Raw genomic sequence first — 57,671 nt, 5'->3', positions numbered from 1 at the left:
TGATCGGAATCCTGTTCGCAATGACGGTCTCTCCTCCTAAAACCATCTCATCATCATATTCCGCTTGTCCCGTTCGAATTACTTCAGGCAGCCGGGAATGGGGAATCAGTTGCAAGATAGGCGTTCCTAATACGTTACGCTCATTGTCATAGCCAAGCAACTTCAAAGCAGTTTGATTGACCATCGTAATTGTCCCTTCTTGATTGATGGCGACGATTCCTTCACGAATCGCCTCTAAAATTGCCTGTTTTTCTTGGTACAACAAGCCGATTTCTTCCGGTTCAAGGCCGTGAATCGATTTTTTCACTGCCTTAGCAATCGCCACCGCACCAACTGCCCCAAACAAAAGTGCAAGAACGGAAAAAAAGAAAATCTTCATGCTATACGACCACACGGTGCGCTGAATATCTTCTAACAAAAACCCGACCGAAACAATGCCGATCACGCTTCCGTTCTCATCAAAAATCGGCGCCTTCCCGCGGATGGCTGGACCGAGTGAACCGACCGCCTCAGAAATAATGGATTTGCCTTTCAGTACCTCCTTGTTATCTCCCCCAATCATTGACTTCCCAATTCGTTCCGTCAGCGGATGGGCATAACGAATGCCTTGTCGGTTGCCGATCACTACGTATTCCGCCCCTGTCTTTTGGCGAATGCGCTCTGCAAACGGCTGCAAACGCACGGACGGATTTGAGTCACGAAATGCCTCGCGCACAAGCGAAGTCGAAGCGACCGTCTCCGCTACATTCAGCGCCCGCATTCCGATTTGCTCTTTCAGTGTAGCAGCAAACATATGTTGAAACAAAAAAGTCAGAAAAATGATCACAAATAATAGCAGGGAACAAATAATGACCATTAACCTTGTCTGAAGCTTCATAGTCCTTCCTCTCAAAATAGAAAATAAAGAAAGACCGTCCGCGTGTTAGGCGAAACGTCTTTCTTCCTTAATTATTACATATCTTCTATTACATATCTTCGTTGACGATGATCGATTTTCCTCGTAGTTTCATGACCATTGGCACAGCGATCCATAAAAAGGCAATGATCAATAAAACAAGAGAAATCGGCTTTTCAACGAAAACGAGGTAATCCCCGTTCGATGCTGTCAAGGCCCGGCGCATATTGTTTTCGATCATCGGCCCGAGTACTAGTCCTAAAACGAGCGGCGCGAGCGGATAGTCATGTTGAGCGAGCCAATAGCCAAGCAGACCAAACGCCAGCAGCAGGAACACATCAAACGTCGTCACTTGCACCGCATACACGCCGAACACGGAAATGGCAATAATCAGCGGCAGCAAATATTTCGTCGGCGTCTGGATAATTTTCGCGAACACTTTGACGAGCGGCATGTTGAGGATTAACAACATTACATTGCCGATAAACATACTGGCAATCAACCCCCAGGCCACTTCAGGATGCTCGTCAAACAAAAGCGGGCCGGGTTGGACGTTGTACATAATAAGCGCGCCCATGAGGATCGCTGTCGTCCCCGATCCTGGGATACCGAGCGTCAAAAGCGGAATCATTGCCCCCCCGGATGCACCATTGTTCGCTGACTCCGGAGCCGCCACTCCTGCGATTGCTCCTTTACCAAAATTCTCTGGATGTTTACTCACTTTCTTTTCAAGAATGTAGGAGAAAAAGGAAGCTAGTGTTGCTCCGGCTCCTGGCAGCACACCGGTGAAAAACCCAAGCAGCGACCCGCGAGCGATCGGCCCCGCACTTTCTCTCAAGTCCGATTTGGTCGGCAAGATACGCCCGATTTTGGCAATTTCCCCGTCGTTCTTCTCATTATGGAGAATGGACTTGAACACCTCTCCTAATGCAAATAGACCAACTGCTACTGTTAAAAACTCCAAGCCTCCATATAAATAGGAAATGTCATACGTAAAACGTGCCACGCCGGAAACGTTGTCAAGTCCAATCGTAGAAAGTAACAAACCGCACACGGTCATGATCCACGCTTTTGTCATCGATTTGCCGGCCAGTCCGCTCACCGCCGCCAACCCAAGCATCATCAGCGAAAAATATTCCGCCGGACCAAACTTCAACGCAACATTCGATAACGGCTCAGCTAATAATACAAGGCCGATTAGCGCAACGATTCCGGCGACAAAAGAGCCGATCGCAGCAATGGCGAGCGCCACCCCCGCTCTTCCTTGGCGGGCCATCTGATAGCCATCAAGCGTCGTAACGACCGACGAAGACTCCCCGGGTGTATTAAGCAAAATCGATGTCGTCGAGCCACCATACATCGCGCCGTAATACACACCGGCCAGCAAAATGATTGAACTTGCTGCCGCCTGTTCCGGGCTAAGACCAGACGTCATCGACGCTGTTACAGGAATGAGCAGCGCCACCCCGCTTATTGGACCGATCCCAGGCAGCACACCGACCGTCGTGCCGATCAGCACTCCAATAAAAGCAAACAGCAAGTTATGCGGCTGCAACGCCGTCTGAAATCCATCGAGTAAAAACGATAGTGTGCTCATGCTGCCCCTCCTTTCATTGGAACCACACCGGCCAACTTGGCAATGTTCCTTGCAACAGTTTGACATAAAGGCCGTAGACACCTAGCGAAAAACCAGCCGCAACAACAACCGACTTCCATAATGTTCCTTTCGCCATCGTTTGAAATCCGACCACGAGGAAAAGAAAAGTCATAATCACGTAACCAATGGTTTCCATCAAAGCTGCGTACAAGATGGCGGCGACCAAAATGATGAGAAACTTTTTATATTGTCGTGGCGGTTTCTCATCTGCCGCCTCCGCATAGCGCCGTGTTTCAAACAACAGTTTGACACTTAATAACACAAGAATGAGTCCAAGCAAAAATGGAAACACGTTCGGTCCCACCACACTACCATAAGCGCTTTTCGATAGGCGCAAGCTTTCCACCATAAACAAGGCGCCAATCGCTAAGAATGCCACGGCCGCGATCCGGTCAGCTGTTTTATTCATCCCTTCACCTCCGGCTTTTTTGCGAAAAAGGGGAAGGATCTTCTTCCCCCTTTGTTTACTTGTACATGCCAAGCGACTTCAGAAGGTCCCCGACTTGTTGCTCTTGCTCTTGCAAAAACTTCGTAAACTCATCCGAATTGCGATACTCTGCTTCCCAACCTTGTTTTTGCAGCTCTTCCTTCCATTTCTCGTGCTCAGACAACTTTTTCAATGTCTCTTCCCAAAACGCTTTCGCTTCTCGAGACATGTCTTTTGGTCCAAAAATCCCACGCCAAATTGTAAATTCCGCATCAATGTCAAGCTCTTTCATCGTCGGCACATCTTTGAGTACACCGTCAAGGCGCTCTGGAGCCGAAACCGCCAACACCCGCACTTTTCCGGCTTTCAAATACTCACCGACCGAAGACGCATCGGTTGCGATCACATCAGCATTGCCGCCAAGCAACGCAGCCATCGCCTCGCCACCACCATCGTACGAAACATATTTGATCGATTTCGGATCAATGCCAGCTTTATAGATTGGCAGAATGGCGACTAAATGATCCATCGAGCCCGGTGCTGATCCTCCAGCTACAGTGACCGATTTCGGATCTTGTTTAATCGCGTCGAGCAATTGGGTCAATGTTTGAAACTTTGAATCGGCCTTAACTACAATGGCTCCGAAATCTTTCGTCAATTGAGCAAGCGGCGTCGTGTCTTTGTAGCCAAACGGGCTGTTTCCTTCTTTTTTCAAATTGTTAATAATAATGGGTGGTGAGTTGACAAATAATTTATAATCGTTTTTTGCTTCTTGGGTAGCGTATTCGGCCATAAAGACCGCCCCGCCACCGCCCGGTTTGTTTTCAACGATCATCGTCTGTTTAACAAGACCTGACTCATCGAGCACTTTCGTGATTGCGCGAGCCGTTAAATCCCAACCGCCGCCCGCTCCAGACGGAGCAACAATAGTAATTGGCTTCGGCGGGTAATTCGTAGCAGACGAGTTGGACGGTTTGGACCCTGCCGATTCATTTCCTCCACATGCCGCCAGTGCTAGCGTCATCATTGCAGCCGCTAGTAAACCCCTCCATCTTGTTTTTTTCATCCTCCCTTGCCCCCTTGCTTTTGATAACGTTTTCAAATATAACATTATCACGCTACTATATGAAGTGTGAAGTTTTTGAAAATAAAATGAATTTTGTTCATTTTGTTCATGACAACGTAAACTCAAAAAAGAGGATTTGTAAGGACTTACTCCCCCGTCTTACTTTATCTCACGGAGCTTCGATGACAGAATGAACAAGAGAAATAGGAACATTGGTGAAGGGGAAGCCTTTCTTAAGATTCTGCATAAAAACAGAAACTATAGTGAAAACGAAGATTCGTTTTGATCGATAGCATTGTAACGGAAAAGACGATAATCGGCATGTTCATATTCACAAAAAAAATGCCGCCAGCCGTGAAGGCTAGCGGTAAAACGAGACGAACCCCTTATCTTTATTGCTCTTTTTGCATCTTCTTATATTCTTCCTTCACCGCCACGACGAGCGGATGGCTATTGTCAAGCCCTGCATATTGGACGAGCGCTCCTTCGACACCGCTCTGTTCGATCGTTTGCTGGAGAGCAGTTGCTTCGGCATCGCCGGTCTCATCAAACAACAGCAGCGCAGCAATGCCTTTGACAAGTCCGGACGGCACACGTTCGAATAAAGTGTAATATTGCACAGCCGGTGCGACAAGCCGATCGTTCGGCCCGAGCTTGCGGATTGGTGAACGGGCGACGCGGACGATGTCATCGGAAAGGGACGGATTGGTGAAACGTCCGATCGTCGTTTCAATATACGAACGGTGCTCTTGTTCATCCCAGCCGTGCTTTTTCACTAAGACGGCTCCTGACTCGCGGAGCGCCTGCTCGACACTCTCCCGGATGCCGCTATCCTTCATCGCTTCCTGAACCGTTCGGTATTGTTTTTGATAACCTAAATAGGCAGCCAACGCATGGCCGGTATTAACTGTAAACAATTTGCGCTCGATATACGGTCCTAGGTCAGCGACAAAATGTGCCCCTTGAATCGGGGGAACGGCGCCGATAGTGTTTTTCATCTCAATCGCCCATTCGAAAAACGGCTCAACCGTGACGGCGAGTGGATCGTCATTCGTCTGATTCGGCACGATGCGGTCGACCGCGCAGTTAAGGAACCCGACACATTCTTCCACCAGCTGCCGTCCGGCTTCGGAAAGATGGGTAACGACATGCTGTTTCAGCGTTTCCGTGCCGCCGATCATATTTTCGCATGCAATGACGTGAAGCGGCTTCTGATGAACCGTGAATCGTCGCTCCAATCCGGCGGCGATGACGGGCGCAATGACCGGCAAAATGTGCGGGCCGACCGCAGTCGTCACCAAATCAGCGGACGCGATCGCCTCAATGACATCATCCTGTTCGGTTTGACTGTTGAGTGCGGAAACACCGCGCACCCATTGTTCTTCCTGCCGCTCGCCGGCAATAATAACGCGATACTCTCCCCGCTCCTTCAGCAGGCGGACAATTTGTTCGTTGACATCGACAAACACGACATCATATCCCGACGCTGCAAGCAGGCTGCCGATAAAACCGCGGCCAATATTGCCTGCGCCGAAGTGAACGGCCCGCATCAGCCGTTCACCTCATTAAGCAGCGTAAGAATTTCCTCCGCTGTTTTGGCGTTCGCCATAGCCGCAACATTGTCCGCTTCCGCGCAGACGAGCGCGAGTTTCGAAAGAATGTCTAAATGTTCTCCGTCTTTTCCGGCGATGCCGATGACAATCGTTGCTTGGTTGCCCCCGCCAAAGTCGACGCCTCCTGGAACTTGCACGATCGAAATGCCGGACTGCTTAACGAGCGATTTCGCTTCTTCCGTTCCGTGCGGGATAGCGACATTGTTGCCGATATACGTAGTCGTCAACTGTTCGCGCTCAAGCATTGCATCAATATACGATGGATCCACATACCCTTGCTTGACGAGCACTTCGCCAGCTAGGCGAATAGCTTCTTCTTTCGTTTTTGGTTGAGCATTTAGCACAATGTTTTCTTTCTTTAAAATTGAATAAGCCAACATGACCTTCACTCCTTCGTTGTTGTCCAATAATGATCGAAAAATTGTTCTAAATGGCTGCTAACGAGCGAATATACCTCGTTTTCGCCGCCACGAGCCAACGTGGCCGTGCTTTGTTCGTCCTTGACGAGCAAAGTGCTCACTTGGCTCAATACGGAAAGCATCTCTTCATCCGCATCGGCAGGGCCAAGAAGCAGTACAACCGTGTTTACTTCCATCGGCTCCCCGTCCATGCCTGCCACCGTTTGTGGTTCATCAAGCCGGTACATCGTCAGCGATGGACGAAGGACAGAGAAACTGCGGGCGTGGTAAAGCGCCAGCTTCGTGCCGGGAACGCCGAGCCCGCCTAGCGACTCGCGGCGCTCCAGCTCCTCGATGACGACTTTGGCATCGACAAGAACCCCGTTTCGCTCGAGGCGACGGCACGCGTTCATCAATAATTCATGGATCGAACGACAAGTGACCATCTCAAGGAGAAAACCGTCCAAAAGATGGATGATCGTCTCACTGATGCGTCGAACGGCTTTCATCGTGGCGAGCATCGACCGATTTCGACGTGCAATGGACTCGTTTTCCCTCCGCTTTTCCACAGCTGTTTTCCGTTCCAACCGCTGGCGGATCGCCCGCGCTTCCTCTTCGGTGAGCATTGGACTGACGATGACATGCGGCCCGTACTCTTCCGGAAGCGGCACGGTCGAAATGACGAGGTCGTACGCCCGCAAATCTTTCTTTTTCAATTCAAAGACAGACGCCTGCTCCATGACAGTGATATCCGGAATCGCTCTTTTCAGCCTTGTCGCTAAAATTTTCGCCGTTCCGAGCCCGCTCGAACAAATAACGAGCGCCCGCCAACCTTTTTTCTCCCGCATGAGCGCAGCCGCAAAATGGAGCACCAAGTAACCGATCTCCTCCTCCGGCACCGGAATGTAGCCAAACAGCTGCTTCGTTCCATTGGCGACAACCGCAAACAGCTCCGGATAGTCTTTCCTAATTTGATCCAGGAGCGGATTGGCGACCCCCATCCCGTGCTCTAAACGGTACAACGCCGGTTTTAAGTGAACGACGAGATCTTCGTATAGCGTGCGGTCGGTGGACAGATCGACTCCAAGCTCACGGCTGACGAAACGAATGAGCTGTTGCGCTTTCATGCCGACAACCAAACTCGGCTCCTCCATCATCATTCCTTGACGGCTGCGCCATTTCGCTCCCATTAAATGCATCGTCATATAGCCGATTTCTTCTTTTGGAATGTTAATGCCAAAAGCTCTTTCCAACGATTCAGCGAGCATTTCGGCGATCGCAAATTCTTTCGCTGCCTGGAGCGTCCGCAAATCGTGCGGGTCGAAATGAATCGCTTCCCCCCGCTTGATGCGCTCGATGGCGAGCGCCAAATGGACGACGAAGGCGATGTACGAACTGTCCGCCATCGTAAATGGGAGCTTTTCTTTTACTTGCTCGATTTGTTTCTCAATGATGGCAAGCTTTTTTCGATCCACAAGCCCGAGCAGCTTTTCCGCCACCGTATCAAGCGGATCATCTGACCGCTTCTGAATCGTCTCTTTCATCAGCTCCAAAAACTCGTGTTCATTGACATGGCGGAATAGCAGTTCGCTAATGAGACGCCGTTTCGCTGATTCGGAACCGGCAAGCTCCACCCCGTACCCGCGCTTGCGAATGAGCGAAAGCCCGTACGCTTCAACCGTTTGTTCCAATTTGTCCAAATCCAAACTGACAGTGGCAACCGTGACGTTCAAGTCGTTCGCCAGTGAGACGAGTTTCACTGGCTCACCGGCTTCTAACAAGGCGATTAAAATCATCAACTGCCGTTCTTCCGGCGTATATTCACGGTGAGAAAGATGAAGCAGCTCGGCAGCCAGCGCCTGCTTTTGTTTCTCTTCCCCAACGAGACGAATGCCGACCCCTGCTTTTTTCACCAGCTCAAGTCCGTAGTGCCGCAAAACGGATTCGAGGCCTTGCAAATCGCGGTGGATCGTGCGGGTGCTGACATTCAGCTCTTCGGCCAGCTCGCCGACTGTTATCTCTCGCCCTCCTACTAACAAACGCTCAAGCAGCTTTCGCTCCCGCGCCGATACGTACATCGCCGTTCACCTCCTATCTTGGGGCGTTACTGTTGACATTTTTAAAATGTTTGATTCTCTTCTCCTTCTTATTGTAAGGGCTTTTTTTCCGATTTTACAATGATTAGATGTTTTATTTTCGTCATTGTTATTGTTGACAGTTTTTAATTTCGCATACCTCGGCCGTTTTCGTCGTTTGAAAAGATGTCTGCCAGTCAAGCTGATGCGTGCAGGCCGAGACAAAGGATGCCGTTCGCGCAAGGTGTAAATAAAGACGCAGAGGTGCCATGATTCCCCTGCGTCTACTGCTATGTTATGCGTTTTGTTTTAACTGTTCGATCAACTCATCGTATTTCGGACTGTTCAAGAAGTTTTCGACCGATACGTGGTAAGCGTTTGGCAATTTTGCTTTCGCCCGGTCGGTTAAATTTTGATGGGTGATAACAATATCGGCGTCTGCCGGCAGTTGGTTGATCGCGGTGTTCGTTACTTCGATACTGAGTCCAGCCTTTTGCACTTTGTTTCGCAAAATCGATGCTCCCATCGCACTCGATCCCATTCCTGCGTCACACGCGAACACAATTTTTTTCACACGGTCAGGAACCGCTGAAGCGACGCCTGCCGAAGCAGCTTCATCTTTTTGTTGCAGAGTTGCAGCTACTTGGCTCTTTTTCCCTTTCAGCTGTTCCATTTTTTCCGCTGCTTTCGTCAAATCTTCATCCTCTTCGTTTTGTTTTGCTGTTTTTAAGCAAATCGAAGCTACGAGGAATGACACCGCTGTGGCGACAAACACGCCAGCAAGCACACTGAAGTAATTCCCTTTCGGTGTCATCGCCAGCAGGGCAAAAATGCTTCCTGGCGACGGCACGGCTACCAGTCCGGCGTGGAGAACCGTAAACGTGAACACTCCGCTCACTCCGCCGGCAATTACCGCTAACATTAAGATCGGGCGCATAAGAATGTACGGGAAGTAAATTTCATGAATCCCGCCTAGAAAGTGGATAATAGCCGCCCCCGGTGCCGATTGTTTTGCCATTCCTTTACCAAACAAGCAGTACGCCAGCAAAATCCCGAGTCCTGGACCAGGGTTGGTTTCCAACAAGAATAAAATCGATTTTCCAGTTTGTGCCGCTTGCTCGACGCCAAGTGGGCTTAAAATCCCATGGTTGATCGCGTTATTCAAGAACAGCACTTTCCCTGGCTCAATGAAAATGCTCGCCAGCGGCAACAAGTGCCAATCGATGATTTTTTCTACTCCAGAGGCTAATGTTTTGCTGATGGCGGTGACGACCGGACCGATTCCTTTAAAGGCGAGCAACGTCAACAGAGCGCCGATAATCCCGGCTGAGAAGTTGTTAACAAGCATCTCAAACCCTTGCTTCACTTTTCCTTGGAAGAGGGCATCCACTTTTTTCATCACATAGCCGCCAAGCGGACCCATGATCATTGCACCTAAAAACATCGGAATTTCCGAGCCGACGATCACCCCCATCGTCGCCGTTGCCCCGACGACGCCACCACGGACGTCATAAATCATTTTGCCGCCTGTATATCCAATTAATAGTGGCAGCAAATACGTAATCATTGGCCCGACGAGCTTGGCAAACGTCTCATTTGGCCACCAGCCAGTCGGGATAAATAACGCCGTAATTAACCCCCAAGCGATAAAGGCTCCGATATTCGGCATAATCATGCCGCTCAAATAACTGCCAAACCGTTGAATCTTCACACGGAAGCCTGTTTCATTTCCGGTTGTATGCGTCATGAAGATGTTCCTCCTTTTTTGCTTGACTGTACTTCTATATTACAAACGCTTACAACCGACCTTCAATGATAAGTAAATGTGATTTTGTCAAGGGGACTATTGACATGTTTTAAAAAAGAAAAACACCTAGCTTAGTAGGCGAGACGACAGCGCTTCTTCGACTAACTACAAAACCTCCTAGCAAAGATGCTTAGCGAAAAAATCCATTTTTAAGCAAAGTGCCTAACAGCGACTTCACTCCTATTATTTTCCTGGGAATCAAAACCTAATTGTACCGCTTGGCCGTAAGGAAAATCATTTAGATAACATTCTAGCCACCTGCTCATCAATGACCACTCGGTATCAAACGCTTTTTCTCCAATCATCATCTTGATCTCTCGTGTAGTTTTCCGTAATAAACTTTGGACAAGATCACGACTTTTACACAATATAGCAGGCTTCCTCATTGCCCCATCTTTTGTGCTCTTCTTTTCCATAACGGCGCGTGGAATGTTCATGAACCATTTCGTTGTGAACTTTTGTTCACCAAACTCGTCGGATCTACCCAACAAAGCGTGATGGGATAAGTGTTGGAGGCGGTTGAAAACTCTCAAGTGATTGAGGACATGTTGTTGTCAACCTTGACTCGCTCGATATTCTCTACACCACAAAACGGAAAAACAACTTCAAAGAAGCAACCCTAACAAAAAGTCGTCTGTCCTCAGTGAAAGACCCAATATAGAATAACGAATCCATTAGATGCTTAGCAGTGAAAGGGGGTGTCTCTTTGCTTTTGAGACACCCCCCTTTACCATTAATGTCTCGCCGTCACCATTTTCTTTCTCGTGTAAAATTCAACGCCGTCGCGGCCATTGGCGTGGAGGTCGCCGTAAAACGAGTTTTTGTAGCCGGAGAACGGGAAAAACGCCATCGGTGCCGGGACGGCGACGTTGACACCAAGCATGCCGGCGTCGATTTCTTCGCGGAACTGGCGGATCGCTTTGGCACTATCCGTGTAAATGCAGGCGCCGTTGGCGAATTCCGACCGGTTGGCGATTTCAATCGCTTCATCCAAATCGCGGGCGCGGACAACCGACAAAACCGGGGCGAAAATTTCATCGGTCCAAATCGTCATGCCCGGCTTGACATGGTCGAAAATCGTCGGGCCGACAAAATACCCTTTCCCGCTTGTCGCAGCGTTGCGGCGGCCATCGCGGACGAGCAGCGCTCCTTCTCTTTCACCGATTTCAATGTATTTGATCGTTCGTTCTTTATGCGACTCACGGATAACCGGGCCTAAGAAGACGCCTTGGTCAAGCCCGTTGCCAATTTGAATACGATCGGCAGCCTGTTTGAGCCGCTCCACCAACTCGTCAGCGATATCACCGACGGCAACAACGACTGAGCACGCCATGCACCGCTCACCCGCTGAACCAAAAGCGGCGTTGATGATGTTCGTTACCGCCATATCGAGGTCGGCATCAGGCATGACGATCGAATGGTTTTTCGCGCCGGCAAGCGCCTGCACCCGCTTGCCATGGGCGGCAGCTGTTTTGTATACATACTCTGCGACCGGTTGTGAGCCGACAAACGAGACGGCTTTAATGTCTTTATGTTCTAAAATGCCGTTCACGACCTCGTGCGCCCCATGGACAATATTCAGCACCCCTGCAGGCAAACCGGCTTCGGTGAACAGCTCAGCCAGGCGATTGGCAAGTAGCGGCGTCCGTTCAGACGGTTTTAACACAAACGTGTTGCCGCAAGCGATGGCAAGTGGGAACATCCAGCACGGCACCATCATCGGGAAGTTAAACGGCGTAATGCCGGCGACGACACCAAGCGGATAGCGGTACATGCCCGATTCGATGCCGGTCGCGATGTCGGGCAACTGCTGGCCCATCATGAGCGTCGGAATCCCAGCCGCAAACTCGACACATTCAATGCCGCGCTGCACTTCGCCGTACGCGTCCTCGTATACTTTGCCGTTTTCCAATGTCACGAGACGGGCAAGCTCTTCCCAATGCTCGACAAGCAGCTGCTGGTAGCGGAACAAAATGCGGGCACGGCGCGGAACCGGCACTTTGCGCCATTCACGGAACGCCTCTTTGGCGGCCGCGACCGCCGCATCAAGTTCCTCGAGCGAAGAGATCGGCACTTTCGCCAGCACTTCTCCTGTCGCCGGATTCGGCACAATTTCTTCTTTTCCAGATGTCGAAGCGACCCATTGACCACCAATAAAGTTTTTCAACGTCTTTGTTTCGGTTACAGAGCTCATCAATAAAACCACCTTTCTAGAAAATAGAGTATAAGAGAATAGCCAAGAACATACCGGCGAGCGGAATGACAACCGAAAGAACGAATATCGGTTTATACGTCCGCTCATGTGTTTCATGACAGACGGCGCGAATTGTCGTCACAATATACCCGTTATGCGGCAGCGAATCAAGCCCTCCGGAAGCAAGCGCCGCCACCCGATGCATGGCTCCGGGGTCAAGTCCTTTCGCCATATAGATCGGCGCTAAGATTGGCAAGGCAATACCGAGACCGCCGGAAGCCGACCCGGTCATGCCACAAATAATCGTGACAGCCAACCCCAATCCGAGCAGTTCCGGTCCGGGAATGTTCACGAGGACGTCAACCGCTTTTTGAAAGGCTGGCACATTTTTCGCGACCTCCCCGAAGCCGACGACGGCGCACGTATTAGCGGCAGCAACTAACGCATCTTGAGTGCCGGACGCCATGGACTCCCAAAATTTGCGAACGAATTTCGCGTTTAACACCCAACAAAGCACAATACCAAGGATAAGTGACGCGACCCCTGCTGAAGTCGAAGAAATGAATTTTGCCAAAATGTTTAATGAAACGATCACCACCACTAACGGAAGCATCGCGCACACAATGTTCGGCAGCGGACGGCCGGCACCTTGCTCGATCGAAGCGGCAACTTCACTCACTGCGCCGGAAATGTCATCAGTCCGATATGGCAAAGAAAATGTTTCACCGTTTTGTTTCGCTTTTTGGACAACACGCGTTAAATAGAGCGAACCAGTCACGGCAATCGTTGCACCGACAAAAAGGCCTACCCATCCCCCAGCTCCCGGCGTTGTATGGAAAAATTGCGTCGGAATGATGTTTTGAATCTCCGGCGAATACGGAGAGGTCATTGTGAACGAAACCGAACCGAATACCATGGCGGCCGGAATAAAACGATGCGGCGTATTCGACTGCCGGAACAGTGACACAGCGATCGGGTAAACGGAAAAGCCGACAACAAACAGGCTAACGCCGCCGTATGTCATAATGGCGCAGGCAGCAACGACCGCCAATACAGCATGTTTAGCACCAAACTTCTCTTTGACCCAATGAGCAATGGAGTCGGCAGATCCGGTGTCTTCCATCACCTTGCCAAAAATGGCCCCGGCTAAGAAGATAAGGAACCAACTGGCGAAATAGCTGGTAAAGCCCGTCATGTAGCTTTCCATCAAAGCTTTTTCCAAGTTTAAGCCGCCTGTCAGCGCGACAAGAATCGAACTGATCAGCGCGGCAATAATGATATTGATCCCTCTCATTGTCAAAAAGATCAACAACCCTAATGAGGCCAATAAACCAATCATCCCCAACATCTTCTTCCCCCTCGTTTGACCGTCTCTTCATTAACGACTGACCGTGTTCGTATCATACCGATAGTCGTAACAAATATGATACAGCGCGACAATTTCCTCATGAGTCGGCACTCTCGGGTTGTTGCTAGGGCTGCCGCTCGCAAGCGCGTCGGCCGCCATTTTATCGACCGCTTTGTCAAACGCCGTTTTGTCAATGCCCCATGTTTTCATATTCGGGATGTGCAAATCCCGGCAAAGCTGCTTCACTTCCTCAACGAGCGCATCGGCTGCTTCGGCGTCGGAAACGTCTTTAAGTTGTGGATTAATGAGCCGGGCAATTACCGCCAACCGTTCTATGGCGCTCTCTTTCGTAAATTCGAGTACTCCCGGCAAAAGCATCGCATTGGACACGCCGTGCGGCACGTGGAAGAGCGCGCCGATCGGCCGCGACATGCCGTGTACAAGCGTCACTGAGGCGTTGGAAAACGCCATGCCAGCCTTCATGGCGGCGATCGCCATTTTCTCTCGCGCTTCAATGTCTTGTCCGTTTTCATACGCCCGGCGCAAATGGCCGATGATCGCTTCAATGGCGGATAGCGCCAACACATCGGTCACCGGGTGAGCGCGACGGGAAATATATGCCTCGATCGAGTGGCAGAGCGCATCGACACCAGTCGCTGCGGTCACAGAAGGCGGACAGGAAACGGTAAGAAGCGGGTCAACGATGGCCACCGCCGGAAGGAGCGCCGGCTGGGAAATCATCATTTTGACATCCGTTTTCGTATCAATAATAACTGTCACTTTCGTCACTTCTGAACCGGTACCGGCCGTCGTCGGAATAGCAATGAGCGGCACTGGTTTTTTCGTGAACATCTTGGCGTTGCCAACGTAGTCACTGATCGTTCCCTCATTCGTCATCATCACCGCCACCGCCTTGGCGGCATCAATGCTGCTGCCGCCGCCGATGGCAACGATGACATCGCATTGTTCGCTCCGGCAGACATCAAGCGCTTCTTTCACATGAACATCCGTCGGTTCCGTGTCGACCCTTGTGTACGTGGCCAACGGCAGCCCCGCTTCCCGCAAATATTGCTCACAGCGCGCGACAAGACCGATGTTCTCCATCACCGGGTCACTGACAATGAGCGCTTTCGTTCCAAGTGCTTTCGCTTGACGGCCGACTTCGCGAAACGTATCGCGCCCATAAATGACCCGATTCGGCACTAATAACTCGTACATGATTTCCCCTCCTTTAAATTGACAGCGCTTTCAACACATTCTGTATGCAAACTTCGTGCCAAGCTATAGTAGATCCACAATTAAGAATTTTTCATCTTCTTAAAAGAACATCTCCCTACAACTTCCCGACAATCTCCCTACACTACCCGACATTTTTCCGACATTCCTTCACTCTCACCACAAAAAAACAACGGCGCCACTGCCGTTGTTGATCATCCCGAACCGAGAAACCTTCCTACTTAGAAAGTGGGGAATTTCATAGAAAAGGCGACTGAAAAATCCTATCCATCTTGATCTTCGTTATGCTTGAAGGCGGCTGTGCGAAGGGGGAGATGATGATTTTTCCCCGCCTTCTAGGCGCTTGTGTAGGTGAAGGGCGTTCAAAACCCGTATTTTTTCAGCTTCTCATATAAGGTGGATCGATGAATGCCAAGCCTCCTTGCCGCTTCCGCCTTATTGCCATTCGCCGCAACAAGAGCAGCGGCGATTCGTTCACGTTCGGATTGATAGACTATTTCTTTCCATCGGTCAGCGATATTCGCACCGCCATCCGGCATGGGTGTGACCGATGGGTGAATAGTTGACAAATAGGCAGGCAAATGTTCACGCTCAATGTTCTCCCCTTCCACCATACTAATCAACCACTCGACGACATTGACCAGCTCACGAATGTTGCCCGGCCATGAATAGTTGATCAACACCTCCATCGCCTCTTTCGCAAATGATTTCGATACAACGCCAAACTGCCGGCAAAGCCGTTCCATGTGATGAGCAAGCAGCGCCGGAATATCCGTTTTCCGCTCACGCAACGGCGGGAGATGGATGCGGATAATATTTAAGCGATAAAACAAATCTTCTCGAAACGTTCCGTCCCGCACCATCTTCTCGAGTGGCTTGTTCGTTGCGGCAATGATGCGCACATCCACCTCTGTCTCAGATAATCCGCCGACTTTCTCCACTTTCTTTTCCTCAAGCACGCGTAAAATTTTTGCCTGCATAGCAAGCGGCATATCACCGATTTCGTCTAGAAACAGCGTCCCTCCGTGGGCGAGCTGAAACTTGCCGGGCTTCCCCCCTTTTTTTGCACCGGTGAACGCCCCGTCCTCATAGCCGAACAGCTCCGCTTCCAAAAGGGCTTCCGGGATGGCCGCGCAATTCACACTGACAAACGGCCCGTCCGCATGCGCACCCGCCTCATGGATCGCCCGCGCGACCACTTCTTTCCCCGTTCCGCTTTCGCCGGTAATCAATACGGTCGATGGCACGCGCGCCGCCCGACGAATCATCTGCTTTACCGCAGCGATCGTCGGATGACGGCCAATGATGCGCTCAACTCCTACTGCAGCAGATGCAACCACCTCTTGTTTTGACGCTTCCGCCTCGTTTTTCTCCTTCCTGCTTGCCTCGCGCGACAGCTCTTGCAGACGTTGAAAAATGGCGTACACTTCCGATACCCCTTGAAAAATCAACATCCCGACTGCCCCGATTACTTTGCCGTCACGCCAAATCGGGATGCGGTGCACGACCATCGGTTGACCGTAAATTTTTTGAATATATCCGCGTTCCGGAATGCCGGATTGTACACAAATGTGCAAACGAGTATTTTCGATCACTTCCGTTACATGTTTCCCAATGGCGTCTTCCCGGCGAATGCCGAGAAACTGGCAGTACGCCCTGTTAATTTCCCGCACCATACCGTTTCCATCGACGACAACGACCCCTTCATACGCCGCATCTAACACCGTTTTCATCGTTTCAGCTAGACGGTGCGTCTCTTCCAACTCGCGCCGCAGCCGTTCAAGCTCGGCTGCCGCACCCGAATCACCTTCTCCGTCGGACGTTTCCATGCTGTCTTCTTTCGGCTCCGTCTTACCATCCATAGAAAACGCGGCCAATACATCTCCTATCAACGCCATACGGTCCATTTCCTTCGCTATCGCCCGCAGTAACATCCGCCACGTGCATCGTCCAACGCTCCGTCCATGTTCATCAACCACATCAACAGCCGCTATCCCGTGTTCTGAAAAGAGCTGGATGGCCTCTTGCACAGTTTGATGGCAGCCGAGGACTAGCGAGGTTCCATGACTGATCGCCATCGTCATCCCCCCTGACCATTGTCTCTTCCGATATCGTTCGCCATTGGAGACCAAAATCCTTTTTTCTTGGGAAGATGGATGGTGGTGGACGGCGAGGTGCCATACAAATCCGTAAGATTTCCTCAAGAATCGCTAGACGAGCGATTTTTTCATCCACCTAAAAAAACCATTATCCCCTGTCATTCACGAAGAAATGGAATCCAATGTTTGCAAGAGCCCCTCTATTTGACACCGCGTCTCCATGAAATGACTAAGCCCTCAAGACATCATAACCAACAATGCCCGCCTGAAGGCTGATAACAAGCGGACGTTTCGTCCATGAAAAAAGGAGACAGGCATCACGAGCTGTCTCCATTTCTGATTACGCCAAAATCCCCTCTATTCTCTCAATCATTTCTTCGCTAAGCACCACATCGACCGCCTTGACGTTTTCTTCCACTTGTTACGGACAGCTGGCGCCGATGAAGGCGCTGGTGATATTTGCGTATTGAATATATTGAGAAATAAATCTTCCTATACATATGATTCTTTCACTTTCAAGCGCACCTTTTCTTTCACACGAGGATTGACTAAATATCTTGGGTAACATCCTGATAGTACATCGGCAACATTCTGAGCTGTTTTTCGTTTTAATTCCATTTCGGATTCCTCAGAATACCAAGCAATATGGGGTGTAATCACCACATTCTCCATCTGAAGAAGAGGATTATCAGGGTGAATCGGCTCGTATTCGGTGACATCAAGTCCCGCACCGGAAATCTTCCCATCTTGCAAGGCGCGAATTAGAGATGACTCATCAATAACGGGACCGCGGGCTGTATTGACAATGATTAGTTCCTTTTTTGCTAGATGAAACTGTTCATCACTGATCATACCTTTTGTCTCTTTGGTTAAGGGGGCATGCACAGAAATGTAGTCCGATTGCCGGAATAAATCGTTGAGTTCCACTAAATGAACATTGAACTGCCTAGCCACTTTCGCAGGAATATATGGATCATAGGCGATGACATATAAGCCGAGAGATTGAGCCTTTTTCGCTAACGCTTGAGGAATTCTTCCAAACCCTACAAGACCGAGCGTTCTTCCCCTTAACCGGTAAATTGGTTTGCCGACATTGAAATTCCATACTCCACTTTTCACTTCGTCATTTAACTTAACAATTTTTCGGGCTAACGAAAGCAGCAATGCTAATGCATGATCTGATACTTCATCTACTGAATAGTCCGTTACATTGGCTACAATAATGCCCTTCTCAGTGGCGGCGTCCACATCGACAGTGTTGACACCGACTCCGTACCGAGAAATCACTTTACATTTCTCTAATTGGTCAATCACCTTTGCAGATATCGGAGCATATTGGTTGATAATAGCATCGGCATCCTTGCAAACGGCGATGACTTCTTCCTCTGTGTAACACTGAGCGGCTACGAAATCGACATTAAGCGGCGAAAGCACTTCCTGCTCGGGTTTCAATGTTTGAAATTCATAGTCTGTCACTACTACTTTGTACTTTTTCATTTTGTCCTCCCCTATTCCCTACAAAACGGTAGAAGTTAGAGGGCTGCTGTAGGCACTGTATCCCTACCACTCAGCAACTGAACCGTCAACATGGCGCCAAACTGGATTTTTCCAGGTGTGTCCAATCTCGTTCATTTCCCTTACATACTCTTCATGAATCTCGATTCCTAATCCAGGTCCTTGCGGGATTTTGACATATCCATTTTGATATTCAAAGACGGAAGGATCCACTAAATAATCAAGGAGATCATTTCCTTGGTTGTAGTGAATGCCAAGGCTTTGTTCTTGAATAAACGCGTTATAAGATACGGCATCGACCTGCAAAGAGGCTGCTAACGCAATCGGCCCCAACGGGCAGTGCGGTGCCAAAGCGACGTCGTAGGCCTCAGCCATCACGGCAATTTTTCTCACTTCAGTAATTCCGCCAGCATGGGAAAGGTCCGGCTGAATCATATCAACATAGCCCTCGGATAAAATCGTTTTAAAATCCCAACGGGAAAACATCCGTTCTCCGGTGGCAATGGGGATAGTGGTGTGCTTGGCGATCTCCTTTAATGCTTCATTATGTTCTGGCAATACAGGTTCTTCGATAAACAGCGGATGATACGGTTCAAGCTCTTTTGCCAAAATTTTTGCCATTGGTTTATGAACGCGTCCGTGAAAATCGATGCCAATCCCGAACTCTTTGCCCACCACTTGGCGCACTGCAGCCACCCTTTCAACCGTTTCGTCAATCTTTTTATAAGAATCAATATATTGAAGCTCCTCGGTCGCATTCATTTTCACCGCTGTAAATCCTGCTTCTTTCGCTTTTTTTGCCGCCTCGGCAACGTCGCTTGGGCGATCGCCGCCAATCCAGCTGTAAACCCGAATGGAATGGCGAACCGGGCCGCCGAGCAGTTGATGAACCGGGGCATTGAAGTATTTCCCTTTGATATCCCAAAGCGCTTGGTCAATCCCAGAGATGGCGCTCATTAAAACAGGGCCCCCACGGTAAAATCCCCCCCGGTAAAGGACGGTCCAATGATCCTCAATCGCTAATGGATCCTTTCCGATTAAATAATCGCCTAGCTCCTCTACTGCCGCTCGTACGGTATTGGCTCTCCCTTCAACAATCGGTTCACCCCATCCAGCAATTCCTTCATCCGTACTGATTTTTAGGAACAACCATCGAGGTGGGACAAGAAAAGTCTCGAACTTCGTAATCTTCACGTTCCTATTCCACCTCTCTTACGGCTGCGTTTCTAACCGTTTCGACAAATCTCTTTGCCGTTTCTGTAAGAAGGTTGAATCTCCCTTCCTCAATGACCCGTTTATCCAGTAAAGCACTGCCGACTCCTATGGCTGCGGCGCCGTTGCGGATAAACTCCGCTGCATTCTCCAACGTTACACCACCTGTCGGCATCAACGGAATATGCCCTAACGGTCCTCTTAACTCTTTAAAATATTGGGGACCTAAGGAGCCTGCCGGAAATACTTTCAAAAGATCAGCTCCCATCTGATAAGCCTTAACGATTTCAGTCGGCGTCATCACACCGGGAATGGAAATTTTTCCGTATCGGTTCGTTAAAGAGATCGTCTCTTGATCAAAAATAGGTGAAAAAATAAAGTCTGAACCGGCTTCGATGGCTCTCTTCGCGGTCTCGGCATCTAAGACTGTCCCTGCACCGATGGTCGCCTTTGCTCCGAACGCTTCCTTCAGCGCAGCAATCATCTCAAAACTGCCTGGCGTATCAACCGTCACTTCGAGTACCTCGACTCCTCCAGCGATAAGAGCCTCAGCAATCTGAAATATTTGCGACCGTTTCGGTTTTCGAATCACCGCCACCAATTTGACCGTTTTTAACCGGTTTAAATGGAAAATTTTATCCATTGTCCCTCCCCCTCATCGCTTCACATCTCGATGATGTACGGCGCCTTGTAAAAATTCTTCGAGCTCTCCCTCGTTTGGCAGTCCTTCCACATCCCCGTTTATCCCTACAACGATCGCCCCAACTGCATTTCCGCGCTTCACGACATCAGGAATCGACTCATTCCGTAAAAGCCCGCTAATCACTCCGGCTGCAAAACCGTCTCCTGCTCCTACCGGATCTACAAGTTGCGGCACGGCAAACCCTTTGACATATCCACTTTCACATTTAAACCGATAATACGCTCCTTGCTCCCCTAGTTTGATAATGACCAGCTTCTCGTTGCCAAAAAAGCGTGCGATCTCCTCGGGCGTGTTCCGGCCAGACAACCATTCGCCTTCGTCAAGCCCTGGCAAAACAACATCTGCTTCCGCCGCTATTGCCAGCAGTACAGGTCTTGCCTCTTCGAGCGTCCATAGCTTGAGGCGAATGTTAGGATCAAAAACGATTTTTACTTTGTATTTCTTTGCGATTTCTATAGCTTTAAAAACGGCTGCCCGGCAAGACAAGCTAAGAGCAGGGGTAATCCCTGTCAGATGAAGAAACTTCGCGCGGCCAATATACTCCTCATCCAAATCGTCCGGAGACAACAAACTAGCTGCTGATTGTTTACGGTAATAATATACTTTGATATCGGTGGACGAACGTTTTTCTTTGAAGAAAATTCCGGTCGGGGCTTCATCGGTATAAATACAGCGAGACGTATCAACTCCTTCGCCTCTCACAAATTTATGAATATATCTTCCGAATGGATCATTTCCTAGTTTGCTAAACCAACCGACAGAATGGCCAAGCCTTTGCAATCCGATGGCAACATTCGATTCCGCTCCCCCGATTTGCTTATAAAAATGGCTGCTATACTCAAGCGGAGTCATCGGTTCGGACGTCAATAAGACCATTGTTTCTCCGAATGTTACCACATCGAGTTCTTTCATAATGAGTCCCTCCGCGTATTCGCTTTACCTAGCGATATGAAAAACGGTTAGGTGAGATTAAAATGTTGGGCCGATTCTCCAAATGCCAAAATCATGCTGTTTTAAAATCTCAGATTTAGTCAATTTCCCTGAAGCAGTAAGAAGCAGTTCATCGAAAATCCTTCTTCCCACTGACTCAAGCGACTCTTTCCCTTCAATGATCGTACCGGCATTGATATCCATATTTTCTCTCATTCTTTCAAACATCGAAGTATTCGTCGCAATTTTAATAACCGGCGCAATCGGCGAACCGGTCGGCGTGCCGCGCCCACTTGTAAACAGAACAATTTGCGCTCCACCAGCCACCATCCCTGTCAGCTGTTCAATGTCGTGCCCAGGAGTATCCATCCAGACTAGTCCCTTTTTCGTTGGCCGTTCGGCATAATGAATCAACTCTTGCAACGGTCTCGTCCCGGCCTTGGCCGCCGCCCCGAGCGATTTCTCTTCAAGAGTTGTAAGCCCTCCTTTTCGATTTCCGGGGCTCGGATTTCCAGTACGAATATCTACTCCCATTGCAATCGCACGCTTTTCCATGGCCTCGATCACCTCGTACACCTTTTTAGCCACCCGGTCATCTACAGCCCGATTGGCTAGAAGGTGCTCTGCCCCAATCAATTCTGTCGTTTCCGCTAAAATGGCTGTTCCTCCTCGGTCGACGATCATATCGCTCACATATCCGACCGCTGGGTTAGCGGAAAGCCCGGAACATGCATCCGATCCCCCACATTCAGTTCCTACGATCAATTCGCTGACGTCAAACGGTTCGCGCACCAAAGCGGAAGCGTCTTGCACCATTTGAGCGGCAATTCTTGCCGCCTCAGCGATCGCGCCAAGGGTTCCTCCATGGTTTTGAATCGACACGAGCTCAACGGGCTTGCCGCTTTTGGCAATTTCCTGAGCCACGCTTCTTCCTTGGTGAGTTTCACAGCCAAGTCCCATCACTACTACACCGTACACATTCGGGTTCGTTCCCATGCCAACGTACGTACGGAACGTTTGTTCATAATCGGCTCCAACTTGAGCGCACCCATGCTGATGAATGAAGGAGACGGTACCGTGGACGAGCTCTGTCACCTGTTTCGCTGCTTGGGTCGCGCAGACAATCGTCGGCAAAATCAGCACATGGTTTCGAACTCCGACCCGGCCATCAGGGCGTCTATACCCCCAAAATTGAGCGGTCTCCATGCTCCTTATCTCCCCTTCCCCTTTTTCCTTCAACGTTATGCACGTGCACATGCTCCCCTTCCGCAATATCGCTAGAGGCGACGCCGATCACTTCTCCGTATTTCAAAATGTCTTCCCCTTTTTTGATCGACACAATCGCAAACTTATGACCAAACTCGATGTTTTGTTTTATCGTCATATCGTACTCTCGATCTTGACGAGTGACTTTGACTATGCTTCCCGCCGGAATATCGTCCAAGGCAGTAGCAACATTATCCTTTTGGTTTAATATAACGAACCGGTAAGAAGACATCGTATCGCTCCTTCCCCTCGTTCAAATCCCGGCATTTTCCATCACAACCGGAACACCCAATCCCTCAGCACCTAATTTAGATGTAACGGCTTCGGGATTATATTGTTCAATGATCCGCATGCCTAGTGCCGCCCGCCGAACTCTTTCCCGGCATAACTCAATGTTTACGGATTCCAAGTGTTTTCCAGATGGGTAGACATCCGGGTGATTGCGTAAACCGAACTTAATATAAACAGGTGCTAAAATGCGAATGATCTCTGGAATTTCATAATGTCTGATGAATCCGCCAAATCCATCAGGCGCTTCCACATATACATCGAGCGGCAGATCAACCGCTTGACGGATCGCCGCCAGCTTCGGCAAAGTTAAAGCAGTCGGAACATTGTACGTATCAGCCCCTAACTGCTCCATCAGCTTGATCGATACAGGGTTGGAAGCCATCATTTGCACTGACACTTTGACGACAAAATTTTGCGGCAAGATTCCTCGCTGTTTCATTTCCTTTGTCAGAAGCAGCAGCCCTTCATCCGCCACCAATGCCCCTCTTACCCCTAATTTCACCGCCCTCTTCAAATCTTCAATAGCATAGACTAACTGATCCATTCCTTCATGTCTAAGCCCAGCCGCTTTTCCAGAGGGAGTGAACGGCAGCGCACTAATATCCCACGTGCCTCTCGGGCCGACGAATAGGCTAAGCTCTATCCCACGGTTAGCACACATCTCACACATGTCACTAATCTCCTCATCCGTCAACAACATGATTCCACTCCCTTGCGACACCCGGTGAATCGTGACCCCTAGACGTTCTGCCTCTTCAAGAACAGCCTGCAACGCCCGCGGTCCTTCGACACTCGGAATTTCCACCCGATATTGCGCCCCGTCAGGGAACCGTTTGGAAGAAGTGGGGAGATCATAGCAATCTCCCGACGGATAGCCTAGCGATTCGAGAAACTCCCTCGTTTCTTTCATAAACATGTTTTTAACACCCTTTCATTTTCTGTTTTTCGGAAAAACAAGGCGATTCCTTGCCTCTCTATATGATTGAATGTTATTTTTATTCAGAAATATCCGGACATGATCTTCCAACTCATCACATTCCTTCACAGGCGGCCGCAACGCCGTATGTCGGCCAAGAATAAGCTGATGAACCGCTTCTTTAATGGCGATATATAACGGTTGGGAAAGCTCGTAAATTGCCATAAGCTTCAAGATTGATTCATTGGCCTTTAACGTCTCCTCATATTGTTGGGCATGAAAACTCTCAAACAACTGAACCGACAGCTCCGGCAGAAAAACAGCTGTGCCATTAATAGCACCAGCAGCTCCCATTTGCAAGGACGGAAGAAGAAGGTCATCGAAAGCAGCAAACACGGCGAAATCTTCTCTTTGTTCTTTAATACGGATCAATTGCCGAATATGCCCCAGCTTCTCCGTTGTATCTTTGATTCCTACAATATTCTCGTGCTCGACCGCCAACCTTAACACAAGATCAGGAGACAAATCCTGTCCAGTGAGCAAAGGGATATTATAAATCAACAACGGAATGCGAATGCTCTTCGCCACACTTGTATAGTAGTCATACAGTTGACGATCTGTATATTTCCAATAAAATGGGTTGACAACAAGCACCCCGCTCGCTCCTATTGATTCAGCATGTTGTGATAAATATATCGTCTCCTTTAATGAAGTTGAACCCGTGCCAATCAAAACCGGAACACGCCCATCTACGTATCGTACCATTCTTTCGGCGAAAACTTTTCTCTCCTCGAATGTTAAGGAGGAAAACTCTCCTGTGCTCCCCATATAGAGCAGCCCATGAACTCCCTGTTGGATCAAATAATCGGCAAGAAAATAGTTGGCTTCCCAATCAAACCCACGCTTCTCATCGAATAAAGTGACAACTGGGGGAATAATACCTTTCCACTTGCAAGCCATCCTCTCTCACCCTCTCATCATTTGGCTGCATCTTCCCCAATATAACGGGAAAGGCTAAAGCGGAAGCAAAAGAAAACATTCCAATGAATGTCTTTTGCCACCAGATGACTGGCTAAATCACTACTCTTCTAAAAATGCTGTATCCCTAAGAACAGACCTGCGATTAACGTCGAAACGACTCCCACCTCCATCCATCATTCTCCTTTTATCTTTTTTCTAGCCTGTTGAGCAGCTTCTGCGTAAACATCTAGAAACGCTGCTTGATGAGCGAGGGCTGCTTCTTTCACATCCTCATACTCTGGCATCTGCCTAATCACCTTTCCTTGATGAATGGCCTGTTTAACGCGAATATTCCCATACGATGTAGCAACAGACACGACCTCTCTCTCTAAAACCTTGCGCATCCAAATATCCTTTCGAATGCCAAGAGTCGTTGTCTCTTTCAGCACAAATTGCTCACACTGTTCTACATGAGGTGCTGAAGCCAAAACCGTTAACAGAACGCCAGGACGGTTTTTCTTCATAAAAACAGGAGTATAATATACATCGAGTGCTCCCTTTTGAAAAAGTCGATCCATCACATATCCAAGCGCTTCTCCCGGCATATCGTCGAGCTGGCACTCAAGAATATAAACGGTCTCTTCTTCTAAATGGGATGATGACAGACTATCCGCTCGTGCATGAGCCCCCTCTCCGATTACTACTCGCAGCACATTGGGTTGATCGGGCAAGTCGCGCGCCCCAGCGCCATATCCAATTGCTGATACTTTCATCGAAGGAAGAGGCCCGTATGAGTTCACTTGGCTTTTGATAATCCCAGCTCCGGTCGGGGTTGTTAACTCAAACGACAAGTGGCTAGATCGGATGGGCACGCCTTGAAGAATTTCTAACGTTGCCGGGGCTGGAACGGGATATGTACCATGTGCACAGCAAATCGACCCACATCCTAGCGGAACAGGGGCAGAAACAATATAATCGACATTAAGTTCCGTAAGGGCAACCGCTGTAGCGACGATGTCGACAATAGAATCAACAGCCCCCACCTCGTGGAAATGAACTTTTTCAACAGGCATGCCATGGATTTTTGCCTCGGCAACAGCGATGCAATGAAAAATTTGTTTGCTTCTTTTTTTGACTTCCGAACTTAACTCCGAGCGGCAAATCATATCGATAATATCAGAATAATGCCTATGGGCGTGATGGCTCTCATGGTCATGATGATCCATGGCACTCTCTTGCATCATCACCTCGAATTTTGTAGCATAAATCCCCTTTTTTACTACTCTATCCCATCGCAATTGATAGCCTGACAATGGCAGTTTTTTCAGTTCCGCCTCAATTTTCTCCGGCGGCACACCCGCATCTACCAGAGCACCGACCGTCATATCACCGCTAATTCCGGAAAAACAGTCCAAGTACAAAATCCTCATTTTTCTTCTCTCCCTAACGTTTTGGCCTCGGCGACAGCCTGCTCAATAACAGCCATGATCGTAGCAGCGTAATATCCTGCGCCAAACCCGTTATCAATATTGACGACGGAAACACCGCTCGCACACGAATTCAACATGGTAAGCAACGCTGAGAGCCCTTGGAAACTAGCTCCATATCCCACACTTGTAGGAACAGCGATGACTGGTTTAGAAACAAGCCCGCCGACTACGCTGGCAAGCGCTCCTTCCATCCCAGCAACGACAATGACGACACTCGAACGCTCAATCATCTCGATGTTGTCGAGTAATCGGTGAATACCCGCAACGCCTACATCATATATTCGCTTCACTTTGCATCCTAATAATTCAGCCGTTACTGCCGCCTCCTCGGCGATAGGAACATCTGACGTTCCTGCGCTGACAACTGCGATATACCCGTGTTTTTTTGTTTCTACATAATCCTGGGAAATCCAATAGAAAATATGACAATCATCTCTGTATTGAAAATGTTCCTTTGGATAGCGCGCTTTGAGAGTAGCCATTAGGTAAGATGCTTTTTCTGAATCAACACGTGTAGCAAACACCTTTTGATGGAATTTCATTAATCGTTCAAAAATACCAAGCAAATGTTCCTTTGATTTCCCCTCTCCAAAAATAATCTCCGGAAATCCTTTTCTTCTCTCCCGCTGAATATCTAAAGTGGCATATCCGATATGATCATAGGAGGCTAGTGTTCGATATGCCTCCTCTACTGAAATGCTTCCTTCTTTTAACTTGTTCAACGTTTCTTTTATAATTTCGCTCATTTCATCATTTCCTTTTCTAGCATCTCATTCATGCTTCCAGACTTATATCCTCTAAGGTCAAGAGTTACATATAAAAAGCCTAACTCTTTCAGTTTATGATAGATCGCCTGATGATACTTGATCGCCATCTCCATTTCTTCCGGCAACACTTCGATTCTTGCTATTTCTCCATGGTGGCGGACACGAATCTGGCGGAAGCCGAGATTTAAAAGGAACTCTTCCGATTGATCAAGCTGCTCAATTTTCTCTTTTGTAATTTTTTGTCCATAAGGGATGCGGGAAGATAAACAAGCAAACGACGGTTTATCCCATGTTTCCAGTTCCATTTCTTTCGATAGAATACGAATCTCCTTTTTGTAAAGCTGCACTTCTTGAAGCGGACTCCGCACTCCGAGTTGTCTAGCTGCCTGAAGTCCTGGGCGGTATTCGCCTAAATCATCCATATTGGAACCATCAACAACAGTGTACATGTGGCCATATTTGCGAGCCAATTCCCCTAAATGAGTGTACAAGTTGTGCTTGCAATGGAAACAGCGATGGAGGTCGTTTTTGACAAAATCCTCGTTCTCCAGTTCATGAATTTGGATTTTTATATGTTTGACTCCTATTTGTTCAGCCAGTTTAGTCGCATGTTGTACTTCACGAGCCGGAAATGTTTCGGAAACAGCAGTCACAGCCAGCACTTGATCACCAAGCGCCTCTTTTGCCATTGCTAATAAAAATGTGCTATCTACCCCGCCGGAAAAAGCAACCAATACATTTCCCATCTCCTTGAGAAGATGAACTAGCTGTTCCCGCTTTTGCCATAAATGTTCTGCCAACCTGCTCTCCCCCTTTCTGTTGTGGCCGTCTCTAAACTTTTTGACAAGAAGGTGCCCCAAGGAAATGGGACACCTATTGTTATCGTCCAAAGCGCATGAAAATCATCATCGAGGTATTTTTTCTGCGCAATTAAGCTTTTACAAATACTGTTTTGATCGATGTGAAAAACTCGATAGCTGCCTGCCCTTGTTCCCGTGAATGGGAGCTTGATTGCTTCATTCCGCCAAACGGCGCTTGAAACTCGACTCCTGCCGTTTCTGCGTTCACTTTGATCAACCCTGCCTCAATGTCCTTGATGAATTCCAAAGCATTCCCAATATTCTTTGTGTAAATCGAGGCACTCAACCCGTACTCTGTATCATTCGCCAGTTTAATGGCCTCTTCAATACTGTCGACTTGAATCAACGCCAGCACAGGGCCGAAGATTTCTTCGCGGGCAATCGTCATCTGAAGATCCACATCTTCAAAAATCGTTGGCTCGACAAAAAAGCCGTTGGCCAGTTCTCCTTCGAGGCATCGGTTTCCACCGTAAATAAGCTTGGCTCCTTCGGACTTTCCTTTCTCAATATAGGACAAAACCGTATGGAACTGCGATTCGCTCGCGCACGGCCCCATCCATGTTTCAGCGTCCAGTCCGTTTCCAATTTTCAGCTGCTTCACCCGTTCGAGAAGTTTTGCTTTAAACGGTTCATACACTTCCCGTTCAATAAAGACGCGGCTCGTCGCTGTACATTTTTGACCCGTCGAACGCAAACCGCCGCTGATCGTTCCTTCGACCGCCAGATCCAAATCAGCATCTTTGGCCACAATGACCGGGTTCTTTCCGCCCATCTCGAGCTGATATTTGGCCCCACGTTCAAACGCCGCTCTCCCCACTTGCTTTCCAACCGTGTTCGAGCCGGTAAAGGTGACGCCATCAATATCCGGGTGGTTCGCAATCCCTTGGCCAACGACCGATCCGGATCCGCACACCATATTAACGACCCCTTTTGGGAAACCTGCCTCATGGAAGCATTCGATCACTTTCGCCGCCGTCACCGCCGTTTCGCTGGCCGGTTTGAGCACGACGGTATTCCCATATACAAGCGCCGGCGCCATTTTCCAGATCGGAATTGCCACAGGGAAATTCCACGGCGAAATGACCCCAACAACTCCGAGCGGAACACGGGTCGTAAACAGGAGCCCCTCGCTGTCGCTTGATGGGATCACATCACCGATTTTTCGTGCTCCTTCCCCCGCATAGTAACGCAATATATGCACGCCTCTCATCGTCTCCGCTTTCGCTTCCGCAAGCGTTTTCCCCATTTCCCTTGTCATTGTTTCGGCAATGTCCTGGAGACGTTGTTCTAAAATGTGAGCCGCTTTGTACAAATACTCTCCTCTCTCGACGCCGGACCGTTTCCACCATGATGTTTGCGCCTGCTTCGCTGCGGTTACCGCCTCGTTGACATCCTCTAACGTCGAGCGTTGAACATATCCGACGATGTCATGGCGATTGGCCGGATTGATGCTCGGTTCTACGTTGTTGCTCACTGAACTGACCCAATTGCCGTTAATGTAGTTGAAATACGTTTTGATTTCTGTTTGTACCTTCATCTTCTCTTCTCCCCTTCTCCTTTTATCGTTTATTTTTAGTTGGCCACTGCCTGTTGGGCCAACGATTGAACTGGATTGGACAACACCCCGATCTCAGGGATCTCAATTTCAATCCGATCCCCTTCTTGGAGGGTGAACTGGTTAGGCGGAACAATGCATGTGCCCGTTAATAATACAGTGCCATCAAACACCTCATTATCGCGAATCAAGAAAGAGACTAACTCATCGTATCTTCTTTTCAACTGTCTTGTATTCGCACTTTCTTCCACAACAAGTTGGTCGTTGCGGTAAATCCGGCAAGTCATTTGCAGGTTGTATGGATCTTCTACCGTCTCCGCCAGGCGGATGGCAGGTCCAATGGCGCACGAATGTTTCCATATTTTCGCCTGCGGCAAATACAGCGGGTTTTCCCCCTCGATATCCCGGCAGCTCATGTCGTTTCCGATCGTATACCCGACAATTTCGCCTTCCCTTGTGATCACCAACCCTACCTCGGGCTCAGGAATTTGCCAGTTCGAATCACTTCGCAAATAAATGGGAGCGTTCGGGCCAATCGTTCGGGCTGCGGTGGATTTAAAAAAGATCTCCGGCCTTTCCGCGTGGTATACCCGGTCGTAGCACGTCTCCTGTCCGGTTGTTTTTTCAGACGTTTCATAGTTCCTTGCCTCACGGCTTTTTTCGTAGGTGACTCCCGAAGCCCATACCTCAGGAGCGACAACCGGAACGAGCAAATTCAGCTCAGCCACCTCTTTTTCAATCCCCCGTTTTCCGCTGATGAGCGTTTGGATGTAGCGGAACGTAGACAGTTGGTGACGCTTTGCCTCACGAACCACATCCATAAACTCAGTAAACGGAAGCGGATGCACAGCATTGTCATCCGTCACTGCAGCCAATACAACACACGAATCCTCGACATAGCGAATCACTCTCATAAAGCCTCTCCCCTTATTACTTGTTTTATATTAAAAAACTCTGTTTTATCATTTTGTTAGAAAGAAATGGCCATATTACACAGACAAATGGCCATGTTGGACATATCCCATTTCTGTCGAGATCTGTTCCGCTGCCCTTTGCAGCAGCTGAATTTCTTCGTTTAGCACAGTATCATTTACTTTGGCAGAAGGCTGGGACATGCTGATCGCTGCAATAACATTCCTCGAATGGTCACGAATCGGAACAGCGACACAAGTAATTCCCGGTTCATTTTCCTCTCTATCCAAAGCATAGCCGCTGCTCCGAACTCGTTCGAGTTCTTTAAGGAATTCCTCTTCACTAGTAATTGTATTGGCGGTATGGCGCTTATACACATAGCCATTTAAAAGTTCTTTAAGTTCCTTATCACTTTTGAAGGCCACCAGCACCTTTCCTACCGCACTGCTGTGAATAGGAACTCTCCTTCCAATTCTTGAGTACAAAACTGTTCCGGACGTTCCCTCTACCTTGTCGATATAAATTCCTTCTTTTCCATCGAGAATAACAAGATGCACCGTGTTCCCTGTTTTCATCGAAATGTCAATTAAATATTTCTTGGAAACAGAGCGAATATCGAGATGACGAATCACTAAGTTTCCTCTCTCAAACAGCTTCATGCCTAACCGATATTTTCCGTTCTCTGGATTTTGCTCAATATAATGGTGGTGCTGCAGCGTTTTCAGCAACGAATGTACCGTGCTTTTATGAAGCTGCATACGTTCACTAATATCGGTAATTTTGAGTTCAGTCTCGTACTCGTCGAACAAATCTAAAATACGAAGAGCTCGATCGACTGCTTGGATTAATGGCAATGCTTTCACCCTCTTTTCTAGAAGTTTTGCGGACTATGCAATCAGGGAATTTGCCTTGGTTCTATTATAATACAGGAGGGTGAAAAGCTCGAATCACTTCGGTCCACCCGTTATGATTTTTTCACTGTTGGAAGAATGATATCCTTTTTGTAATCATATACCGCCTCTTCGGCAATGTGGAGCGGAACAACGCCATGGGCAGCGTCGGTATGTCCGATTAGCCGGTTGCTTGCTGCAATGCGCCGTTGACGTTGACGCATGTTGGCCATGCGTTGATTGGCGATTTCTTCTCTTTCCTGTTTCACCCCTTCAAACTCGAATACAAGTTTCCCATGTTGGAACGCCCCTTCATTGACGAATTCGATTTTCCGTTCGCGAAGGCCAATATATAGGAGATCTCCTGTCTTTAAGTACAAAATCCCTCCCCCGCGAATCGCTTCGGGAGTCATGTGCCCGATAGCCGCCCCATATGTGACACCGGAGTAACGCCCGTCACTGATCAGAGTGGCAAGCCGTTTTAACTGGCGGTTCGCATTAATATGCTGCATCGGGGTGAACATTTCTGGCATGCCGAACGCTTCCGGTCCTTGGCCAGCGATGACTACTGCGATTTTTAACGCCCCTTCTTTCACCATCGCATCAAACAAATCATCATATTCACGATGTTTCCATTCCTCAAACCAATGCGGGGCGTTATGTTTCAATGCAGCGATCAAGCTTTGATGACGGAAGCAACGGCTCTGCTTCAACTTTTCAAGCAAGTGAACGTCGAGCAGCCCCTCATTCGCCTCATCCTCGTTTTCATAATACAGGACAAAGGCAATTTTCTTGTCAAACTCATCAATTTGTTTTGTCGACATACCGCTGATTTTCACGACCGCACTTTCAAAAAAGTTCCCTGATAGAACGTCGACGCCGCTAAACGGCCGTCTCGGCTTAGACAAAATGATCGGGTTGTTTTCGACGTTCTCGGCTGACAACTGCGCTTGATTGACGGCGAGTCTTTCCCGCCAAGTCGTCCCGGTGACAGTTGGGGCATCGATATCCATCGGCACCCCATTACTCATTAATTCATGGAATACGGTTTCCATTCCCCTTATTTTCCCGCTGCAGCATTGAACCGCCAACGCGAAAATATCTCTTCCTTCCGTTAAACTGTAGTCAAACAAATCAGGAACCGGTACTTCATGGTGGATGCGGTCGTACTCCCACAAATCGAACCGATATCCCCCATACAGCATGGCTGCCACAATATGCATCATAATGTTCGTTGATCCGCCGGTGGCGCTATGAATGCGAATCGCGTTTTTAATATTGGCCGCCATAAGATTGGCCACACCATACACCGGATCATTCATTAAATCGACAAAGCTGTCGAGGGCCGCGTTAATCTGTTCTTGTGTCGGCGGGGCCGTCAACAGTTCCAAAGCAGGATGGACCAAGCCTAATCCGGCGATTAAATGCCGAGAGCTGTTGCCGGTTCCGTTAAAGGCGCAAACGCCGCCCTGGCTGTCACATGTCGCTACAGCCAATCGTTTTTCATAGTCTTCGTGCTGCTCTTTTGTAATGATTCCTTTTCCTCTTGCCCGCTCAAGCACTCCTTGAAAAGCTGTGTTGGAAGAACATTGTAAAATATATGCCAGTGCATCCCGCAAATCATACGCGATGTCTTCTTCCCCGGCTAATTCCGCCCGTCGGGCGACTTCCTCCAGTTCGGCATACAGCTTGGGTGGGATCGTCCCTCCTTGTAATACATGGGCTGGCGCAAAGGTGGCGAAGAAAGGCGCCTCTCCTCGCTCCCGACGGACACGGTCAAGATGTGCCAAAGCGCTGACGACGCCGAGCGGCTGCTTGTCGCATCCTTGAATGACAAAAGCACCGTGGTAGCTATGGGCTTCCAACTGGTTCACGATCATTTGCGCCACCGCATTGCGACTTTGCAGCGAATAGCTCATTCCTTGGTTGCTCTGCGCCGTTCCGTCGCACATGACCGGTGTCGAAAACTGAAACGGCACTCCCCCGTTTTGCCAAATCCGAATGGCTGCCCGGGCAATCGTTTGAAAATCCATGATGTGCGCGGGATGGTCCGGCGATCCCCCTATGATCGCAATCCGGGGGGCGTTGTGGTGCAGCCGATCGTAGATTTCCTCTAACGTCCAGTCTGGCTGCATCCCTTTTAACTCGGAACCTAAAATTTGTTTTGAACGGTCGAGCAATCCGGCTACACATATTGGCTCATTCGCCTTCCCTTGAACATTATCGCGGTATGGGTTGATCTGGCTTTCAATACGTGGATAAACAACCGCCGCCATTTCAAATCCTCCTCGCCCCATATGATTTAATTTGAAAAGTCCATCGCCATTGGCGCTGATAAAATCTCAATTCCTTCTGTTCGATATGCCTCATCTAAAAGACTTTCAGAAATCCAAATCTCCCTAAGTGCCAATGTATTTTTGATCCTGACCATTCTTACTTTTTTGATATCAAAGGCATTACATGTTTTAATCGCTGCTTTCACTGCCAGTTCTTCTGTGTCTAAGAACATGGGCAATTTGACGACGGAGACGACCGTGCTTGTCAGAGCGTTTGCATACCCTTTTTCCCAGATGATCTGTTCTTTTACTTTTTTGGTTGTAATATCGGCTAGACCGATTCCGTTGGCATTGCCATCTGTTTTTTCCGACAGCCCCAACACGACGATCCGCGCAATGTCCGGACCGCCGCTTGCATAAGGGGTCGCATACCGACCTGTAATGTTTGGGTCCATTCCGTCTCCGGAAATATCTTTTCCGATTTCATCGACGACAAGCACGTCAATCGGGTTAAACATAATTCTCGGCATAAGCGATTTGGCCTCAATGAGCAGTTCAGGCTCCACCGTTTCAAATTGCTCAGCTGGCACCGTCACAATTTTGGCGGGACGGTCATACGCATTCTCTAACACTGCAACGCCAAAAATAATCGGCGCCTTCTGTATTACAATTTTCGCCATATCCACCACATGCCGTGCCATGTATTTGAAACTATACTGATGGGCTGCTTCCGCACCTTTTTGCTTGCCGAGACCAATCGTAATCATCTTCATCAACCCGCTTTCAACAGGTCCACGAAACGCTGTATGGGGCTTGACCCGATTGACGACGATAATTTTGTCTGCTTCGTATGCCAGTTTGTCTATGTAGACAGGCAGTCCATTTTCCAACCTTCCGACTTTAACAACATCCATATTTGAACGGATCGGCGCCCTAACAAACTCTTCCGTCACCCCTAAATGGGCCAACACCTCTTTCTGCCCTTCCGCTGTCGCCCCACCGTGGCTCCCCATTGCCGGCACGATAAACGGGTTGCCGCCCGCCTGCTTGACTGCGCTCACGACTTCCCGGACAATCGTCGGTATATCGGCAATCCCGCGGCTTCCGACAGCGATGGCGACTTGGTCGCCTGGGGAAATCCGCTCGAGGACGTCAGCCTCCTTGATGCTTTGGCGGACTGCCTCAGGAACATTGGAAATCTCCGGGGCATAGAAATGTTGTCTTACCTTTACCATTTTAGGAATGGGAATATGTTTGAGCATATCATTAATGATTTTCATCTATTCTTCCCTCAACCTTTGAATTGTTCGCTCGATCCTTAGCACATTTTAGAAAGGGAGAGGGCAAATACAGCTCATTGCCCCCCCTCGACCTAACAACCACCAACTTCACTACTGCTTACTGGCGAATTTTATCCAACTCGTTGTATAGTTCGTTTACAAGATCGTCTCCGAATTTTTTTGCATATGTTTCAACAACCGGTTGAATGATTTCCGCCATTTTTTGACGTTCTTGATCGCTAATTTCATTAATTTTTACGCCTGTCTTTTTCAACTCATCCAATGCTTTTTGATCCTCTTCCCGGCTTAGCTGCCGTTGATATTTCCCTGCTTCGATGGCAGCTTCCTGCAAAATCTTTTGTTCCTCAGACGACAGCGTATCCCAAAACTTCTTGCTAACAAGGAACACAAACGGAGTATAAACGTGTTTGGTTAAGCTTAAATGTTTTTGCACTTCGTAAAACTTGTTCGACTTAATCGTTGCCAACGGATTTTCTTGACCATCAATCGTATGGCTTTCCAATGCAGTGAACACTTCCGAGAAAGGCATTGGCGTCGGATTGGCACCAAGTTCTTTAAACGCATCAATATGCACTTCGTTTTGCATTGTCCGTAATTTCAATCCTTTAAAGTCATCCGCTGTCTCGATAGCACGTTTGCTATTCGTTACATGACGGAATCCGTTTTCCCAATAGCCAAGTCCTACCAATCCATATTCAGGCAGTTTTTCCAATAGTTTTTGGCCTATCGGTCCGTCCAAAATGGCATCCGCTTCTTCGGGTGTGTTAAAGAGAAACGGAAAATCAAAAATACCAAATTCCTTCATAATTCCAACCAATGGCGAAGTAGACGGGATCGTGATTTCTTGTGTGCCGGCTTGAAGCGCTTCCGTCATTTTTAAGTCATCGCCCAAAGTAGCGCTGAAGTATGTTTGAACTTTTAATTTTCCGCCACTTTTCTGCTCAACAATCTCTTTGAACTTAAGCAATCCTTGGCCTTCGGGATGGTCTTCGTTTAGGCCGATGCCCGCCTTTATTACCCGTTGTTGGATCCCCTTGTCTGTACCGCTCCCTTGGGTCGTTCCTGAGCTGCAGGCAGTCAAGAAAAGCAACCCCATGGCCATACAGCCAGCCATCATCTTTCTAAGTACATTCCTCTTTTTCATCGGTTTCAATCCCCCTAGTTATAAATGGCATTTATCAATTGCCCGCAAACCACTCAAGTGGCACAGTGACGAGCGATGGGAAGAAAATGAGCAACAGAAGCAAAAGCGTTTCCGCTAATAAGAACGGCCAAATCCCCTTCAGAATGTCTTCCATCCCGATTTTCCCGACTCCGCAGGCGACGTTTAGCACCGTACCAACCGGCGGGGTGAGCAACCCGATGCTGCAGTTTAGAATAAACAGCACCCCGAAATACACCGGATCGATCCCTGCTTTTTCGATAATCGGCATAAGCACCGGAGTTAAAATAAGCACCGTCGGCGTCAAATCCATCGCCGTCCCGACCAACAACACCAGCGCATTAATGGCTAACAAAAGCACCAACGGATGTTCTATAAACGGCGCCAACACATCCGTGACAATGGACGGAATATTGGCAACTGTGATCAGCCACGCTGACACCATAGCTGCTGCCACCAAAAACATGACGACGCTCGTCGTTTTTGACGCGGCCACGAGCACATGGAACAAATTCCGGATTTTCAGTTCCCGGTAAATGCACAAACCGACAAACAGGGCGTAAAAAGCGGCTACTACCGCAGCCTCTGTCGGCGTAAACACTCCTCCGCGAAGCCCACCGACGATAATCACCGGCAACAACAGCGCCCAAAACGCTTCACGAGCCGCCTGCCAAATCTCTTTCGCCGACTGGCGTGGAAGCACTTCCAATTGATCTCTCCGGGTCACCAGCCACCAGCAAACCGCCAAGATAATCCCAAGCAAAATGCCTGGGACGATGCCGGCCATAAACAGCTTCGTAATCGACACCCCGCTAGTCACCCCGAAAAGGATCATCGGAATGCTCGGCGGAATGATCGGAGCAATGATGCCCCCGGCGGCAATGAGGCCTGTCGAACGGTTGCGATTGTATCCAGCCTTGACCATCATCGGGATGAGAATGGCGCCGAGCGCTGCCGTGTCAGCTACCGCGGAACCAGACAGGCCGGCAAATAAAACGCCAGCGATAATGGCAACATACCCCAACCCGCCGCGGATGTGGCCGACAAGCGCCAAGGCAAAGCGGACGATCCGCTTTGAAATGCCCCCAGCGTTCATCAACTCCCCAGCGAGAATAAAGAATGGAATGGCCATCAGCGGGAAGTTGTCCGCTCCGCTGATCAAGTTTTGGGCGATGATTTGTGTATCAAAAATATTCAGGTAAAACATGAGTGCAACCCCGCTGACGAGCAACGCAAACGCAATCGGCATCCCGATCGCCATCACGCCAAGGAGCGATCCGATAAACACAACTAACGCCATCTACCTCTCACCTCCAACGGCGTCCTGTTTTCGTTCCTGTGGCAGCTCTGTTGCCTCACTGTGAGCAACGGCGATGATTTCTTCTTCCGATTCTTTCATTCTCGTCAGCTCATCAATCGCTTCGGGACGAAACAGCGCCTGATAAATATGAAACAAAGTGACGATGCCCATGCCAATACTCACGACAAGCCCGGTTCCATAAATAAACGCCATCGGCAAGCCGGTCGCCGGAGCCCGGCTTCCGATACTGCTGAGCGTAATTTTCCAGCTTCCGTCAAGAAGCAAGTAGAGCACGTAAAGGATGATGGCATTGCTGATGATAAAAACAACCTGCTTGGCGCGGGGCGGTAGTTTCTTCAGCAAGATGTCGACGCCCAAATGGTTGTTATCCTTTAAAGCACCAATAGCTCCAAAAAACGACAGCCAAATAAAAAGGAAGCGAGACATTTCTTCCGACCAGGTGATACCGGAGTTGAATCCGTACCGCAACACAACGTTGCCGAATACTAAAATACACATAAAGGCAAGCGCTACCGCCATCAATACATTCAACGTGGTATCTAATATTTTCCCGATTCTTCTTAACAATTTAATCACCCTTTTAACTGTAGCCTGGTTTATTTCGCCTCTGCTTTGATTCTCTTATACAGGTCTTCGGCCCAATCGTATTTCTTGAACAGCTCATCATACAACGGCTGTACTGCTTCTTCCATTTGTTTTACAAACTTATCATCAGGAGTGGTGAACTTAATGCCATGTTCTTGTAAAAACTTCTTGTCTTCTTCGTAGCTTTTTTCCATCAACTCAAATTCATAATCTGCCGCCTCTTTGGCTGCTTCTTGAATGATTTTCCGCTGTTCGTCAGTCAAGCTGTCCCAAAACTTTTTATTGACCACATACACATTCGGGCTAAACATATGTTTCGACTCTAATACATCCGTTTGAACTTCGTACCATCCCGAAGCTCGTAATGTGGCGATTGGATTATCCTGTCCGTCTACTACCTTTTGCTCTAAGGCGGTGAAAACTTCCGAAATCGGTAGCGGGGTGACGTTTGCTCCTAGAAGTTTCCCGATCGTAATATAATTCGGAATGTTCGGCATTCGCAGACGTAATCCTTTAAAATCTTTGATTGAGTCGATCGTTCTATTCGATGAAAACATGCGAAATCCATTTGCACTCCACGCCAACGGAACAACACCATGTTTTGTCTCGAGTTCTGCGGTGATTTCCTCCCCGATCGGGCCGTTCAGCACGTTCTTTACATGTTCAAAATCTTTGAATAAAAATGGCCATTCTGGAACTCCCATTTTCGCGATATCATTTTGCATAATCAATCCCGGAATCCCCATTTCAATTGTGCCGTTGCGAACACCATTGTAGAACTCCTGCTCTGCCCCTAACGCACTGTTAGGGTAAATCTCCACTTTGAGACTTCCTCTAGATTTTTCCTCAACTATTTTTTTAAACTTTTCACGCAAGGCGACATTTTGCGGGTGATTTTCAGCAAAATAGTTGGCTACTTTAATCACTTTGGCTCCACCTGATCGTCCGTTTCCGGCTGTCGATTTTGTGGTTTCTGAGCTTCCACAACCTGAAAGCAGCAAAAGCAGTACAGTAAAAAATAGAAAGAGAATTGCCCTCCTCTTCACTAACTATCAACCCCTTTCTAACTTGTTTTTATATTAAGATTGAAAAGACAACCCACGGCAAATTTTTAAGCGCTTTCAAAATATACTTTTTATGACTCCATAGCACATAGAAAGGGAACTATTCGGATGGACATAAACATTTCAGTAGTTTTATATAGTAAAACATGGTTTTGAAAAAGATATAAAAAAATATAGTTTTATATTATAAAACTATATTTTTTAATGTAATACAATTCAACCGTTGTTTTTATATTAATTCAAATTTTCTAAATAGTCAACAGATAGAATGAGTTTTTTTTTCACTCAACTTTTATATATAACGTTAGGTTATAATCCTTATTCGAAGCTTATTACGAGAAACCTAGAAAAGATGCAACCCTGCTTTTCAACATACTTTTTCATATATTTATAAAAAATGCCATCCTCCCGAATACCCTCTGGTCTTCGAAAGGATGGTCTCAATCTTTTCTTATAGTGCCTTTTTACGCCAAAATCCCCTCGATTTTCTCAAGCACCTCTTCGCTAAGCACCACATCGACCGCCTTGACGTTTTCTTCCACTTGTTCCGGACGGCTGGCGCCGATTAAGGCGCTGGCAACGTTCGGTTGGCGCAACACCCAAGCGAGAGCAAGCTGCGATAACGTAATGCCGAGCTCAGCAGCGACTTTTTCCAGCTGTTCTACTTTTATTAACACTTCGTCATTCAAGAATCCTTGGATAAACGTGTTTGCTTTCGGATCGGCGGCGCGGCTGTCAGCCGGCAACGCTTGTCCTCGCTTGTATTTGCCGGTCAACACCCCTTGCGCAAGCGGTGAGAAGACGATTTGGCTGATGCCGTTTTGTTCACATACCGGGATGACTTCTTTTTCGATGTACCGATGGAGCATGTTGTACTGTGGCTGATTGACAACGATCCGGTCAAGCAAGTAGTGATCGGCTACGCCGAGCGCTTCTTGAATTTGCTGAGCTGTCCATTCGCTGACGCCGACATAAAGCACTTTCCCTTGGCGGACGAGATCATCGATCGTGCGCAGCGTTTCATCGACCGGCGTCTCTTTGTCATAACGATGGCAGTAGTAAATATCCACGTAATCAAGCTGCAGCCGTTTTAAGCTCGCATGAAGCTGCTCAAACACATGTTTGCGCGACAAGCCGCGGTCATTCGGTCCGTCGCCCATCGGCCAAAACACTTTCGTCGCGATGACGTACGACTCACGCGGATATTTGCGCAGCGCCTCGCCGACAATCTTTTCCGCTTCCCCGCGTGCATACACATTCGCCGTGTCAAACGAGTTAATCCCAAGCTCATACGCTTTGTCAATGACGCGGACCGCCGTTTCTTTTTCCACCGAGTTGCCATATGTAAGCCAGCTGCCTAAACTGATTTCACTCACTTTGAGCCCGGTGCGGCCGAGTTTTCGGTACTTCATTTTCCTTCTCCTCCCCTTTAATGCAATCAATGCCAAACAGATTACTCTCTCATTATAATCCTCAGCTGTTTCTTTGCAAAGGAATTTGCCTGACTATTCAAAATGATCAATGAAAGGGAAACTGACGCTGCATCCTCCGGCCGCCTACGGAAACGAGCAAAGAAGCACAATGAATGGAACAGCACATCCCGTGGGCTCATCTTGCAGACGTTTCCCCCTCTCTTCCCTCGGCCTCACCGATGATAGTAACCTGACATGTGAGCACTTCGCGTCAAGGTCGTTCGATTTTGCGGATATCCGTCAGTACATGAAAAAGCTCCAATGAATATATAGAGAGACAGAATGCCTCATGAATGTACGGAGGTTTTTCATGACTTTTTTCTCGAACGGAAACGCGTCTAACTGATGATGACACCGTCTTCAACAGTGGTATCATCGTTTTCTCTCACCGTGCCAGCGGCCGACGGTGTCTCCTACTAGCAACGAATGAGACAAAACCGTCGGCCGCCGTGAATGTATCGAAGCAACGGCATATCTTCCTCGATCACCTGACCGATGACATTGACTCTATCGTCAGCCGGGAGATCGACCAAAGTAATTTGCAGTTCGCCGGCGTAACGGCCATACCGTTCATTGTCAATCGTGATGCTGCCTGTTCGGCGAGGCGCGGCGGGGATAGGCTGCAGCGCTTCTTTCGTCCAAACAAGGGAGCGGCGCGATTCAGCGGAGCGGATCACATCGCGGGCAGCATCGCGCCGATTTGTATGCACCGTCTCGACAACAGACAACCACTCCGCTCGTACGATCGGCCGGTAGCGGATGGGGATAACGCCGGACCGCACCCAATCCATGCGCCTAAGCACCCCATCCGATACGGCGAGGTCGCCGATAAACACCTTCTTTATCCCATAGGTTTCCACAAGCTCGATATAGGCGTAGACGGGATCAGCTTCCCGGTGAGCTTCTAACGTTGGCAACCCTTCATAAAGCGGTCCGCGCTTTTTGGCATCACCGGGAATAAACGCGCCAATCTCCTCAATGCCATACCGGCGCAACCGTTGATTTTGCGCCAACACCGTCTCTCCTCCCAGCCCTGTTTCCGGACGAGGATAAAAATTATGCCACGCTTCCACATTGGATTTGTCTGCTTGATAAGAAGCAAGCTCTTTACATTCCCACTCTGTCATCGTGCTGGCGTTCAGCACGACTTTCACTTGCTTGGATAACGAAGCGGCTTCTTTCATAGAAAAACCGTCATCCAGCCGCAGCCCGACGATTCCCCAACGCCTGAGCACCGCCGCAATGTCGGCATCAGCTGACAGACGTGACAGGACAGTGGGGGTGACATCGGCCACGACACCGATTCCATAGCAGGAAGCGAACTGGCCAATGCGATCAAGCTTTCTTTGCTCCTCAAGCTCTTGGCCTTTTGAAACATGCAACGAAGTGAACAACTGTTTCGCCCCAAGCCGCGCTGCAAGCTGAAATGTTTCTTCGATTTGCTCGAGCGGCTGAAAAAGGTAGAAAGAAAAGGAAAGCATCGCCATCCCCCATTAAATATGTGCCATTTCTTCTTTAAACCCGAACCAATACGTAAATAGGAAGCCAAACGTGTATGAAATGACGAGTCCGATGAAATAAATCACATACTTTGTATCAGCAATGAGCGGAATCAGTGACAGCCCGGATACGCCGATGCCAAGCGCCGCCGTTTTCATCACTGCTTGAAATGCACCACCGACCGCCGCCCCAAGGCACGCGGTAACAAACGGCCGCCCAAGCGGTAATGTTACCCCGTACAATAGCGGCTCCCCAATACCTAAAAATCCGACCGGCAACGCCCCTTTGATAATGTTACGAAGCCGTTTATTTTTTGTTTTGACGTACACGGCAATCGCCGCTCCAACTTGACCGGCTCCAGCCATCGCCAATACCGGCAGTAGCGGTGTCGAGCCCAATTTTTGAATCAATTCCATGTGAATAGGGGTTAATCCGTGATGCAGTCCGACCATCACAAGCGGCAAAAACGTTCCGGCCAACACAGCCCCAGCGACTACTCCACCGATATCGAGCACTGCTTTCAGCCCGCTGGTAATCGCTAACGACAACCAACCGGCAAGCGGCTGTACAGCGATCAAGGTAAATAGACAGACGATTAATACGGTAATGAGCGGTGTGACGATAATATCGACCGCATTTGGCACAAACGAACGCACCCGTTTTTCGACTACCGCCATGAGCCAGGCGGCAAGCAAGACCGCAAACAGTCCTCCCCTTCCAGGCGTAAGCGCTTCCCCAAATAATTTTATATCGCCCATCGCTGGGTTGAATACGAGAATACCAGCAATCGCCCCTAATACAGGAGTGCCGCCAAACTCTTTCGCTGTATTATATCCCACTAACACACCAAGCGAAGCAAAAATTCCGCCGCCTATCAAAAGCAACAGTTGCAGCCACGTCGTCTGCGGATCAACGCCGGCGTTTTTCGCAAAGTTGGCAATTCCGTTAATAATCCCCGATGCAACCAGCCCAGGAATAAGAGGGATGAAGATGCTGCCGATTTTGCGAAGCAATCGCTTTAGCGGCGTTTGCTGACGCGCTTTGACTTCCGCTTTTGTCCGCTCCGCGATGTCCTCGATTCCATCTTCAATCACTTCTCCAAGTTCTAAACCGGTAAGCTCGCATAACGCAGCCGCTACTTTATTGACAACGCCCGGGCCCACGACGATTTGCAACGTCTCATCCTCAATGACTCCCATGACCCCTTCGATCTGTTTTAAGGAGTCAATGTTCGCTTTGCCCGGATCGCGCAACGATACACGCACCCGCGTCATGCAATGGGCAACGCGGGTGATGTTTTCTTTCCCCCCAACATACTGAAGTATCGATGCTGCTATTTGTTGTTCTCGAGTCATGATATTTCTCTCCCCCTTATTCGTTATTCAAGCGCTTTACGTACAAACCCTTCGGCTTGCTGCAGTCGTTCTTTTGCTTCTTCATAACCGCATTGGCGCAAAATCATAACGATCGCTGTTTTCACCTCCCCTTTTGCTTGTTCATAATAGCGGGACGCTTCTTCGGCGCTGACTCCTGTCGCCTCTATTAAAATGCGCTTTGCCCGCTCTTTTAACTTTTCGTTTGTCGCCTGTACATCGACCATCCAGTTTCCATACACTTTGCCAATACCGACCATCGATGCAGTAGAAATCATGTTGAGTACCATTTTTTGGGCTGTCCCAGCTTTTAACCTCGTTGAACCAGCCAGCACTTCCGGTCCTGTTTCAATTTCCACCGCCGCATCGGCATACTGGCTAATGACGGCTCCTTTATTGCAGGCAATGCTTCCTGTCGCCGCACCGATTTGTTTGGCATAGCGAAGTGCGCTGACTACATATGGCGTTCGGCCGCTCGCTGCAATGCCAATAACGACATCGTTTTTCGTCAAGCCCACTGCCTGCAGATCGCGAACAGCGGCCTCTTCATCATCTTCGGCTCCTTCCACGGCCTCCGAAATCGCTTTCAATCCTCCGGCAAGAATCGCCTGCACCATGGACGGTTCGGTTCCAAACGTTGGTGGGCATTCTACCGCATCAAGCAATCCGAGCCGGCCGCTCGTACCCGCCCCAACATAAATCAATCGCCCCCCACGCCGAAATGCGGCGATGACAAGATGAACGATTTTTTCAATACAATCAAGCTGCTTGGATACCGCGATGACCGCGGCTCGGTCTTCCTCGTTCATGACGTGTAAAATTTCTCTTGTCGTCATTCCATCCAAATGTTTCGTCTTTTCATTTCGTTGTTCTGTCGCAAGATGCTCAAGCAATCTGGTCACCTCTTTAACGAAATTATGTTTCATAATTATATTATAAATTTATGAAATAAAATATCAATCTATTCTTTTTTCATTTGAAACATTCCTACAAAAAAAGCGGGCTCGCCTCAAGCCCGCTTTACCTTCGCAACCGCACCACTTCTTCTCTTGTCTGGTGAAATCGTTCAATGACTCGGCTCCCCACACGATGGAACATGATTAAATAGAGCGCATCGATCACGTTGAGCTGCACCATTCTCGATGCCATACTGCCGATGCGATGGTCTTGCTCGACATCCGGCAGCGCAAGCCGAATATCCGCTTCCTTATATAACGGCGAGGCCGGATCAAGCTTTGTAATGGCAATGACCGTCGCCTGTTGCTTTTTTGCAAACCGGGCGATCTCCAATACATCTTTCGTCCGCCCTGACGTCGATATGGCCACGAACACATCTCCTTCTTTCAAATGGGCCACCAGTGGCAGCATCGTATGAAAATCAGGCGACGTTGCCGCCATGTAGCCAAGCTTCGTAAACTTATAACTAGCGTCCACCGCTGCAGCTGCAGAACCGCCGACTCCATAAAACACCACCCTCTCGGCTTTCATCATCGCCTCAGCAGCTTTTTCCAACTCGCGCTTATCGAGTGTTGTCGTTGTCGCCTCAATGGCCGCCTTATTCACATAGGTCACTTTCATAAACAGCTCATACGGCGCATTCGGTTTGTCAATGATGGAAAAATCATTAATGTTCATATCCGCCATCGTCAACTCGCGGACAAGTGCCAACTTCAGTCCTGGAAAACTGCCGATACCGACCGCCTTGCAAAAGCGGGTGACGCTCGCCTCGCTTGTATCAGCCGCCTGCGCCAATTCTTTTGTCGTCATATTCGGCACGAGCTCAGCATAGTCGAGGACATAGAGGGCAACCTTTTTTTCCGCCGGCGAAAACCGTTCCAATTGCTGCTCAATTTTCGCTAAAATACTGATTTCGTTCATCGTTTTCTCCTTTCCCGCTAGCCATTTTTATTCTCATCTTATCATGGATAACTCTTGTTCTCCACGTGCCGGCTTTTTCTTATTTCTCGCAAACATAAAAAGCACCGTATAAGGTCGCCAACTATTTAGAAAAATAAATACTCGAACAAAAAAATGTTTGAATTCGAGATATATATTTGCTATGATAATGATGTGATGATAACGATAACAAGAGGGGGAGAACGATGACGACATTTCAACTTGACAAAGCGCACAGCTCGGTCACTTTCCAAGTCCGACATATGATGATTTCCAAAGCAAAAGGGGAATTCACCAACTTTGACATCGATGTGCAAGGAGATATCAACGAGCTCGAGTCACTGAAAGTAAAGGTAACGGTCGACGCTGCTTCGATTGATACAAAAAATGCCGACCGTGACAATCATCTCCGTTCGGCTGACTTTTTCGATGTCGAGAACCATCCGACGATCACCTTCGTCAGCGATTCGGTGCGCAAACTGTCCGACACGGAATATGAAGTGACCGGACAGCTGACGATTCGCGGCGTGACGAGAACGGAAACGTTCAAAGTCGAATACAACGGTCAAGTGAAAAACCCGCTCACTGGTGGCATCACTGCCGGTTTTGACGTCGAAGGAAAAATCAATCGCGAAGATTACGGATTAGTATGGAACGTCGCGCTCGAAACCGGCGGATTCCTCGTCGGGAAAGAAGTGAACCTTGCCGCTAGTTTTGAGTTTGCTCTCAGCTGAACAGCCAAATCGAAGAAAGGTGTCCCGAAACAACAACGGGACACCTTTTCTTGCTATGATCAAACAGCTTCGCCATTGTACATTTTGTTCCGCTTCATTGCGCCGTATATCCACCATCAATCACGACGGCCTGTCCAGTGACGCCTTTCGCTTGTTCGCCCGCCAAAAAGAGAACGTAATGGGCGACTTCTTCAACGGACAAGAGCCGCCGCTGCGGCACAAGCGGATAAATCACTTCCTCAAGCACTTTCTCAAGCGGCACCTTTCTTGTCGCCGCCAAATCGGTAAGTTGGTTACGGACGAGTTCCGTATCGACATAGCCCGGACAAAGTGCGTTCACCGTAATGCCGTACGGTGCCCCTTCTAGCGCCGCCACTTTCGTTAAGCCGATCACTCCATGTTTTGCGCTGTTGTAAGCTGCTTTTCCAGCAAACCCGATCAATCCGTTGATCGACGCCATGTTGATGATGCGGCCGTAGCGCTGCTCCTTCATGAGCGGAAACGCGTGCTTGATCGCCAAAAACGGGCCGATGAGCATGACGCGGATCAACTGCTCAAACTTCTCGGTCGGAAAGTCTTCGATATTGGCGACATATTGCAAACCAGCATTGTTCACGACAATATCGAGATGTCCCCATCGTTTGACCGCTTCATGGATGGCTTGCTTCACCTCTTCTTCCACCGTCACATCACATTTGACACCAACGGCTTCGCAACCTAGTTGCCGCAACGATTCAGCAGCCTGTCCTACCTCGTCCTGCCTCAAGTCGGCAAGCACCACTTTTGCGCCGTTTGTTGCCAACGCTTTCGCCACTTCATAACCAATTCCCCGCGCTGCCCCAGTGATGAGGGCTGTGCGATTTTCCATCATTCCCCATCCCCCTGCTTTATTTGTTTATACACGTCATCGTATTGTTGGGCCAAGTCAAAATCAAGCTTCGTCAACCCTTTCGCCCGCCATGATGACAGTTTTACTGTGATGAGCTTGTAGTCGATCGAAATGAACGGATGGTGGTTCGCGTTTTCGGAAATCAAAGCGATTTGACGGACGAACTCGATTCCTTGCAAATAGTCTTGAAAACGGTATTTTTTCACGATCCACCGCTCGTCAGTGAGCTTCCAGCCATCGACTTTCGCGAGCAGCGCTTGCACTTCCGTTTCCGGTAACCGCACCTTTCTCCCTCGCTCTCTATATGTTGAAATATGCCGATCTGCGAAACCGGCAAATCAGCGATCGCAAGGTGACATCCTATTCACCTGCGATGGGCTGATGGATAAACAAAGAAATCGGTACCACGCGACAAGAGCACTCCATCATCCCAGTTGACATTCTCTTAATACGTATACCGCTCGTTTGGATTCCCGGACGGTTCTCAGTCTATTTCCATCAGTTTTGCCTCTATTATACCATCAGACGGCTGCGGCTGGCATAGAACAGAGACGTTTCACACGTGAAACGGGGCGCGTCATCTCGGGCGGGTGGAATCATCCTTTCCCCAGTTAAAAAAGCCCTCTCCCCCTCTCACAGTATCCTAAGCAACAGGAGCACATCGTGGGAAATAGCTAGCGATCCCGGTGATTGAACCTCTCGTTTCCTTCAGGCAGCTGTTTATGTTTCGATTTGATGACGCAGCCATGGGGAACGGATGACTTCCAAATCGATAAGACATTGTCCCATTTCGTCAGCTGACAGCCAGACCGGCACTTGACCGTACAAGCACAACGACCTGCCCTTCCTGTTCAGTTCCATGGCGCCGTCGGTATTCTTCCAGCTGCTCAAGCTCGCTTCGCCAGATCGTGAACTCGATCGGGAACATTTGAACCGCTGCATGGAAAAGGAGGTACTTTGTTCAGCGTAGGTACCGGTAATCAAGTGCCGCTTGATTTTCGCCATGCCGTCGTTTGCCTCTGTTGCTTTTTTGTTAATGTAGCCAAAAAGACAAACGGCAGGTGCACGGTTAATCGTCAAGCGGCCCGAACTTTTGCTCGTAATGAGCCAGCGCTAACAGCGGGAAAATGTAACGATAGCTATGGTAGTGGATGTAAAAGGCGCCGGCCATTCCTTGCCCGACCGGATAGGAAGCCGTCCAGTCCGGATGATGAAGCAAACGAAATAAGGCGCGAAAGCCGGCTTTCATTTCCGGGGTTGGACGCTCAGCAGCGGCGACTAAGGCATCAAGCGCCCAAGCGGTATGAACTGGCGTGCTGTCGCCAAGCGGCACGTACGTTTTCGCTCCGTCGCTTTTGCACGATTCTCCCCAGCCGCCGTCATCGTTTTGGATGCTTAACAACCAGCGGACAGCTTTTTGCAGGGCGGGATGGTGAGCCGGGACGCCAACGGCTGTAAGCCCGGTGATGGCCGCCCATGTTCCATATATATAGCAAATTCCCCAGCGGCCGTACCACGAGCCGTTTCTTTCTTGATGGCTCAGCAGCCAGTCGACAGCGCGAGAGACGGCGCGCTGGTCTTTCGTTAAGCCAGCAAATGTCCCGAAATATTCGAGCGTCCGCCCGGTTAGGTCGGCTGTTGACGGATCCATCAGCAAAAACTCCGCCCCTTCGATCGGCAAATAGCGCCAAAAGCGGGAGCTCACGTTTTTTTCAAACGCCGCAAAGCCCCCGTCATCATTTTGCATCGAAAACAGCCATTGGTTAGCTCGGTCCCACGCATGGCGAAACGCCGTCTCTTTCGCTGCCGCCTGACGGATGGCACGCAATGCGGCGGTCGTATCGTCGACATCTGGATTCATTGTATTGACATCGGAAAACCCCCAGCCGCCTGGTGTGCTGTACGGGTTATGCACCGCCCAGTCGCCATAGCGGACGTGCTGGCGTGACAACAAATAACGGTTCGCCTTTTCGATCGCCCGGTCGGTCATCGGCACGCCTGCTTCTTGCAACGTATAGCTCGCTAACGCCGTATTCCAAACCGAAGCAGTCGTATATTGCAGATGCACATGTCCATCGATCGTTGTACGCAATGAGCGCAACCCGCGGACAGCCTGCCTAATGCGCGGATCGTCGTTCCGATAGCCGAGCGCAAGCAGCGCAAAAATGAATAAAAAAGTTGAACTGAAATAGCTATACAGCGTTCCGTCCGGTTCGATATGCTCGAACAGATAACGAACCGCACGCTGTTTGGCAGCTTGATGAAGCTGGGCTGGAAGCCCGATGAGCGACCGCTTGACGTACGTTAGCAGCGATCGACTTTCCGGCATCCCCCAATCACCGCGGGAGGCAAACAAATCAGAAAGATCCGGACTTTTGTCCGTTTTCCGGCTGTAGCGGCTGTCGGCCGCGATCAAAAGCGGGATCATATTCGCTCTTCCGTAGACAGATAGATCATACATATTGAGTGGAAATGACGGCGGAAGCAAGAAAAATTCAAGCGGCAGCGGGAAACGGCCTGGCCACGGGTACTGCCCGGTCAACGCGAGCATAACCTTTGTAAACAAGTGGATGCGGTCGAGGCCACCCATGTCTAAAATTCGCCTTTTCGCTTTTTGCATATGCCGATCGGTTGGCTGGCGATAGCCGGAGTAAAGCAGCGCATAGTACGCTTCCACTGTGGCGGTTACGTTGCCGTCACCTTCATCCGCAAACAGCTTCCATGCCCCATTTGCCTCCTGCCGGCTCTCAATCCGCTCGACGAGCGCCTGAATCAACGGTTCATCATTTATGTCAAGCGTCCGCAATAAAATGATCATATAAGCGTCTGTCGAAATGCCTGTTTCAAACGGAAATCGCCACGATCCGTCAGCCGCTTGCGACCGTTTGAGCGCGGTAATCAACGCACTTCGTTCACCGGCCACCGTGCATCGCCTTCCTTTTTCACGAAACTCCGTTTCCTTCTATATTTATTCGTCTGGTGGGCCGTCGATGCACTGAAAGGGGGATCGCTATGCGCTGCCTGAGACCGAAAACGTCATCCCTTCCCCTTTCCCTTGTTGACGTCTATCAGGAATTAAAGAAAAAACGAAAGAAAGGACAAGAGACTGTATCCGAACGCGACTTAACTGCCAAAGAACGGCAGTTAATCAGCCGCATTCGGGCGGTGACCGCAGAACACAACGAAAACAATGTGACCCGGACGGCGGCGTATCTTGATTTTTACTTGCGCCATCGCGAAATTCATTGGGCGTTTTTAGGACATATGGTGTCGCGCAACGGTGGTTGGAATATGACTGACTTAAAAGGGGAGCTGCTCATGCGGCTGCTTTCTGAAGACGAGCAGCGATCATTTTTTTCCTTTTTGGAGCGCGGCAACTGGCTTATTTTCCAAGATATTTATCCACAATTTTTGTTATACGAAGAGAGCCAAAAGCAAGACCGGCCGCTCTTCTATTTATTGCCGTATATTGGCGTTTCAACGTTCATGGAAACGATATGGAACCATTTTTGGCAGCGCGGCGATCCATACGTGCTGGCAATCGCCCTGGTGATTAACGAACAAAGCTATTTGGAACAACGAGTCATTCAACATCCTGTATTTCAGCAAACAGTCTTTCAGACACTCAAGTTTAAACTGCAAGAGCTGCTCCATTTCAGTCACATCTTGTTCCCGTATGACGACGGCCAAGGCGGCACCGCCCTGATCGGCGAAACGCTCCATCAGTTTGAATCGCTCCATGAACGCATTTTGCTCGGTAAACGGCTATACTCGATTTTGTTTGATAATGAAGAAACGCTAAAAAATACGGTGCGCTGGGCTGTCAACCGACCACACACCGGCTCACGCAAAGATTATTGGCCGCATTTATTTAATGATGTATGCGAATCGTTTCCAAGGGAACCGTACCGCCGCCGCATCCGCGACTGCCAAATCGTTCCCGGCGCCCCGCGCCTGTACAGCCCGCAGCTTCGTCATGCGTGGAAAAACGTCGCCCACGAGGTGGCCGAGCCGGGCGACTGGTTTACAGACCCGCACGTTGTCCGCTATCTCATTAAAACGGAACAACCGATCAATGGGGAGATCGTTCATGCGTATTGTGAAACACTTGAAAAAATCGAACTGGCAATCATCGCCAAAAATGCCTTCTTTCATGCGCGCTAGGCGCCGCGCCTATATCGCCTCGGCGCTGCTTGCCTCTTGGGTGGGAACATACCTGGATTTGTATTTGACCGGAAAAGGGTTGTACGCCTTTCCGAAGCGCCCGTTCCCATCCGTCTTCTCCATCGATATTTTCTTTACGATGGTCGTTCTTCCGCTATGCACCGTCTTGTTTCTTTGGCTGATGGAGCGGCTTAGCCATCTCGGCCACCTTGGATTGATCATTGCGTCGGCCGCGCTGATGGCAGCATTCGAAACGAAAGCGGAAGCGTACGGTTTGTTCGTTCACTCTGCTGCGTGGAGTCATTTATATTCTTTCGCCGGGTACGGCTTGTTTCTCACGATCATCTGGAATTTTTATCAACGATTTCATCGGATTGACTAGCACAGCTGCGCATAAACAAGCGGATCGCAAGCCACGATAACAACGAAACGAACCGCCGGTGAACAGCAAGCAGACTGTTGTCGAGTAGGAGGAACTTGATTGAAAGGAAAACAAGCGGCTTTTTTGTGCTCCGTCATCATCGCCATTGGTGTCGTTCTAATGGTGAGGACAACAATCGTCGGAGACGCAGCCAAAACAAGAAGGGAAACGGTCATCGTCATCTATTTGGCCGGCGACTCCACTGTCGCCGCCGCCCCCCGCTCCCGCGCTCCGCGAGCTGGATGGGGGGAGATGCTTGACGACTGGTTTGACGATCGCGTGATCGTCAAAAACATGGCCGCTTCCGGGCGAAGCGCGAAAAGTTTTGCCGAGGAAGGATGGCTCGACCACATTTTGCGTGACATCAAAAAAGGTGATTATTTGTTTATTCAGTTTGGCCATAATGACGAAAAAATGAACGATCCAGCTCGTTATACCGAACCGTTCACCTCTTATCAAGCGTACTTAAAACGGTATATTGACGGCGCCCGCGCCAAAGGGGCGATTCCTGTTCTCATTACTCCCGTCGAGCGGCGGCGCTTTTCTGCTGATGGGCGAGCTCTCGATTCCCACGGACTTTACCCTGCTGCCATGAAAGCACTCGGAAAAAATGAACACGTTCCGGTCATTGATTTGACGGCAAAAAGCAAACAGCGGTTTGAACAGCTTGGGCCGGAACGGACGAAGCGGTGGTTTTTATGGCTTAAACCAGGCGAACACCCCAATTACCCGAAAGGCATCAAAGACAATACCCACTTTCATGAACGGGGGGCGAAAGAAATCGCCCGTTTAGTCGTTGAAGGGATCGTTGAGCTTGATCTCCCTCTTCGCCACCACCTCATCCGTTCGCCGAAACAAGAATCTGTACGAAATCGTTAAGCCGAGCCGCCTCCTGCCCTTGGCCGCACGCGTCATGACATCAACAACGCTCCAAGTGCATTTCCTCCGCACTCGCCCGATCCACTAGGACGGGCGCTTTTTTCTCCCTTCGCTCCCGCTAGGCACTGTCGATGACTGGCGTACCACCTGTCCTTTCCGCCTACCGGACGCTTCCGACGTATGGCGCTTTGCTTTTCATAGGTGAATGGTATGTTTTATTCAATAAGCGGTGGTATAGGGACGCGAGCACTTGCTGGAACAGCATGCCGAGCACGACCGGTACGCTTACCGGTGGCGGAAAATAGGTCATAGCAAGCACGGCACCGGCGCTAATGTTGCGCATCCCCCCGGTAAACGTCAACGTAATAATATCCGGTGGGGCAAATTTCAGCCAACGAGCCGCCATCCAAGAAAGAAAATAACCAGAGCTTGCAATCACCAAGACGAGAAATGCCATAAAAAACAGCCGGACGTCAACACGGCCAAAATACGGGGCAACGACCGCGCTGTTCATCATGACGACAAGCGCAAGCGCCAGTTTGGAAAACGGAGACAACACGGCTGCGAGCCGCTCGTTCGCTCGGACGGACAGCCGCTCCCCTACGAGCATGCCGCTTAGAGAGGGCAAAATGATCATGAAAACCAGGCCGAGCATCATCTGTCCAACATCCATCTCCACCGCGCTCCCTGCGAGCAGCAACAACGTCAGCGGCACAGCGAGGGGTGATAAAAACGTATCGATTAAAATGATGGAAAGGGCGAGCGCCAAATTCCCGCGGCCGAGCGATACCCAAATAAAGCTTGTTACCCCAGTTGGAATAGCTGCAGCCAACACAAACCCAATCACTGTTAACCGGTCGCCGCCAAAAAACAGATGGCCCAGCCCAAACGCCCAAAGCGGGATGACGAAGTGAAGAAGGCACAGCGCCGCAACGATCGGGCCAGGATGGATGAGCACTTCTTTCAACTCAGCCAAACGCAAGCGCAAACTGCCGCTAAACGTCATAAACGCAAACAGCCACGGCACAAGCGCGGCATGGCTGCTCAATTCATCCGATAACCAAATGCCGGCCACCACGCTCGCCGGCGTAAGAAACGGCAACGCTTTCTCAAGACGGCGGTTGATCGATTGCCACATTGGTTTCATCTCCAAATCTAATCATGAGCGATGATCATTCACTTACATCTTTTAATTATACATCGTCATCGCCTAATTGAAATGCCCCATTTTCCCATGAAACCGATAGCCGACAATGAGGTGGTGGCCGCACGTGACGTTGCTTACTTCACTACTTTTTCCCCGATCTTTTCAGCCGGCAGCAAAATCTCATTTCGTTTGACGTCGTACAACCCGTATGGAATTAACCGAAGACCCGGCAAAAAGTCGCATGTCAAAAACAACAACGTATACAAAATATCATGGAACGGAAACCCACGTTCTTGAAGAGCGGACAGCAGCTCATCATGGAAACGGACGGCCGTGTCAAACGAATCATCGGTTGTCATCATGCCGGTAAACGGCAACGGAATCTCCACCACCGGCCGGCCACCATCGATAACAACAATTCCACCGCCCATTTCGAGCACCCGTTTCGCTGCTGCGGCCATCGCTTCCGGTTGTTTACCGATAACGAGAAGCTCGGTAGTTGTATTGTAGGTCGACGCCATGCCATCAATATCGAGGGCAAACCGCTCCAAAATAGCTTTAGCGACCCATTGCCCGTTGCGGTCGATGAGCGCAGCATACAACAGCCCCGGATGGTGGGACAGATCTGCATAGCCGTCAACAGACGGAAGAGCTACATCTTTCCGTTCGGTAATGACATTGCTTTTAAAATACATAACCGGCACCGGCTGATCGGATTCCGAGTGCGGATAACGATATAAACGCTCGTCATCAAGCCGTTGTTTCGCAAATAAAAACGGTTTTTTCGATACGTATCGCTTCCAATCGATCTCAGGCAACCGCGCAAGCAGCTTGCCATCACGGGCGACGATACGGCCTTTGGCGATCACAAGCGACGGTTGGAAAGTAACAAGATCCGGAAGCAGAAGAATGTCCGCCAGTTTTCCCGGGGCGATGCCGCCGATTTCATCGTCTAGCTGCAAATACGTCGCCGCATTGATCGTCGCCATTTGCAAGGCTGTCATCGGCGGAACGCCAAGTTCCACAGCCTTCCGTACCAATCCATCGACAAACCCTTCCCGCTCAATAAATCCTGGGTGCGGTCCATCTGTAGTCATCGTAATCCGTTGCGTGCTCACTTTTTTCTCGGTAATTAAGCGGATAATTTCCGGAAAATCCGGGCGGAGCGAGCTATGGCGAAGCGTCGTCCACATGCCGAGTCGGAGCCGATGGAGCGCTTCTTCAGCCGTGATGGCTTCATGACAGGCGCTGACGCCGCTGGCGGCAATGCTGTTTAGTTTTTCATACGAACAGCCGGCTGTATGGCCATCAACGACCTTTCCGGCGCGTTTCGCCGCTTCAATCGTTTCGAGTAAAAATGGGTCACCTTGATACAACAGCGGCCATCTTGTCACTTCGGCCGTCCCAACGACTTCGTCCATTGCCAGCAGTTCTTGGATGTGTCGTGGATCAAACCAGTCGCGCTCGCCAGGGAAATCTGCTTGCGACACGAGGCGGACAAGCCAAAAGAAATGACCGGGCAGAACCCGCAAATCCTCGATCAGCTGTCGAAATCCATCGACGCCAAAATGCAAGTAAAAAAACAAGTTGTCATTTACGGTAGTTGTCGTACCAAGAGGCAGTACTTTGGCGGTCATGCTGACGGGATTGTAAAGCACCCACGGATGGGCATGCGGCTCAATAAACCCGGGAGACACATACATCCCTTCTGCATCAATCACAATCGTATGCTCATCGACCGCGACTTCCTTTTCCCCAACATAGGCGATCGCATCATGATAAATAGCGACGTTTTGGCGCAAAAATTCACCCGAATAGACGTTGACAACCGTTCCGCCTTTGATGACGATATCGGCCGGGCGGCGCCCTTGTGCCACTTCAATCAGTTCGGTTCGCTTCGCTGTTCGAATCAAAGAACCTCCCCCTTTCGCAGCTTATCGCAACGATAAGCCAAGACGCAACGATGCGAACTTGGCTTTCAGCACCCATTAGGCATTGAGCAACGGGTTAATGTAGGCGCACTCCCCTATGCCGTCTTCTTCAAGCAGTTGCCGGACGTCATCCGGAATGGGAACCGCAAACATGCGCCCGTTTTCCTCTTTCACCCAGCCTCTTAGTTCAAAACCGTGGCCGGTTCTTACTTCTTCGCGGAATACCTCATGGCGCAGCTTAATCGTTTTGCGACTCACTTCTTCCACCGTCGTTTTAATCGTAATAATGTCATCGTAATATAGTGGACGTTCAAACGTACAGCCGACATCGAGCAGTGGAAGAATGATGTTTTGTTCTTTCATCAATTTCGCCGGCGACAGTCCGATGCTGCGGAAAAATTGATGACCGGCAATATCAAACCATTTAAAGTAATTCGGATAATAAACGATGCCGGCTGCATCCGTGTCACCAAAATTCACACGAACCTGAAATTCGTTCCGTTTCATGGTCAATCGTTCCTCTCACCTTATTGATTGATGCTCTGTTGCTTCAACAATTGCCGCAATTTAAAACGCTGGATTTTTCCTGTAGCTGTTTTCGGGAGTTCGTCAATAAATTCGATGATGCGCGGGTATTTATAGTGGGCTAGCTGTTGTTTCGTAAACTGTTTCAGTTCTTCTTCCTTCTTTGCGGATGGTGTTACTCCGTCTTTCAGAACGACAAACGCCTTCGGAACGGTCAATCCTTTTTCATTGTCTACCCCGACGACCGCGACTTCCAACACATCTTCATGCTGCAGCAGGCAGTTTTCAATTTCAATCGGGGAAACCCAAATGCCTCCGACTTTCAACATATCATCGGAACGTCCGCAATACCAGTAGTACCCTTCTTCATCACGGTAATACTTATCCCCAATATACAGCCATTCACCGACGAATTTTTGTTTGTTTTGTTCATGAAGATTCCAATATCCATGAGCGACCGAGTCGCCGCGAATAATTAAGTCTCCGACCTCATTCGGCGGCAGCTCATTTCCTTGTCCATCGATGATTTTCACGTCGTAACCTGGCACCGCTTTTCCGGAACTGCCTGGTTTGACATCACCAATGCGGTTGGAAATAAAAATGTGCAACGCTTCGGTCGAACCGATGCCATCTAAAATGTCAACGCCAAATAACTTTTTCCATTTATAATAAAAAGAAGGAGGTAATGCTTCACCGGCAGACACGCAAACGCGCAATGAACGAACATCAAATCGCCGGCCTGTTTTTTCCACATAATCAATCATGGCGCCATACAACGTCGGCACGCCGAAAAAGATCGTGGGCTTGTACGTTTCAATGGCCTGAAACATTGTTTCCGGCAACGGACGTTCTTTGATGAGTACGGTCGAGGCGCCACTGCCGAGCGGAAAATACATCCCCCCGCCAAGACCATAGGCAAAATACAGCTTGGATGCAGAAAGGCAACGGTCATGTTCGTTCATTTCCAGCACTTGTTTGGCGTATGTGTTTAATGCATACTCCATATCGTGCTGCAAATGAATGACCCCTTTTGGCTCTCCGGTGCTTCCTGAACTGAACAGCCAAAACGCGGCGTCATCCTTATTCGTCGGAGCTGCGGTAAGCTCTTTAGCGGCACGTTGAATCAATTGATGGTACGAGAGTGTTCCTTCCAACACTTTGTTGGCGCTTTCATAAATGACAATCACATGCTCCAAAAAAGCAAACCGCTCTCGAGCCGGCTCGAGTTGTTCCCATAAGTCTTCGTGAATGACCAACCCTTTCGCCCGGCTGTTGTTTAAAAAGTATTCATAATCCGACGACTGCATCATCGTATTGACCGGGATCGGCACCGCCCCAATTTTAATGGCGCCGAAAAACGTGTAAATAAACTCCGGCGTATCATGACAAACCATAATCAGCCGGTCTTCAAGCTTATAGCCAAGCTCCCGCAGCATGTTGCCGGCCTGGTTCACTTTTTCTTGCAAAGTTCGGTACGAAATTTGCTCGTCGCGGTAATAAATCGCCGTTTTATCTCCTAATCCGCTGTGAACATGATGATCAATGAACAGCCCTGCCGCGTTGTACAGCCTTCCGAACCCGCGCAATTCCATCGCTCACCATCCCATTTCTATAAAAATTGGACTGCTTGATAAATATGCATGAGGAAGCCCTTGGAAATGGATGAACCGGCTTCCCATTTCAAGGGCTTCATAACAGTGTCGCTTAAACTCCTTTCCAATTCGGTTGGCGTTTTTCCAAAAATGCACTCAATCCTTCTTTGGCGTCTTCCGAACGGAACAACAAGTTTTGCAGCTCGCCTTCATAGCGGATCGCCACGTTCAGCGGCATTTCTTTCCCGTTCATGATCGACAGCTTGATGTTCGAAATCGCATACGTTGCGCTGTTGACAAGCTTGCGCGCGTACTCCCGCGTCCGTTCTCTCGTTTCTGCCTGCGGGAACACCCGGT

Annotated in this window: 51 protein-coding genes (1 of these 51 running past the window's edge); 5 read left to right on the top strand and 46 right to left on the bottom strand. The window is 49.2% G+C overall.

What is annotated here, in order from left to right; genetic code table 11:
* The 33 genes from DSM465_RS0115305 to DSM465_RS0115140 all read right to left on the bottom strand — a co-directional run.
* Positions 1-877, bottom strand: partial view of an ATP-binding protein gene (locus DSM465_RS0115305; protein ID WP_029761733.1) — the 5' portion only. Its footprint begins 722 nt before the window's first position; the window shows 877 of its 1,599 coding nt (coding positions 1-877); the start codon lies at positions 875-877; its stop codon lies off the left edge, out of view.
* An 88-nt stretch (positions 878-965) separates the two neighbouring features.
* Positions 966-2,492: a tripartite tricarboxylate transporter permease gene (locus tag DSM465_RS0115300; RefSeq protein WP_008879991.1), complete on the bottom strand. Its 1,527-nt coding sequence runs from the start codon at positions 2,490-2,492 to the stop codon at positions 966-968.
* 13 nt (positions 2,493-2,505) lie between these two features.
* Complete coding sequence (locus tag DSM465_RS0115295; RefSeq protein ID WP_011887554.1) at positions 2,506-2,961, bottom strand: tripartite tricarboxylate transporter TctB family protein; 456 nt, start codon at positions 2,959-2,961, stop codon at positions 2,506-2,508.
* Between the two features lie 55 nt (positions 2,962-3,016).
* Positions 3,017-4,045: a tripartite tricarboxylate transporter substrate binding protein gene (locus DSM465_RS0115290; RefSeq protein ID WP_029761732.1), complete on the bottom strand. Its 1,029-nt coding sequence runs from the start codon at positions 4,043-4,045 to the stop codon at positions 3,017-3,019.
* A 392-nt stretch (positions 4,046-4,437) separates the two neighbouring features.
* Positions 4,438-5,595, bottom strand: a complete 1,158-nt coding sequence (locus DSM465_RS0115285; RefSeq protein WP_029761731.1) for a mannitol-1-phosphate 5-dehydrogenase — start codon at positions 5,593-5,595, stop codon at positions 4,438-4,440.
* Positions 5,595-6,038: a PTS sugar transporter subunit IIA gene (locus DSM465_RS0115280; protein WP_008879987.1), complete on the bottom strand. Its 444-nt coding sequence runs from the start codon at positions 6,036-6,038 to the stop codon at positions 5,595-5,597. The genes DSM465_RS0115285 and DSM465_RS0115280 overlap by 1 nt, the downstream gene beginning before the upstream one ends.
* 5 nt (positions 6,039-6,043) lie before the next feature.
* Positions 6,044-8,134 (bottom strand): BglG family transcription antiterminator, encoded by a 2,091-nt coding sequence (locus tag DSM465_RS0115275; protein ID WP_029761730.1) that lies wholly within the window; start codon positions 8,132-8,134, stop codon positions 6,044-6,046.
* A gap of 292 nt (positions 8,135-8,426) precedes the next feature.
* Positions 8,427-9,878 carry a PTS mannitol transporter subunit IICB gene (locus tag DSM465_RS0115270; RefSeq protein ID WP_029761729.1) on the bottom strand — a complete coding sequence of 484 codons (1,452 nt, stop codon included), beginning with the start codon at positions 9,876-9,878 and terminating at the stop codon, positions 8,427-8,429.
* Positions 9,879-10,671: 793 nt separating this feature from the next.
* Positions 10,672-12,132 carry a CoA-acylating methylmalonate-semialdehyde dehydrogenase gene (locus DSM465_RS0115260; protein ID WP_029761727.1) on the bottom strand — a complete coding sequence of 487 codons (1,461 nt, stop codon included), beginning with the start codon at positions 12,130-12,132 and terminating at the stop codon, positions 10,672-10,674.
* A gap of 16 nt (positions 12,133-12,148) precedes the next feature.
* Positions 12,149-13,480: a GntP family permease gene (locus tag DSM465_RS0115255; RefSeq protein WP_029761726.1), complete on the bottom strand. Its 1,332-nt coding sequence runs from the start codon at positions 13,478-13,480 to the stop codon at positions 12,149-12,151.
* Between the two features lie 30 nt (positions 13,481-13,510).
* Complete coding sequence (locus tag DSM465_RS0115250) at positions 13,511-14,698, bottom strand: iron-containing alcohol dehydrogenase (protein ID WP_029761725.1); 1,188 nt, start codon at positions 14,696-14,698, stop codon at positions 13,511-13,513.
* A 380-nt stretch (positions 14,699-15,078) separates the two neighbouring features.
* Positions 15,079-16,794, bottom strand: coding sequence for a sigma-54-dependent Fis family transcriptional regulator (locus DSM465_RS0115245; RefSeq protein WP_029761724.1), 1,716 nt, complete (start codon positions 16,792-16,794; stop codon positions 15,079-15,081).
* 513 nt (positions 16,795-17,307) lie between these two features.
* Entirely contained in the window at positions 17,308-18,312 is a 1,005-nt protein-coding gene (locus DSM465_RS0115240) for a C-terminal binding protein (RefSeq protein ID WP_008879979.1), read from the bottom strand.
* A gap of 63 nt (positions 18,313-18,375) precedes the next feature.
* Positions 18,376-19,524, bottom strand: a complete 1,149-nt coding sequence (gene dgoD, locus DSM465_RS0115235) for a galactonate dehydratase (RefSeq protein ID WP_008879978.1) — start codon at positions 19,522-19,524, stop codon at positions 18,376-18,378.
* Positions 19,525-19,528: 4 nt separating this feature from the next.
* A complete protein-coding gene (locus tag DSM465_RS0115230; RefSeq protein ID WP_029761723.1) occupies positions 19,529-20,185 on the bottom strand; it encodes a bifunctional 4-hydroxy-2-oxoglutarate aldolase/2-dehydro-3-deoxy-phosphogluconate aldolase in 657 nt (218 codons plus the stop codon).
* 12 nt (positions 20,186-20,197) lie between these two features.
* Complete coding sequence (locus tag DSM465_RS0115225) at positions 20,198-21,157, bottom strand: sugar kinase (protein ID WP_029761722.1); 960 nt, start codon at positions 21,155-21,157, stop codon at positions 20,198-20,200.
* Between the two features lie 57 nt (positions 21,158-21,214).
* A complete protein-coding gene (locus DSM465_RS0115220; RefSeq protein WP_029761721.1) occupies positions 21,215-22,381 on the bottom strand; it encodes a UxaA family hydrolase in 1,167 nt (388 codons plus the stop codon).
* Positions 22,353-22,673: a UxaA family hydrolase gene (locus DSM465_RS0115215; RefSeq protein WP_029761719.1), complete on the bottom strand. Its 321-nt coding sequence runs from the start codon at positions 22,671-22,673 to the stop codon at positions 22,353-22,355. The genes DSM465_RS0115220 and DSM465_RS0115215 overlap by 29 nt, the downstream gene beginning before the upstream one ends.
* Positions 22,674-22,694: 21 nt before the next feature.
* Positions 22,695-23,648: a U32 family peptidase gene (locus DSM465_RS0115210; RefSeq protein WP_011887568.1), complete on the bottom strand. Its 954-nt coding sequence runs from the start codon at positions 23,646-23,648 to the stop codon at positions 22,695-22,697.
* Positions 23,649-23,663: 15 nt separating this feature from the next.
* A complete protein-coding gene (locus DSM465_RS0115205; protein WP_029761718.1) occupies positions 23,664-24,608 on the bottom strand; it encodes a dihydrodipicolinate synthase family protein in 945 nt (314 codons plus the stop codon).
* A 194-nt stretch (positions 24,609-24,802) separates the two neighbouring features.
* The gene (gene larC / locus DSM465_RS0115200; protein ID WP_029761717.1) at positions 24,803-26,038 is read right to left on the bottom strand and encodes a nickel pincer cofactor biosynthesis protein LarC; all 1,236 of its coding nucleotides are present in this window, start codon (positions 26,036-26,038) and stop codon (positions 24,803-24,805) included.
* Positions 26,035-26,844, bottom strand: a complete 810-nt coding sequence (gene larB, locus DSM465_RS0115195; RefSeq protein ID WP_029761716.1) for a nickel pincer cofactor biosynthesis protein LarB — start codon at positions 26,842-26,844, stop codon at positions 26,035-26,037. The genes larC and larB overlap by 4 nt, the downstream gene beginning before the upstream one ends.
* A complete protein-coding gene (larE, locus tag DSM465_RS0115190) occupies positions 26,841-27,665 on the bottom strand; it encodes an ATP-dependent sacrificial sulfur transferase LarE (RefSeq protein WP_029761715.1) in 825 nt (274 codons plus the stop codon). The genes larB and larE overlap by 4 nt, the downstream gene beginning before the upstream one ends.
* Positions 27,666-27,795: 130 nt before the next feature.
* Positions 27,796-29,262, bottom strand: a complete 1,467-nt coding sequence (gene gucD / locus DSM465_RS0115185; RefSeq protein ID WP_008879968.1) for an alpha-ketoglutaric semialdehyde dehydrogenase GucD — start codon at positions 29,260-29,262, stop codon at positions 27,796-27,798.
* Between the two features lie 35 nt (positions 29,263-29,297).
* Positions 29,298-30,194, bottom strand: coding sequence for a fumarylacetoacetate hydrolase family protein (locus DSM465_RS0115180; protein WP_011887571.1), 897 nt, complete (start codon positions 30,192-30,194; stop codon positions 29,298-29,300).
* Positions 30,195-30,269: 75 nt separating this feature from the next.
* Positions 30,270-31,046, bottom strand: coding sequence for an IclR family transcriptional regulator (locus DSM465_RS0115175; protein WP_011887572.1), 777 nt, complete (start codon positions 31,044-31,046; stop codon positions 30,270-30,272).
* A gap of 110 nt (positions 31,047-31,156) precedes the next feature.
* Positions 31,157-33,358 carry a dihydroxy-acid dehydratase domain-containing protein gene (locus tag DSM465_RS0115170; protein ID WP_029761714.1) on the bottom strand — a complete coding sequence of 734 codons (2,202 nt, stop codon included), beginning with the start codon at positions 33,356-33,358 and terminating at the stop codon, positions 31,157-31,159.
* 26 nt (positions 33,359-33,384) lie between these two features.
* A complete protein-coding gene (locus DSM465_RS0115165) occupies positions 33,385-34,638 on the bottom strand; it encodes a nickel pincer cofactor-dependent isomerase, group 22 (RefSeq protein WP_029761713.1) in 1,254 nt (417 codons plus the stop codon).
* Positions 34,639-34,756: 118 nt separating this feature from the next.
* Entirely contained in the window at positions 34,757-35,803 is a 1,047-nt protein-coding gene (locus DSM465_RS0115160) for a TRAP transporter substrate-binding protein (RefSeq protein ID WP_029761712.1), read from the bottom strand.
* Between the two features lie 34 nt (positions 35,804-35,837).
* Positions 35,838-37,121, bottom strand: a complete 1,284-nt coding sequence (locus DSM465_RS0115155) for a TRAP transporter large permease subunit (protein WP_029761711.1) — start codon at positions 37,119-37,121, stop codon at positions 35,838-35,840.
* Entirely contained in the window at positions 37,122-37,661 is a 540-nt protein-coding gene (locus DSM465_RS0115150) for a TRAP transporter small permease (protein WP_369802845.1), read from the bottom strand.
* A gap of 77 nt (positions 37,662-37,738) precedes the next feature.
* Complete coding sequence (locus DSM465_RS0115145) at positions 37,739-38,773, bottom strand: TRAP transporter substrate-binding protein (protein WP_029761710.1); 1,035 nt, start codon at positions 38,771-38,773, stop codon at positions 37,739-37,741.
* A gap of 482 nt (positions 38,774-39,255) precedes the next feature.
* Positions 39,256-40,203 (bottom strand): aldo/keto reductase family protein, encoded by a 948-nt coding sequence (locus DSM465_RS0115140; RefSeq protein ID WP_008880654.1) that lies wholly within the window; start codon positions 40,201-40,203, stop codon positions 39,256-39,258.
* A 109-nt stretch (positions 40,204-40,312) separates the two neighbouring features.
* On the opposite strand from DSM465_RS0115140, the gene DSM465_RS20315 reads away from it, so the two are divergent.
* A complete protein-coding gene (locus DSM465_RS20315) occupies positions 40,313-40,528 on the top strand; it encodes a DNA-binding domain-containing protein (protein WP_108437982.1) in 216 nt (71 codons plus the stop codon).
* A 151-nt stretch (positions 40,529-40,679) separates the two neighbouring features.
* On the opposite strand, the gene DSM465_RS0115135 is transcribed toward DSM465_RS20315, so the two are convergent.
* From DSM465_RS0115135 to DSM465_RS0115120, 4 genes are all read right to left on the bottom strand, one after another.
* Positions 40,680-41,744 (bottom strand): DUF871 domain-containing protein, encoded by a 1,065-nt coding sequence (locus DSM465_RS0115135; RefSeq protein WP_029761709.1) that lies wholly within the window; start codon positions 41,742-41,744, stop codon positions 40,680-40,682.
* Between the two features lie 12 nt (positions 41,745-41,756).
* Positions 41,757-43,118, bottom strand: coding sequence for a PTS transporter subunit EIIC (locus DSM465_RS0115130; RefSeq protein ID WP_029761706.1), 1,362 nt, complete (start codon positions 43,116-43,118; stop codon positions 41,757-41,759).
* 23 nt (positions 43,119-43,141) lie between these two features.
* Positions 43,142-44,029: an N-acetylmuramic acid 6-phosphate etherase gene (gene murQ / locus DSM465_RS0115125; RefSeq protein WP_008880651.1), complete on the bottom strand. Its 888-nt coding sequence runs from the start codon at positions 44,027-44,029 to the stop codon at positions 43,142-43,144.
* Between the two features lie 127 nt (positions 44,030-44,156).
* On the bottom strand, positions 44,157-45,014 hold the full coding sequence (locus DSM465_RS0115120) for a MurR/RpiR family transcriptional regulator (protein WP_011887578.1): 858 nt from the start codon (positions 45,012-45,014) through the stop codon (positions 44,157-44,159).
* A gap of 224 nt (positions 45,015-45,238) precedes the next feature.
* Here DSM465_RS0115120 and DSM465_RS0115115 point away from each other — a divergent pair, with 224 nt between their 5' ends.
* Positions 45,239-45,766 carry a YceI family protein gene (locus tag DSM465_RS0115115; RefSeq protein ID WP_008880649.1) on the top strand — a complete coding sequence of 176 codons (528 nt, stop codon included), beginning with the start codon at positions 45,239-45,241 and terminating at the stop codon, positions 45,764-45,766.
* Between the two features lie 94 nt (positions 45,767-45,860).
* Here DSM465_RS0115115 and DSM465_RS0115110 read toward each other — a convergent pair whose 3' ends face one another.
* From DSM465_RS0115110 to shc, 4 genes are all read right to left on the bottom strand, one after another.
* A complete protein-coding gene (locus tag DSM465_RS0115110; RefSeq protein WP_008880648.1) occupies positions 45,861-46,637 on the bottom strand; it encodes a 3-hydroxybutyrate dehydrogenase in 777 nt (258 codons plus the stop codon).
* Complete coding sequence (locus tag DSM465_RS0115105; protein ID WP_008880647.1) at positions 46,634-46,939, bottom strand: 4a-hydroxytetrahydrobiopterin dehydratase; 306 nt, start codon at positions 46,937-46,939, stop codon at positions 46,634-46,636. The genes DSM465_RS0115110 and DSM465_RS0115105 overlap by 4 nt, the downstream gene beginning before the upstream one ends.
* 436 nt (positions 46,940-47,375) lie before the next feature.
* Complete coding sequence (locus DSM465_RS19975; protein WP_080320067.1) at positions 47,376-47,735, bottom strand: hypothetical protein; 360 nt, start codon at positions 47,733-47,735, stop codon at positions 47,376-47,378.
* Positions 47,725-49,578, bottom strand: a complete 1,854-nt coding sequence (gene shc / locus DSM465_RS0115095; protein WP_029761705.1) for a squalene--hopene cyclase — start codon at positions 49,576-49,578, stop codon at positions 47,725-47,727. The genes DSM465_RS19975 and shc overlap by 11 nt, the downstream gene beginning before the upstream one ends.
* An 89-nt stretch (positions 49,579-49,667) precedes the next feature.
* On the opposite strand from shc, the gene DSM465_RS0115090 reads away from it, so the two are divergent.
* The 3 genes from DSM465_RS0115090 to DSM465_RS0115080 all read left to right on the top strand — a co-directional run bounded on the left by DSM465_RS0115090 (position 49,668) and on the right by DSM465_RS0115080 (position 52,119).
* Positions 49,668-50,819: a DUF2515 domain-containing protein gene (locus DSM465_RS0115090; protein ID WP_029761704.1), complete on the top strand. Its 1,152-nt coding sequence runs from the start codon at positions 49,668-49,670 to the stop codon at positions 50,817-50,819.
* The gene (locus DSM465_RS0115085; RefSeq protein ID WP_230459217.1) at positions 50,746-51,201 is read left to right on the top strand and encodes a CBO0543 family protein; all 456 of its coding nucleotides are present in this window, start codon (positions 50,746-50,748) and stop codon (positions 51,199-51,201) included. The genes DSM465_RS0115090 and DSM465_RS0115085 overlap by 74 nt, the downstream gene beginning before the upstream one ends.
* A gap of 99 nt (positions 51,202-51,300) precedes the next feature.
* On the top strand, positions 51,301-52,119 hold the full coding sequence (locus tag DSM465_RS0115080; protein ID WP_029761702.1) for a rhamnogalacturonan acetylesterase: 819 nt from the start codon (positions 51,301-51,303) through the stop codon (positions 52,117-52,119).
* 160 nt (positions 52,120-52,279) lie between these two features.
* Here DSM465_RS0115080 and DSM465_RS0115075 read toward each other — a convergent pair whose 3' ends face one another.
* From DSM465_RS0115075 to DSM465_RS0115055, 5 genes are all read right to left on the bottom strand, one after another.
* Complete coding sequence (locus DSM465_RS0115075) at positions 52,280-53,257, bottom strand: bile acid:sodium symporter family protein (RefSeq protein WP_029761701.1); 978 nt, start codon at positions 53,255-53,257, stop codon at positions 52,280-52,282.
* Between the two features lie 143 nt (positions 53,258-53,400).
* Entirely contained in the window at positions 53,401-55,179 is a 1,779-nt protein-coding gene (locus DSM465_RS0115070) for an adenine deaminase C-terminal domain-containing protein (protein WP_029761700.1), read from the bottom strand.
* Positions 55,180-55,254: 75 nt separating this feature from the next.
* Positions 55,255-55,704, bottom strand: a complete 450-nt coding sequence (locus DSM465_RS0115065) for an acyl-CoA thioesterase (RefSeq protein WP_008880640.1) — start codon at positions 55,702-55,704, stop codon at positions 55,255-55,257.
* Between the two features lie 20 nt (positions 55,705-55,724).
* Positions 55,725-57,314 carry a benzoate-CoA ligase family protein gene (locus DSM465_RS0115060; protein WP_029761699.1) on the bottom strand — a complete coding sequence of 530 codons (1,590 nt, stop codon included), beginning with the start codon at positions 57,312-57,314 and terminating at the stop codon, positions 55,725-55,727.
* 112 nt (positions 57,315-57,426) lie between these two features.
* A partial coding sequence (locus DSM465_RS0115055; RefSeq protein ID WP_029761698.1) for an enoyl-CoA hydratase/isomerase family protein occupies positions 57,427-57,671 on the bottom strand: 245 nt, incomplete at its 5' end.

Origin of the sequence: Geobacillus thermodenitrificans subsp. thermodenitrificans DSM 465 (assembly GCF_000496575.1) — a bacterium.
GTDB classification, from domain to species: domain Bacteria; phylum Bacillota; class Bacilli; order Bacillales; family Anoxybacillaceae; genus Geobacillus; species Geobacillus thermodenitrificans.
Note: the sequence above shows the minus strand (reverse complement) of the source record. Positions and strands in the feature narration are given on the sequence as shown.

Bases quoted from the DNA above. Each gene is read 5' to 3' on its own strand.
- larC (WP_029761717.1), bottom strand. From the start codon at position 26,038: ATGAGGATTTTGTACTTGGACTGTTTTTCCGGAATTAGCGGTGATATG.
- DSM465_RS0115210 (WP_011887568.1), bottom strand. From the start codon at position 23,648: ATGTTTATGAAAGAAACGAGGGAGTTTCTCGAATCGCTAGGCTATCCG.
- DSM465_RS0115120 (WP_011887578.1), bottom strand. From the start codon at position 45,014: ATGAACGAAATCAGTATTTTAGCGAAAATTGAGCAGCAATTGGAACGG.
- DSM465_RS0115065 (WP_008880640.1), bottom strand. From the start codon at position 55,704: ATGAAACGGAACGAATTTCAGGTTCGTGTGAATTTTGGTGACACGGAT.
- DSM465_RS0115285 (WP_029761731.1), bottom strand. From the start codon at position 5,595: ATGCGGGCCGTTCACTTCGGCGCAGGCAATATTGGCCGCGGTTTTATC.
- DSM465_RS0115160 (WP_029761712.1), bottom strand. From the start codon at position 35,803: ATGAAAAAGAGGAATGTACTTAGAAAGATGATGGCTGGCTGTATGGCC.
- DSM465_RS0115290 (WP_029761732.1), bottom strand. From the start codon at position 4,045: ATGAAAAAAACAAGATGGAGGGGTTTACTAGCGGCTGCAATGATGACG.
- DSM465_RS0115155 (WP_029761711.1), bottom strand. From the start codon at position 37,121: ATGGCGTTAGTTGTGTTTATCGGATCGCTCCTTGGCGTGATGGCGATC.
- gucD (WP_008879968.1), bottom strand. From the start codon at position 29,262: ATGAAGGTACAAACAGAAATCAAAACGTATTTCAACTACATTAACGGC.
- DSM465_RS0115275 (WP_029761730.1), bottom strand. From the start codon at position 8,134: ATGTACGTATCGGCGCGGGAGCGAAAGCTGCTTGAGCGTTTGTTAGTA.
- DSM465_RS0115230 (WP_029761723.1), bottom strand. From the start codon at position 20,185: ATGGATAAAATTTTCCATTTAAACCGGTTAAAAACGGTCAAATTGGTG.
- DSM465_RS0115180 (WP_011887571.1), bottom strand. From the start codon at position 30,194: ATGAGAGTGATTCGCTATGTCGAGGATTCGTGTGTTGTATTGGCTGCA.
- DSM465_RS0115300 (WP_008879991.1), bottom strand. From the start codon at position 2,492: ATGAGCACACTATCGTTTTTACTCGATGGATTTCAGACGGCGTTGCAG.
- DSM465_RS0115135 (WP_029761709.1), bottom strand. From the start codon at position 41,744: ATGCTTTCCTTTTCTTTCTACCTTTTTCAGCCGCTCGAGCAAATCGAA.
- DSM465_RS0115205 (WP_029761718.1), bottom strand. From the start codon at position 24,608: ATGGCTTGCAAGTGGAAAGGTATTATTCCCCCAGTTGTCACTTTATTC.
- DSM465_RS0115060 (WP_029761699.1), bottom strand. From the start codon at position 57,314: ATGGAATTGCGCGGGTTCGGAAGGCTGTACAACGCGGCAGGGCTGTTC.
- DSM465_RS0115140 (WP_008880654.1), bottom strand. From the start codon at position 40,203: ATGAAGTACCGAAAACTCGGCCGCACCGGGCTCAAAGTGAGTGAAATC.
- DSM465_RS0115220 (WP_029761721.1), bottom strand. From the start codon at position 22,381: ATGGAGACCGCTCAATTTTGGGGGTATAGACGCCCTGATGGCCGGGTC.
- DSM465_RS0115110 (WP_008880648.1), bottom strand. From the start codon at position 46,637: ATGATGGAAAATCGCACAGCCCTCATCACTGGGGCAGCGCGGGGAATT.
- DSM465_RS0115170 (WP_029761714.1), bottom strand. From the start codon at position 33,358: ATGGCGGCGGTTGTTTATCCACGTATTGAAAGCCAGATCAACCCATAC.
- DSM465_RS0115075 (WP_029761701.1), bottom strand. From the start codon at position 53,257: ATGTGGCAATCGATCAACCGCCGTCTTGAGAAAGCGTTGCCGTTTCTT.
- DSM465_RS0115090 (WP_029761704.1), top strand. From the start codon at position 49,668: ATGCGCTGCCTGAGACCGAAAACGTCATCCCTTCCCCTTTCCCTTGTT.
- DSM465_RS0115255 (WP_029761726.1), bottom strand. From the start codon at position 13,480: ATGTTGGGGATGATTGGTTTATTGGCCTCATTAGGGTTGTTGATCTTT.
- DSM465_RS0115260 (WP_029761727.1), bottom strand. From the start codon at position 12,132: ATGAGCTCTGTAACCGAAACAAAGACGTTGAAAAACTTTATTGGTGGT.
- DSM465_RS0115165 (WP_029761713.1), bottom strand. From the start codon at position 34,638: ATGAAAATCATTAATGATATGCTCAAACATATTCCCATTCCTAAAATG.
- DSM465_RS20315 (WP_108437982.1), top strand. From the start codon at position 40,313: ATGAAAGGGAAACTGACGCTGCATCCTCCGGCCGCCTACGGAAACGAG.
- DSM465_RS0115085 (WP_230459217.1), top strand. From the start codon at position 50,746: ATGCGTATTGTGAAACACTTGAAAAAATCGAACTGGCAATCATCGCCA.
- DSM465_RS0115245 (WP_029761724.1), bottom strand. From the start codon at position 16,794: ATGGCGATCAGTCATGGAACCTCGCTAGTCCTCGGCTGCCATCAAACT.
- DSM465_RS0115150 (WP_369802845.1), bottom strand. From the start codon at position 37,661: ATGGCGGTAGCGCTTGCCTTTATGTGTATTTTAGTATTCGGCAACGTT.
- DSM465_RS0115225 (WP_029761722.1), bottom strand. From the start codon at position 21,157: ATGAAAGAACTCGATGTGGTAACATTCGGAGAAACAATGGTCTTATTG.
- DSM465_RS0115115 (WP_008880649.1), top strand. From the start codon at position 45,239: ATGACGACATTTCAACTTGACAAAGCGCACAGCTCGGTCACTTTCCAA.
- DSM465_RS0115270 (WP_029761729.1), bottom strand. From the start codon at position 9,878: ATGACGCATACAACCGGAAATGAAACAGGCTTCCGTGTGAAGATTCAA.
- DSM465_RS0115295 (WP_011887554.1), bottom strand. From the start codon at position 2,961: ATGAATAAAACAGCTGACCGGATCGCGGCCGTGGCATTCTTAGCGATT.
- DSM465_RS0115130 (WP_029761706.1), bottom strand. From the start codon at position 43,118: ATGACTCGAGAACAACAAATAGCAGCATCGATACTTCAGTATGTTGGG.
- DSM465_RS0115280 (WP_008879987.1), bottom strand. From the start codon at position 6,038: ATGTTGGCTTATTCAATTTTAAAGAAAGAAAACATTGTGCTAAATGCT.
- larB (WP_029761716.1), bottom strand. From the start codon at position 26,844: ATGAGCGAAATTATAAAAGAAACGTTGAACAAGTTAAAAGAAGGAAGC.
- DSM465_RS0115250 (WP_029761725.1), bottom strand. From the start codon at position 14,698: ATGTACGAGTTATTAGTGCCGAATCGGGTCATTTATGGGCGCGATACG.
- DSM465_RS0115215 (WP_029761719.1), bottom strand. From the start codon at position 22,673: ATGTCTTCTTACCGGTTCGTTATATTAAACCAAAAGGATAATGTTGCT.
- DSM465_RS0115240 (WP_008879979.1), bottom strand. From the start codon at position 18,312: ATGAAAAAGTACAAAGTAGTAGTGACAGACTATGAATTTCAAACATTG.